Source organism: Veillonella rogosae JCM 15642 (genome assembly GCF_002959775.1).
Taxonomy (GTDB): Bacteria; Bacillota; Negativicutes; order Veillonellales; family Veillonellaceae; genus Veillonella; species Veillonella rogosae.
On sequence record NZ_PPCX01000003.1, the window covers coordinates 1 to 41,624 of the forward strand.

The following is a 41,624-nucleotide window of genomic DNA, read 5'->3' on the forward strand; positions in this document are numbered from 1 at the left end:
CCAGCCGTCTAAGGTAAAGTCGATGATTGGGGTGAAGTCGTAACAAGGTAGCCGTATCGGAAGGTGCGGCTGGATCACCTCCTTTCTAGGGAGACATACACCAGGCCGAGAGCTTGGATGTCACTTAGGTCGACACTTTGGTCAGTAAGTAGACGTAGCATATGCGCTAGCTGTACTTACAACCTAACATTGTTCGGTTTTGAGAGATCTGTAAAGACTCTCAAACATAAATGAATATGTCGCAAGATGTAGTCAGTTATTGTTCTTTGAAAACTGCATAGAAGATAATTATATATATTTGTAAGGTCATCTCTTAGAATTTCTAAGTAGGTTGACCCGAGCACATAGGAAATAATTCTCTGACTTAATGGTGACGTACATGTAAAATGTACGGCTACAAAATAAACGACAATGTATCTAATGCATGTCAATGAAATCTTAAGTAAAGATTTTAAGGGCGTACGGTGGATGCCTTGGCGATATCAGCCGAAGAAGGACGCGGTAAGCTGCGATAAGCTACGGAGAGGTGCAAGCAACCTTTGACCCGTAGATTTCCGAATGGGGGAACCCGGCAGTGGTTATGCACTGTCACCCATAGCTTAGACTATGAGGAGGGCACCTGGGGAACTGAAACATCTAATTACCCAGAGGAAAAGTAATCAAACGAGATTTTCTTAGTAGCGGCGAGCGAACGGGAAAGAGGCCAAACCGGAGCGGGCAACCGCACCGGGGTTGAGGACAGTCATCAAGTGTAAATGAGGTAGAAGAATCGAGCTGGAAAGCTCAGCCGAAGAAGGTGAAAGCCCTGTAATCGAAACCTTGCATACATGGGACTGTATCCAGAGTACCACGAGACACGTGAAACCTTGTGGGAAGCAGGGGGGACCACCCTCCAAGCCAAAATACTGATATCGACCGATAGCGCATAGTACCGTGAGGGAAAGGTGAAAAGAACCCCTGGCGGGGAGTGAAAGAGAACCTGAAACCGTATGTCTACAAACAGTCGAAGTCTGTATATATATCAGGACGACGGCGTGCCTATTGAAGAATGAACCGACGAGTTACTGTTGCTAGCGAGGTTAAGTGGAAAACATGGAGCCGCAGCGAAAGCGAGTCTGAACAGGGCGTTCAGTTAGTAATAGTAGACCCGAAACCGTAGTGATCTATCCATGGCCAGGTTGAAGCACAGGTAAAATTGTGTGGAGGACCGAACTCGTGAGCGTTGAAAAGCTTTGGGATGAGTTGTGGATAGGGGTGAAATGCCAATCGAACACGGAGATAGCTGGTTCTCCCCGAAATAGCTTTAGGGCTAGCCTCGAGGTTGAGAGTATAGGCGGTAGAGCACTGATCGGGCTAGGGGCCATACCGGTTACCGAACCTAGTCAAACTACGAATGGCTATACTTATACTCGGGAGTCAGACAGTGAATGATAAGGTCCATTGTCAAGAGGGAAACAGCCCAGAACACCGACTAAGGTCCCAAATGTTACACTAAGTGGCGAAGGATGTGGAGTTTCCAAAACAACCAGGATGTTGGCTTAGAAGCAGCCACCATTTAAAGAGTGCGTAATAGCTCACTGGTCGAGAGACTCTGCGCCGAAGATGTCCGGGGCTAAAGTGTAAAACCGAAGTCGTGTCATATGCAGCAATGTATATGGGTAGGGGAGCGTTCTCATCGGGCTGAAGCAGTACCGTAAGGAGTTGTGGACTGATGAGAAGTGAGAATGTCGGTATGAGTAGCGAAAAGAATGGTGAGAATCCATTCCACCGAAAGCCTAAGGGTTCCTGAGCAACGATCGTCGTCTCAGGGTAAGTCGGGACCTAAGCCGAGGCGGAAAAGCGTAGGCGATGGACAACAGGTTGAAATTCCTGTACCGGTGTGAATCGTTTGATCGATGGAGTGACACAGTAAGGTAGGTCAGCACGCGATTGGAAGTGCGTGTTTAAGCAGGTAGGTTGAGCTATAGGCAAATCCGTAGCTCTAAAAGCTGAGATGTGATGACGAGTTACTAGCAATAGTAACGAAGTGATTGATCCTACACTGTCGAGAAAAGCTTCTAGGTAGAGACACATCGCCCGTACCAAAACCGACACAGGTAGGCGGGGAGAGAATCCTAAGGTGCGCGGGAAAACCCTCGTTAAGGAACTCGGCAAAATGCCTCCGTAACTTCGGGAAAAGGAGGACTCATGTAGTGTGAAGAGCAGCAACGCATGGAGCATGAATGAGTGGCACAAGAGAGGCGCAAGCGACTGTTTACCACAAACACAGGTGCCTGCTAAAGCGAAAGCTGACGTATAGGTGCTGACACCTGCCCGGTGCTGGAAGGTTAAGAGGAGGGGTTAGACTTCGGTCGAAGCTCTGAATTGAAGCCCCAGTAAACGGCGGCCGTAACTATAACGGTCCTAAGGTAGCGAAATTCCTTGTCGGGTAAGTTCCGACCCGCACGAAAGGTGTAACGACTTGCGCACTGTCTCAACGAGGGACCCGGTGAAATTGAAGTACCTGTGAAGATGCAGGTTACCCGCGACTGGACAGAAAGACCCCATGGAGCTTTACTGCAACCTAAGATTGAACTTAGTTAATGAATGTACAGGATAGGTGGGAGACGTAGAATCTAGGACGCCAGTTTTAGAGGAGTCACTGTTGGGATACCACCCTTTCATTAATTGATTTCTAACGGGCCGAGTAACGACCGGCCGGACAGTCTTAGGCGGGCAGTTTGACTGGGGCGGTCGCCTCCTAAAGAGTAACGGAGGCGCCCAAAGGTTCCCTCAGAGCGGACGGAAATCGCTCGAAGAGTGTAAAGGCAGAAGGGAGCTTGACTGCGAGACGGACAGGTCGAGCAGGGACGAAAGTCGGGCTTAGTGATCCGGTGGTGCCGAGTGGAAGGGCCATCGCTCAACGGATAAAAGCTACCCTGGGGATAACAGGCTAATCTCTCCCAAGAGTCCATATCGACGGGGAGGTTTGGCACCTCGATGTCGGCTCATCACATCCTGGGGCTGAAGTAGGTCCCAAGGGTTCGGCTGTTCGCCGATTAAAGTGGTACGTGAGCTGGGTTCAGAACGTCGTGAGACAGTTCGGTCCCTATCCATCGCGGGCGCAAGAAACTTGAAGGGGGCTGCTCCTAGTACGAGAGGACCGGAGTGGACGAACCGCTGGTGTACCAATTATCCTGCCAAGGGTACAGTTGGGTAGCTACGTTCGGGACGGATAAACGCTGAAAGCATCTAAGCGTGAAACCAGCCTTGAGATGAGGTTTCTCATAGCATAAGCTAGTAAGATCCCATGTAGACGACATGGTTGATAGGCCAGGTGTGGAAGAGCCGTGAGGTTTGGAGCTGACTGGTACTAATAGATCGAGGGCTTTACTTAAACAAAAACATTAAGCAGAAATGTGCAAACAAATATATATACTTCTATGTGGTTTTCAGAGTACAAACTCTGACAGATTCAGTGGCGATGGCTATGAGGATCCACCTGTTCCCATCTCGAACACAGTAGTTAAGCTCATAAACGCCGAAAGTACTTGGCTGGAGACGGCCTGGGAGGATAGGAAGCCGCTGATTGCTTAAAGGCACACCTGAGGGTGTGTCTTTTTTTGTTGTATGGCTTCCTATCCTCCCAGGGTACCTGGTGAGCAGGGCAGTAGAAGATGGAGAAGCGAAGCGACGACAGATTCACTGCATCGCTTAGTTCGGAGCGTAAGATGGACATGTAGCGAAGCTACATAAGGCCATCCACAGCGACGAACACCCAGTATCCTGGAGGGAAGAACCGTACATAAGAACTCGCTGATTGACGAAATAGAGGGTCAACCCTAAAGGGTTGGCCCTCTATTTTTGTGCTCTAACGAGCACAGCTTTCATACCTACTAGAGCCGTCTCCAGCCAAGGTTGTACAAGTATTATCTATGGATAGTAATTTTTGGGACTATGTAAATTACTATTCTAATAGCCCACCCTTGACATATCGAAAAAAATAAATATAATAGTATTAAGATATATGAGCAATCATTCATATATAATACAACTATTATGAATCCTGTTCGATTAAGAGGTGATAGAATGAATCCTGTAAGAACAATTGAAAGAATTATTAAAGCTCCTGATATTCATTGGGTAGGCAATGGATTTAGAGTACGTCAGTACTTCCCTGATGGCGATAAGTCACCTATGCTTGATCGTATGTCTCCATTTTTGTTACTCGACTATAACGAGCCATATTATTTTGAGGCCAGTCCTTTTGATACAGGTGTCACTCCACATCCCCATAAAGGCTTTGAAACGGTAACATTTTCTTTTTCCGGCTCCATTGAACATAAAGATGCAGCTGGTAATAGTGGTGTTATTCACTCTGGTGATGTGCAATGGATGACTGCAGCCAGTGGTGTTTTGCACAAAGAATCTCATGAAAAAGAATATGCAAAGCGGGGACGTTTGTTCCATGCTTTATAATTATGGGTAAATCTACCTGAACGTCATAAAAACGATGCACCTGCATATCAATATATACCTGCTACTACAATGGGGCGGTATCAATCTCTTGATGAAACAATTGATGCCATCGTTTACACAGGTGCTTTCAGACATATAACAGGTCCTGCTAAATCCCATACACCGATGAATATTTACAAATTAAAACTTCAACCTAATTCATGGATCTCTATTTCTGAGAATATGACTTGGAATACAGGCTTCCTTGTGCTTAATGGTACAGGCAGTGCCAATGGTGAAAGCATAGAATCTGGAGACTTTGTACTTTTCAACAATGATGGAGAGCGCTTTGAGGTAGAGTCTGGTGATGAAGGTCTTGAAATCTTCGTTCTCGCTGGAGAACCACTTAATGAACCAGTGGTAAAACAAGGGCCATATGTTATGACAAATAAAACAGAGCTTCTCCTCGCTTATGGGGAATACATAAACGGTAAATTTGGCCGCGAAGAAGATATTATGTAATACGTAAACCTTACGCTACAAGAAAAGATACACCCCCTATAAGTCACGTTAACTAGCTTATAGGGGGTCTTCTTATACTAAACTTATCTTTACTTGTTTATCTAAAGCAAATGCAATCTTACAGAGAGTACTAATACTTGTATTTGCACCTTGTTCTATTCTTGCAATTGTGGATTGAGGGACACCAGATTTTTCAGCTAAATCACGTTGTGTTAAACCGGCTGCTTCACGAGCTTTTGCAATAACTATAGCACTTTCTAGATTAGCCGATTCTTTTTCAAATCTGGCTTTAAACTTTGGATCTTTTAATTGTTCTTTCAGAAAATCGTCAAATTTAATTGTTGGCATAATATTCCTCCTCAAACTCGCGCCTAATTTGTTTGGCATGAATTATCTCTCTTTTAGGTGTTTTCTGCGTTTTCTTAGTAAATCCATGTGTAATAATATATCTATTATTAATTACATGAAAGTATAATGCCCTTTGAATACTATTAGGACATTTAAGACGGATTTCATATAGATTTTTATCCACTTTCTTTACCCACTGCATATATTGAGCAACTAACAATCCTGAATCCTGGATTTTATGTATTAATGAAAACATTTTATCCGAATCAGATTCAGTAAGTGATTCTAAAAATTCTAGAAATTCATTATGTCCATTAGGTCTTGTATAGAACTCAAACTTAGGTTTCTCCATCCCAATCCTTCTTTCTTCTATGATAGCATATATGCGTTCAAACCTCAATTTTAAAGTGATTGCTTATCCAAATTCTTATCTTTACTATATAGATATGAGGGTAATCTTTTGTAGCTTAAAGAAATAATGAGCATAATTCTTTAGGCTTGTAATCACTATTCAAGTCTTAAAGTATTTAACTATCCTTAAGGGTCTATAAATAGGAGAAATCAAGTTATATCATTTATTGTTATGACTTTCACTAGACTCATTTGAATCGTTGCTTATTTAATTTGATGGTGCAGGTAAAAGAAGAGATTAGGAACCCAAAATTTTATGATTGTGTCCTCAATTTACCTATCTATAATTAGCATTAATGAGCGTGCTTTAAGATACGTTTTTTTCTTATAGATATGGTATACTTAAGGTCATACTATATTTTCATAGGAGGTCTTATGACTAAGAAAATTGCGGTTCTCGTGAATGAGGATACAATGCAGCGCTGTTCTTGTGGCGGTTGCTTAAAAGCATTTATGAATAAAGCAGATTCCTTTGAGCGTTATGCAGATGAGGATATTGAGTTGGTAGGTTTCACCCATAGTGGTGGCGATCTTGCCAAGAAAATCGAGTCTTTCAAGAAAAAAGGTGTTACTACAGTTCATCTTTCTACGTGTACTCGTGGCAAGAATGAAAATTATGAAAGCATCGCAGAGCAGTGCGCTGAGGCGGGCTTTGATGTTGTGGGCTATACCCATGGTGCTGCTGTTTCTAAAGATGGTAAAGAAGCCGTTGTGCTTTCAGCAAAACCAGTAGAAGAATAGAACTATTAATCTGTTAGTATAGATAGTATCAATAGAACAATTATTATATATGGTAAAGGAATAGAATAATTATTATATAAAGTAAAAGAATAGAGCAATTATTATATTTAGTAAAAAGTTCGTATTAGGGCTTTGTACTAATAAATATATGATTAATTGTTCCACTATTCATTTTGTATTTACGCTAAACATATAAGATAGGGTTAGTGTGCAAATACTGTGATTGAGAGTATGAAGATGTTGTTACAATACGTAACATACTATTGTTAGTAGTATCTATATATTGAGAGAATTGAGTAATATGAGAGGTTAATAGAATGAACAAGAAACTTACAGCGGCTACGTTATCTGTCGCTATGGTGGTGACTATGACACCGGCAATCATGCAAACAGCTCCTGTACAAGCTGCATCTAGCGCAGTACAATCATTAGCTGGTGGCGCTATTGCTATGGCTTACGTATCTACTGCTTTAAATAAAATGGATAATTCTGAGCAAGGCCAAAAAGAAAGCTTGGCTCGTACAAAAGAAAAAACAGGTTATTTGAACGATAGTGCAGCTCAAGAACGTGTAAATCGCATTATGAAAACGTTAGAGGCTACGCCGAGTGTAAAACGTTCTTACGTTGTATATGCTAACCCTGATGAGGAGTTCAATGCCTTTGCAACGCTTGGCCGTGTTATGTCTATCAACAAAGGTGCTTTAGATACGCTTGATGATGATCAATTGGCGTACGTAATGGCCCATGAAATTGCACATGGTGAGCACAAAGATATTATCAATGGCGCTAAAAAACAAATTGGCTTATCTACCGCGGTAGGCATCGCTGCGGGTGGTAGCGAAGGGGCTGCCATTTTATCCAACGTAGCAGGTAACTACTTGTCTAACCAAGTGTTTACAATGAGCCAAGAAAAAGCAGCCGATGAGTTGGGCTTCCAAATCTTAAGCGAATCTCCTTACAATGTGGGCGGTGCAGCCGGTTCTATGCTTGTACTTCGCAATAAAGTAGGGGAACACTATCGTGAAGGGCTTTCACAAGTAGTGGCGCCTAATAACCATCCTAAGTTAACAGATCGGGTGAATAATAATATTGATCGCATGTACACATACTCTGGAAACCACGTAAACGTGTCTAAAGGCGTTGTTTATGTAAATGGTGATAATATCTATACTCCAGCTGCTAGTGGACGCTATACAGGGGAAGAACGCGCTTTCTACATGGCCGGCAAATTAGCTCGCATGTACCACAACAATCAAGTGACACCAGGTTCTGCATCTTATAATGGTGGCACAGTAACCGTTGCGGGCCAAAACATCGTCACTACGCCAAATGCAGATGTAGCATTACAAGTGGCGACAAACCTTAACAATGCTTTTGTGAAACCTGCAGGGGCTGCCGTTAATGGTAAAAAGCCAGCTAAGGTTAAACAGGAAAAACCTAAAAAGATAAAAGAAAATAAAAAAGCAAAAGACAATAAAAAAGCAGATAAAGCTAAAAAATAATAGTGTTTAAAGCTAAATTAATAATGTTTAATGCTAAAAATAAGCAGGCATACAGCGTGACTGTAGGCTGTGTAGAAGGATAATCTAAATAAGACAGATTATCCTTCATATATTATAAATACAAGAGGACTGAGCTAAAGCTTGGTCCTCTTTCTTGTATAGACCGCATACAATAGATACTGTATACTAAAGCTATAAATATTCGGTTAATCGTAAGTTGCAGATGAGAGAGGGGCGCTTATGAATCAAAAGAGAAGCATTTTTGGAGCCTTAAAATGGATTATGTTCAATTATATATTTTTAGGCATTCTTATACTCATTGGCCTATTTATCGCTTTGGCTCCAGATTTGTTGGGCGATGTGATACCGCGACATGGCACTGTAGGTAAATTATTAACGTCTCTGAATGAACGGAAGATTGAGGATAGTCAACATACAGTGATGACTATCCCTGATTATGTACGTCGCGTCGTTACTATAGGTGAAAGTACGGTAGATATTATGGGCGCTATTGGTGGAGAGCCCTATATCGTGGCTACAGATGGATCTCCTTATTCCGGTTCTACTCATGTTAATGGCCGTGTAGAGTTAACAGTAGACTCCATTAAATCCTACGAACCAGACGTGGTCGTAGCGCCAGATTCTACACCTCCTAGCCTTGTGTCGTCCTTGCGCGCTGCAGGCATACCTGTCTTTGTGTATACGAAAAAAGATAGCTTTAATGATATTATTTTAGCCACTAAAACAATAGGAAAGATTTTCAAGGATGAAGATTCCGAACGTGAGTTTATTGTATCTAGACGTAACGTTAAGAAACTTGTAGAGCCTCACGAAAAGGATAAGAAACCCGTTATTGCTTTATATAATAGCTCTCACGGCGTATATCGGTCGGGTATCATTCGGGATATGATTGAACAGGTGCACGGTATTGATGGAGCAGGAAACCTTGTGATAACAGAAAGTGGCAAGGATATTAATATGTTATCTGATGTTTGGTGGTACCGAGATCATAAAACGACGGTAGATATGAACCAATCTATGGGGACAAAAGCCGATTTGATTCGCATTAATCCAGATGTTATTTTTGTGCCTACCCGTTTTATCGATAAACTACCAGATTACAAGCAAGATATTGATGCCATTATGAACGATCCAGACCTACAAAATGTAACGGCTGTTAAAAAAGGCTATGTCTATCCAGTTCAGGAACTATTTGTGATGAGCTATTCCTGGAAAGCTTTCATGGCCATGGAACAAATGGCAAAATGGCTCTATGGTCCTAGTACCTATGAGGGCATCGTTAAATATAAGAGTGAGCCATGATGAATAGTAGGCTATCTATATAGTTATATGATTTATGGTGAAAGTAGTTTGTTGAGTTAATGCATAGCAGAGTCTATATGTAATCGTGTTGCATATAGATCTGACAGTCTATGAGGAGAGAGTATGCAATTAAAGCGTTTATTAATAGTATTAGCCATCTTCTGTGGCGTTTTGGTCGTAGCCATTATGGGCATGTACAAGTCTTGGAATGCTTTCACAAGCGGTGGCATTTTTGGTATGTTGAGCTCAAAGGGCATTTATAAAATGGTGGACGGTACCAGCGAGACGGTCATACTCGATCACAAGGCGGAACGCATCGTAGCCGTTGGTCCCAATGCAGCGGACCTTGCGTCTGAACTAGCTGGTGACTCGGTGGTGGCTAGTACTGCGGCGCCGTATCAATCGTCTAATGGCGTAAAGCAGCGGGTAGCCCTTGATATGAAAGCTATCGCTGCATTAAAACCAGATATTGTAATTGTAGAGGACGATGATGGTACCACAGATCTCGTTAGGCCACTGCGTGAGGCAGGCGTAAAGGTAGCACTTCTTAGAGCGCCTAAGACGGTAAAAGAGGTAGAGGATCAAACGCGCAGTGTAGGACAGTTGTTAGGCCGTGCTGATAAAGCTGAATCCCTCATTACGACGATGATGAACTACATCCGCGATACAGAGTCCTTGCGATTTGCTCGCCGTGATGACCCGAAAAAGACCGTTGCTGTTTATAATGAAAATGGCTTATATGGGGCGCCAGACACAATGATTCAAGACATGTTGAAATATGTAAATGTAGACAATGCCGCGACTAAGGCAGGCGTAAAATGGTCCTACATGGGTAAAAAGGATGATCTTATCAAGGTCGATCCCGATGTGATTATTGTACCCGCAGATGTGAAAGCTGCAGGATTTAACCGTGATGCGGTACTTAATAGCTACTATAATGATCCGGCTCTTAAAAACGTTAAGGCCATTAAGAACAAAAAGGTCGTTATTATATCTAATGAAGCCATGATGGCTAAGACATACCATATTGGCCGCGGCATATATAACATGGCGCAATTCGTATATGAACGTTAATATATTAATATGGTAGATGGATGTATACCTTTATAGACTATTAATAGTTATATACCGTATAATAATCATCATTCTGAAAGAGCCTTTCGTTAGGCTCTTTCATTTTTACATTAATTTATCGTGGTATAGTAGTACAACACTATGAGAGTTATTTTCAATAGTCAATAAATTAGGCATATGTACATAAGTATGTGTTATAAAACTATAGATTTTCTATAGTAAAAGCTCTATAATATTATGTATCTATATATATCTATGTAATTGTTTTTGATTTTGCTTTGTGATGTATCAGTTATTTACTTGTATAGTAGGTGTTTTGTTACTTTCACAGTTATCAAAACCTCCTTGTTGAGGAGGTTTATTTTTAGAGGAGTTGGATCGAAATGAAACAACCAGAATTGTCGCCGTATATGATGGCTCGCAAGCCGTCTGGCATTCGCTTAGGACAAATTAAATTCTTGGAACGTAAGAACCCGCCTATCTTGGTGAATGGTTCTATTGGTAATGTAATGCGTCCTATGCATCCCGCCATGCAGCGTAGGTTGTTCAATTTGGGCGGTGTGAATAGCCCGTTCCATAATGGCATCGTGCCATACGTACCAACTACGGGGACTGATGAATGTCGCGAAGCATTCCTTCACATTTTACGTAGCCAAGGTTTTGATACAACTGGTCTTGATGTACTCGTAACAGACGGTGCATCCATGGCGATGGAAATCATCATGCTTGGCGTATGTGGTGGTGCAGGCGAAGAGGAACGCCCTCTTTTGATGTTCAACCCATCTTATACAAACTATGATGCGGTAGGCCTTCGCATTGGCCGTAAAACAGTTACTGTTGAGCGTGAGCTTAATGAAGATGGCGAGTTTGAATTACCATCCGTTGAAACTGTAGAGCAACGCATTATCGATACAAAACCGGGCGCATTGCTCATCATTCCTTACGATAACCCAACTGGTCAATTATTCAGTAAGGAAACATTGATTGAATATACTAAACTATGTGTTAAACATAATTTGTGGATTATCTCTGACGAAGCATACCGTGAATTGGCTTATGAAAAAGGGAAAGAAACATCTAGTATCTGGGCTTTAACCGATAAAGATGTGCCTGGTATCGAAGGTCGCCGTATCAGTCTTGAAACGGCAAGTAAGGTTTGGAATGCCTGTGGCCTACGCATTGGTGCCATCATTACCGATAATAAATTGTGCTACGAAAAATCTGTTGCTGAATATACAGCAAACCTTAGTGCTAACACATTGGGCCAATATATCTTTGGCGCGTTGAAGCACGAGTCCTACGCACAATTACACAACTGGTATGAGCAACAACGCGATTACTACCGTCAAATGATCTTTGAACTTCACCAAGGTTTCAAAGAGGTAGAGCCGGACTTTATCGTATCTCGTCCTGAAGCGTCTATCTACTTTGTCATCGACGTACGCAAGGTGGCTAAACCTGGCTTTGATGGTGTAGAGTTTGCCTCTTGGTGTGCCGAACACGGAGCAGTCAGCCTCGATGATGGCCAAGAATACACACTTCTCATGGCACCGCTCAATGGTTTCTACAGCGGTAAAAAAGGCGATGATAACCCAGGTAAGACACAATTGCGCATATCCTTCTGTGAAAATCCAGACTTATTACGCTTGGCGCCTGAATTGTTATCTAAACTATTTAGAGCTTACGAAGCACAACGCTAACAATCAGAAATATAATCATAATATAAAGAGCCCTCCAGTTGGAGGGCTTTATTACTTGAATTGTTAATTAATATAATACTATTAGTAAATTCAATAAAATAATGATAGAATTATGATATAAGGAGGTGTATATATTGATTAATATTAGACCTGTATCAGACTTGCGTAATAAATTTCCGGAAGTTGAAGAAATCGTTATTACCACAAATTCTCCTGTATTTTTAACTAAGAATGGATATGGAACTATGGTGTTAATGAGTATTGAACAATATTCAGCATTAACAGATCCTATTGAGTACGCCTTGGATGAAGCTGATTCTGCAGCAAAAGAAAGCAAAATTCGATACTCTGGTGCCGATGTATTTCGTCGCATAAGGGAGCGGGTTAAAATAAAAAAGAAGCTATAAGACTAGATGTTATAGCTTCTTTTTGTTTTATCCCTAGGTAGGATACATAGGGAAGGAGAATTATTTTCCTTTTTCTTCATGATGTGGTCCCTTAGTATGCAATTCGGCTGCGAGCTGCTCGCTAGGCATAGAGCTTTCCTCTGTTGTTGGATACGAAGTGTCTTCTAAGATAACCGTTTCTAACAGTCTGTCAACCTGATCAGACTGAATCGATACTTCTTTATTGTACCATTCACCAAAATCGCGAATTACCTTTTCGTTACGACGGAAGTAGGTATATTGGTCGATTTTACGAGATTCTACAAGTTCCGCATTTTCTAAGATGCTCATAAATGTAGAAATAGACGATTGAGATACACCGCAGCGTTTTTGGATACTCTTAACGCTTACACTGTTAGGAAAATCGATAAGAGTTTTAGAGTGTACTTGTACACCAAATTCTTGCTCTGGGCGTTTTAGCCACAATATAATATCTAACCGATGCGGATTGGATAATGCTTTCAAGATTCTTAACGGGTCCATAGGGCCTCCTCTTACTTAAAAAATAACGAGTTCCTAACCTTGACCGTGGACTTGCATTATGCGGTCGTATTATACGCGTCTTGCTCCGTATAGGGTTTTTCCTACTTTTATCATACGCTACTTTCACTGTGAAAGCTAGAAAAACTTATAAATTTCACGAATTGATGAATTTTATTGCACTTAATTAAAAATCTTAGTGTGAAATAGTATGAGCTTATAATGATTATATATACATCCTATAGAGTGTTATATAGCATAATTTCGTAAAATATAGAATATATTTATTTTTTTGCCGATTTTTTTAAAGGTGTTTTACCTCTTCGTAGAGAATATATATATACTGTATGAACTTATGTAAGTTAAGCTTTCATTTAAAGGAGCTGAGTATATGGCAATTGATCGTAATGAAACATTTGATGTCATCGTCGTTGGTGCAGGTCCAGCGGGCTCTGCGGCGGCATTGCGTCTCGCAGAACAACGGGCGAAAGTACTACTTATCGAACGTGGCACCGCACCAGGCGCTAAAAATATGATGGGTGGACGTATCTACACACATTCTTTAGAACGTCTTGTACCGGACTTTAGAGAACGTGCACCATTGGAACGTAAAGTGACAAAAGAACGTATTTCTATTGGCACTGGCAATGAAATGACTACTATTGAGTATAGTAATCAAGATGGGAAGCCTAATGAGGAATCCTACGTAGTATTGCGTGCTAAATTTGATAAATGGCTCGCAGGTGAGGCTGAGAAAAAAGGTGCTCTCCTCGTATCTAACGTACAAGTTACAGACCTTATCACTGAAGGTGAAGGCAAGAACCGTCGCGTTGTAGGCGTTCGCTGTCATGATGATGAAGTGTATGCAAAACTAGTTGTTATCGCAGAAGGTTCCAATACATTGTTATTGGAAAAAGCTGGTTTAACAGGCCCTACAGATCCAAGTACTATGGCTGTAGGCGTTAAAGAAGTATATAAACTTAAGAAAGATGATCTTGAAAATCGCCTCATGCTATCTGGTGATGAAGGTATGGCATGGCTTACATTGGGAGATATGACTGACGGCTTATTAGGCGGTGGCTTTATTTATACTAATAAAGAAAGCCTTTCCGTAGGTATGGTTGTAGGTCTTGAAGATATCGGCAAAGCTAATAAATCTGTAGACGAAATGCTTTCAGCTTTCACAAGTCATCCAAGAATTGCACCATTGTTGAAAAATGGTCAATTGAAAGAACATAGTGCTCATCTAGTACCAGAAGGTGGTTATAAAGCAATGCCACAATTGGGCGGCAATGGTTATATTATCGTTGGCGATGCAGCGCGTATGTGTATGAACCTTGGTTATACTATTCGTGGGATGGACCTTGCCATCGAATCCGGCATGTGTGCCGCAGCTGCTGCTAACGTGGCATTGCGCGACGAAAATATGGAACGCATTGCTAGTCTATATGAACGTGAAATCAAAAATTCTTGGTTGCATAAAGACTTGAAATTGTATAAAAACATGCCTGACTTCCTTGCATCCAATCCTCGTATATTCAAGGAATATCCAGCTCTCGTGAATAATGTGATGCGCGATGTATTCACTGTAAACGGTGACGGTGCTGTTCCGATGTTGAAAAAATTAATGGGTCGCGTTGGTGACGTTGGCCTTGTAACCTTGATTCGTGATGCATTGAAAGGGGTGCGTTCCCTATGAAATTAGAAGAGCGCTTGGGCGCCAATAAATATTATGTAGATGAAACGTCTCCTCATATCCTTGTGGATGGCGCTGGCTTCAGCCGCGAAGAGAAAATGAAACTCGTCAATGGCTGCCCTGCTGGTCTATATACATTACAAGAAAATGGCGATTTGGCCTTTGACTTCGCTGGTTGTTTAGAGTGCGGTACTTGCCGTGTTCTCTGTGGCGAAACTATCGTAAAAACTTGGAAATATCCGCGTAACGCTAAGGGCGTAGAATTTAGACAGGGGTGAGTGTATGGAGTTATTAGTATGTGTCAAACAGGTTCCAGATACATCTGAGATTAAACTGGATCCGGAAACGAATAATCTCATCCGCACAGGCTTGCCTAGTATTGTAAACCCTGACGATATGCATGCGTTAGAGGCAGCTCTTGCGGTAAAAGACGAACATGAAGGTAGCCGTGTAACGGTATTGGCGATGGGTCCTCCTCAAGCTGAGGATGCTCTTCGCGAATGTTTATCTCTCGGCGCTGATGATGCGGTACTTGTTACAGACCGCGCTTTCGGTGGCGCTGATACATTGGCTACAAGTTATACTATTGCATCTGCTATCCGTCATATTCAAAAGACAATGAATCGTCAATTTGAAATCATTTTCTGCGGTAAGCAGGCTATCGATGGCGATACTGCACAAGTAGGCCCTCAAATTGCAGAAGAACTCGGTATGGCGCAAGCAACGTATGCTTGTAAATTTGCTGTAGATACAGCGGCTCAAAAAGCAACTGTAACACGGGAGCACGAAAATGGTTACGAAATCGTAGAAGTGCCATTGCCAGTATTAGTAACGGCTACAGCTGAGCTTAACGAGCCACGTCAACCAGGTCTCTGGAGCTCTATTTACGCGAAACGTTATGAAATTTCCCATATTACATTGCGTGATATGCCTAATATTGATGAAAGCCGTATCGGCCTTAACGGTTCCCCTACGCGCGTTCGTAAGGTATACCAACCACCTCTTCGCGGTAAAGTTGAAATGCTTCCAAATGTTGAAGAAGGTTCTAAAAAGGTTCTCGAGTTGGCGTACAATATTAAGCCAGAAAAATTTGCTCATCTATTAGTTCCAAGCGACGCACCTGTTGCGGCTGAGGAACCTAATGATGAAGGTGTTGATGTTAAAGATCCTGCACAACGGGCTGCCACTGTTGAAAGTGTGTCCGCCAGCGATTTTAAAGCGGTAGCTGCCGCTCAAGGTGATGAAGGTTCCAAAGGAGGTGACCGGTAATGGGTGTGACAAATTTTGATGATTATAAAGACGTCTTTGTCGTAGCCGATACCATCGATGATGTGGTGCATCCGGTTACTTATGAATTGATTGGCCAAGCTCGCCGTATCGCTAAGGAATTGGGCCAACTCGTTCAAGTTATGTTACTTGGCGAACATGTTCAATCCGAAGCAGAAGAACTCGTAGCACATGGTGCTGATATTGTTCACGTTTTTGAAAGCCCTCTTTTGAAATACTATACAACTGATGGCTATACAAAAGTATTAACTGACTTCTTCAAAGATCATAAGCCTAATGTAATTTTAATCGGCGCTACTAACAATGGTCGTGACTTGGCACCTCGTATGTCTGGTCGCATGCAAAACGGCGTAGTAGCAGACTGTACAATCTTGACTGTAGATACTGCAGAAGGCCTTGTAGAATGGACTCGTCCTGCTTTGGGCGGCAACATCTTGGCGGAAATCATTTCTCCAAACCATCGTCCACAAATGGGCTCTGTACGTCCTAACGTATTTAAAAGACCAGAGCGTATTGCAGATAGCTGGGGCCGTATTCAAGTTGAACAATTCGACCTTAAACCTGAAGACATTCGTATGAAGCGTCTTGACTTCATTCCATTCGGCAAAGATGGTTACAATATCCAAGAAGCAGATATCATCGTAGCTGGTGGTCGCGGCATGGGTTCTAAAGAAAACTTTGATAAACTTTACGAACTTGCTGAAGCTATTGGCGGCGTAGTAGGTGCTACACGTCCACTCGTTGAAAAAGGCTGGATTGAATTGCCATACCAAGTAGGCCAAACAGGTAAAACTGTAAGCCCTAAACTATACTTGGCATTCGGTATTTCCGGTGCTATCCAACACGTGAGCGGCATCTCCGGTGCTGACACAATCGTGGCTATTAACAACGATCCAAACGCAGAAATCTTCCAACATGCTAACTATGGCATCGTAGGGGATTGCATGGAAGTGTTAAATGATATGTTGGCGCATCTGAAATAAAAGCTAGCGTATTTGAGCTCTACTAATCAAATTAAATAAAACAATAGGGATACCTATCCTCAGCCTTCATGGGTACGCGTAGCGCCCAAGGCGGCTTCGAATAGGTATCCCTATTTGCTTTCTAGCTGTAGTAGAGCTCAAATATTTTCGTCTTACATACAGATGCGCCAATATGTCATTTGGAGGAGTGGGGAGGCATCTATGTATACAATATTTCCATCGTTTATAGGTAGTAGGGTAGCGTTTTTTGATTTTCATAATGGTATAATGAACTTGATAGAATAAAACGGATTGATAATAAGGAGGCTTTTATGGCTCGTAATGTTTTTGTCACTGGTGCAACGTCTGGTATTGGTCTTTGTATTGCTGAGGCTTATGCAAAGCATGGCGATAATGTGTTGATTTCTGGTCGTCGTGCTGAGTTATTGGGCGAGGTACAGGCTCGTTTATCTAAGGAATATGGAGTGCGTGTTGAGACTTTAGTTCTTGATGTGCGTAGTCGCGAGGGTGTGGAAAGTAAGGTTCCTGCTGCTATTGAGGCTTTTGGTGGCGTCGATGTGCTCGTTAATAATGCGGGTCTTGCACAAGGGCTTGATCCTTTCCAAGATAGTGCTGTTGATGATGCGGTGACTATGATTGATACCAATGTGAAAGGCCTTTTATATGTAACAAAAGCAGTACTACCTTTTATGATTGATAAAAATGAAGGTCATATTGTAAATATGGGCTCCACTGCAGGCATTTATGCATATCCTAATGGTGCAGTGTACTGCGCTACAAAGGCGGCGGTAAAGACATTAAGCGATGGCATTCGCATGGATACCATAGCTACAGATATTAAGGTTACTACCATTCAACCAGGCATCGTAGAAACTCCATTTAGTGAAGTACGATTCCACGGTGATGCGGAACGAGCTAAATCTGTATATGCTGGTATTGAGGCTGTTCAACCAGAAGACGTGGCCGATGTTGTATTATATGTTACTAACCAACCTAAACGCTTACAAATCTCTGATGTGACAATCATGGCAAACCAACAAGCGGCAGGCTTTATGGTACATAAGAAATAGCTTAATACTTGATGTTTTGGGTAAAAGTAACTAGTCATATCATAGTTGATAAATGATTTTATTTACCTATATTAATAAAAATCGATATATTATGAATATTACTTGAATTCCCCAATTATTTAGGATATACTTATTAAGCATATTTTAATAAATATAATTTTACAAAATGTATTTTGTGGAGCATATTATTATGACCTCACTACTAAAGAAATCTTTTTTGATGGCGTTAGCTTGCATCTGTATAGGTACCTATGGAGTTGTTAAGGGTCAAGATGCTATGGATGCACAAACTAAAGTTTCTGGCCCCTTAGAAATGTCTGTTGAAGCAGCTGTTCCTGGCGTTGTTATGCCAAGTCCTGTACATGTGTTTACCACTGTAGAAGCAGCGTCTGAATATATAGGGTTTAGACCTCAGATGCCAAAGCTATTGCCTGTAGGCTTTAATATTCAATCTGTCATTACTATTGAGAAAGATATTTTACAAGTTGTGTACGTGTATGAACCCGGTATAGATCCGTACGTAAATAAAGCCGGTGGTGCTCTTATTTTTTATCGTACATCTACTAAATTAAAAGGTGATATCAGCGATGACCATAAGATTCATAAGGTTATAGAAACTGAAAGTGTAGATGGTACAAAGGTTACTTTCAAAGGTGGTAAGAAAATGGTTTATCTTGCATCGTGGATGAAAGATGGACAAAATCACTCTTTAGAATTTCAGCGTCCCGTTACACGAGATGTGGCGAAGGCTATTATCCGTAATATTGTTGAAGAAAAATCACATACAAAATAAATGTGTTTTTAATAATTTTTATGTTACGCGAAGGGAGATTATACCCATGGTCAAAAAATTTGTATTACTAGCAGTTGCGTGTGCTTGTGTAGGTTCTTACACTGTTGCTGGTGCACAAGGTACTTTAGATGTAAAACCAGATCCAGCTAAACCTGTAGTTGCAGAACAGGCAGCTCCAATGGTGGGTATGCCAAGCCCAATTCATGAATTCGCTACTATTGATGAAGCCGCTAAATACATGAATATTATGCCTCAATTGCCTAAAGTGTTACCTGTAGGCTATAATATTGAGTCTGTAAGCACAATCAATAAAGATGTTTTGCAAGTTGTGTATGTTTACCAAGCTGGTGAGGATGCAACGCGGAACCAAGCGGCAGGCAAACGTATCATTTATCGCGTAGCTAATGCAACAGGTGATATCAGTGGTAATTATAACGATTATCGCGTTACAGCTACAGAAAAGGTAAACGGTACAAAGGTTACTTTCAAAGGTGGCGAAAAAATGGTATACCTCGCTGGTTGGACAAAAGATGGTCAAAACCATGCGATGTACTTTGAACGTCCTGTAACTCGCGACATGGCGAAGGCTATTATTGCTAACACTGTAGCACCTAAAGCACATACAAAATAATATAACAGTCCAGCCTAGTGGGATAGGCATGCGAGCTGTGGTGAAGCACTCGCATGGACACTGTAAGGGTTATATAAGAAGCGGCTCCTCTCATGAGGGGCCGTTTTAGTTTTGGTATGCAAAAATTTCATAATGAAAATCATTCTGATATAGCTATACGGATATATAGAAATGAGAATAAATGTTATAATATAAACAGGGCTATTTTGTGATAAAGAAGGCAGGTGATGTGTTGTATCGATTAATATTGCAACGTTTAGCAAGTATTGTAGGTATTTTATTGGTGGTTACTATCGGTACATTTGTATTGATAAAATTATCTCCTATCGACCCTGTGTCGATGAAGTATAATCTTTTAGGGGCTACTCCTGATCCCGTTGTGGTTGCACAGATACGAGAGCAGTTAGGGCTCAATGATCCTTGGTGGCAGCAATACTTACGTTGGTTAGGTCAAATTGTACAAGGAGACTTTGGTGAGTCTATTCTGTATGCTTTGCCAGTGGCTACGATTTTAGGTGGTGCCTTACCGAATACATTAGGTCTTGTATCGTTAGCACTTGTTATAGGTATCGCTGTAACTGTCCCTCTTGGTATATTAGCTGCAAAATATCAGGATTCTTGGGTGGATCATGGTATCCGTTTAGTTACGTTTTTAGCTTTAGCTATCCCGGGTTTTTGGGTAGGCCTACTGCTATTGTATCTATTCGGTGTCAAATTACAGCTCGTATCTGTGACCAATACAAAGGGCTTTGCTGCCTATGTATTGCCTGCAGTTACCCTTGCTTTGTGGATCTGTGGTCTCTACATTCGTCGATTGCGCAATGCCATTTTGGAAGTATCTCGTCAGCCTTTTGTGCAAGGGGCTCGCGCTTTGGGGCTACCTGAGTGGATGGTGTATACCCGTTATATCTTCCCCCATGTAGGCCTTATGTTATTGCCCATGATGGGGGTAACGATGGGTGCCATGCTAGGTGGATCTGCTGTTATTGAAATGGTATTCGCCATAAAAGGCTTTGGTTACATGATGGTGCAAGGCATTATGGCTCGCGATTATGTTTTGATGCAAGGCTACATTATTTGGATTACTATGGTGTTCATCGTGATTAATATTATTATCGATGTTTTGAGTATTTGGCTAAATCCAAAACGAAGAGCCGCTATAAAAGGAGGCTCCTATGAATAGACGAAAGCCTTACACTTTATATGCTATGTTGGTATTAGCAGCTCTATGGATTGTATTTTTCCTATGTGCTCCTTATATAGCACCATTTGATCCGGAGACGACTAGTGTGGCAGACCGCTTACAAGACATAAGCAGTACTCACTTATTAGGTACTGATCAGTTAGGGCGAGATGTTTGGTCTCGCATCCTCTATGGCGGTAAAGCTTCGTTAGGCATTGCTTTCACCATTATCGGTATCAGTGGTGCTATCGGTATCGTTATTGGCGGATTGGCAGGATTCTCTACACCGCGTATCGACCGTTGGTTATCTCGCTTAATTGATTTGGTACTAGGGTTTCCGAATATGGTTATTGCCATTGCTTTCATCGGTATTATGGGGCCAAGCATTACGAATGTCATCCTGTCCCTGTGCATTACTAAATGGGCAGAATATGCCCGTATCACGAGAGGCCTCGTACAGATTGAACGCCATGCAGAGTATATTACCTTTGCTCGCATGTCGGGTGCTTCGAACCTACGAATCCTGAGTCGATATATTTTGCCGAATGTATTGCCTCCATTATTAATTGTTATTATTCAACATCTAGGGGAGACTATCATCTTGGTAGCGAGTTTCTCACTTATCGGCATCGGTGTACAACCGCCAGATCCAGAGTGGGGCGCTATTTTGTTGAGCTCCCGAGATTTTCTACAAACGGCGCCGTGGCTGTTAATTTATCCAGGGCTCGCCATTTTTATTACTGTTGTTTTATTTAACTATATTGGCGATGCGTTGCGCGATGCTCTCGATGTATCTCGCTAACCGCGCTGTGTATAGATGTTTATGTTGAAAGCCTTTTTCACAGAGGCGATGTTCAAAAAGGAGAAGTTATGAAACGTTGGTTATTAGCGTGTCTAACTATGCTGTGCATGGTAGCTCTCTTGGTTGGTTGCGGTAGCGATACGGCTAAACAAGGCAAACAAGGGAAGCATATGAATGTTGGTTTATATTGGTTTGGTGAAACATTAGACCCAACTCACGAGTGGGATGCGTGGACCTTGACTCGTATCGGCGCTGGTGAAACATTGGCAACGGTAACACCAGATATGAAATTTACTCCACAATTAGCAGACTCTTGGGAAAATGTGGACCCTACAACATGGAAATTCCACATCCGTGAAAATGTAAAATTCCATAATGGTACTCCAATGACGCCACAAAAGGTTAAAGAGTCTATCGAGTACACAATGAAACAAAGTGCTCGTTCCGCGAAAGCTGTTAAAATCGAGTCCATCACAGTAGATGGTCAAAACTTGATTATTAAAACGACAGAACCTAATGGTTCCTTGTTATCTAGCTTAACTGAACCAGCGTTCGTTATCATGGACACTGCAGATCTTAAGGATGTAGCATCTAAACCAGTTCTTACAGGTCCTTATAAAATCACTGCTTTCACAAAAGGTGAAACAATCGAACTTGCTGCCTTCGCAGATTACTGGGGTGGCAAACCAGGTCTTGATACTGTAACAGTAAAAGATATCGAAGATAACAACAAACGCGCTATGGCGTTACAATCTAAAGACGTTGATGTAATCCAAAAAGTGGACTCTGCTAACCGCAGCTTGTTCAAAGATGGCTTCAACATTCAAGACGTTGCAGGCGTTCGTGTGCTCATGTTGAAATTGAACCATACTGAATTATCTCCATTACATGACAAAGCTGTACGTTCCGCTATTGCTCATATCATTAACTACGATTCTATGGCGAAAATCATTGGTAACAGTTCTACACCAGGTGCGGCTCCATTCCCACCATCTGCTAATTTAGGTTTTGATTCTATCGCTAATAAACCGATGACAGATGTAGCTAAAGCCGACCAACTTTTGACTCAAGCTGGCTATGCTAAAAATGCAAACGGTATCTATGCTAAAGATGGTAAAGAATTGGCTCTAACTCTTGCTATTTGGGGTAAAGACACAAGCTTATACGAAGAAATTCAACAAGAATTGAAACAAGCTGGCATTGCAGTAACTCTTAAAAAATTACAAGGCCCTGGTGAAGTAGATACACTTGGTACAGATGGCTTTGATATGGTAGAACGTGCTGTGGTTACTATGTCTACAAATGACCCATACTGGTACCTCAGCTTGTTCTACAAAACTGGTGCTAAAGCAAACGTTGGTGCTTACTCCAACCCTCAAGTGGATGCATTAATCGATCAATTGTCCGTAACATTTGATCAAAATGCACGTGCTAACGAAGCTAAACAAGCGCAACAATTGCTAGTTGATGACGTAGCAGATATCTACTTGATGTATCCAAGTGCAACTGTTGTATCCACTACAAAAGTTAAAAATGTACCAGTACATCCAATCGATTACTACTTATTAACAAAGGATTCTACTATTGAATAAATCTGATTGTATCGTATTTGATAATGTATCGATTTCATACGGTTCGGAGCAAGCAGTACGGAATGTATCCTTCTCTGTGCCTACTGGTGAGGTCTTTGCCATCGTTGGTGAAAGTGGCTCTGGTAAATCTACGTTAGTTCGCGCTGCCTTTGGCATGTTGAAACAAGCTAGTATTAGTGGTCAAATCCTTTTAAATGGTACAGATGTTTCTACCTTGAAGGCTAGTGATTGGCGACAATTGCGGGGCACCAAGATCTCTATGATCTTTCAAAATCCTAGCGCCTATCTAAATCTAAATCGCACCGTAGAAAATCACTTCAAGGATTTATTCCGTGCTCATGGTGAAAGCTATGAAATAGCTCGCGTCATCGACATGTTGAAGTTAGTTCATCTCAATGATGGCGAGCGTATCTTGCAGTCCTATCCGTTTCAACTGAGCGGTGGTATGCAACAGCGACTAGCTATAGCTTTAAGTCTTATCTTAAAGCCTAGAATCGTATTTGCTGATGAACCAACTAGTGCCTTAGACATGCTCGTGCAAGCCTCTGTATTGGACCTTATGAAAGAGGTAACACAAGCTCTTGGAGCAACGGTGATTATCGTAACTCATAATATCAAGTCGGCCGCACGAATTGCCAATAGCATTGGCGTTATGAATAAGGGACAGCTCGTTGAAGTAGGCTCCACCGAAGAAGTTATGGCATGCCCAAAAGATGAGTATACTCGTATTTTGTTAGATTCTGTAATGAAAGTGGTGTAGTATGATTCAACTCGAGAATATCTGTAAACAATATACAAACCACAATCATACGGTCCGCGCTGTAGATAACGTATCCTTTTCCGTGGCTCCCAATGAACGGGTAGGTATTGCTGGTGGTAGTGGTTCTGGTAAAAGTACATTGCTCAGGATGATTGCTATGCTAGAAAAACCTACATCTGGCATCTTGCGACTCTTTGGTGAGGAAATCCATTCCATTCAAAATCATACAGAAATATATCGTTCTATGCAGATGATGTTCCAAAATCCCTTGGCGGTGATTCCGCCTAGAATGAACTTAGAAGCATTTCTCTTAGAGCCGTATATCAACTATGGGCTTATGGATATAGCCGCTGCAAAGGAAGATATCCGCAAATGGATTAAACATGTAGATCTACCTGAAACTATTGTTCAGAAATATCCTCATGAAGTAAGTGGTGGTCAGCTGCAACGGTTGGTACTGGCAAGGATTATGTTGATGCATCCAAAACTAGTACTCTTTGATGAACCTACATCAGCCCTTGATGCGGTGAATCAAAAACTAGTGTTAGACCTATTACAAAAACTCCATTCGGAACAACCCTTCGGCTACGTATTCGTCAGCCATGACATCGGACTATTACAAGCCGTAACAGACCGAATCATCGTTATGAAAGATGGGCAAATCGTAGAAACCATCGAATCAAAACGACTTAAAGAAGCGGTACACCCATATACAAAATCACTTGTGGAAGCAAGTTTATAAAGAAAAGCCCCTGTTTGGATATGCTATTTTTACTGGAGAACCACTAAAGGTGGTACATATCAATCAGGGGCTTTTATTTATAAAACATATGATATAATGATAAATTGACACATCGGTAATTCGCAATATGTGAATGTGAAAATATAATTCAGTCATCATCTAGATGTATATCGTATAAAATTCCTATAGTAATAGGAGAAAGAGGCTATAATGGCACAACATAACTTAACAGATACAATTACATTTCGTCGTGGTTTAACGATTCCTAACCGCATTGCCTTGGCTCCGATGCAAAGTCAATCTGCATTAGAGGGTGGCTATGCAAGTAATGATACGATTCGTTATTACAATCATCGTTCTAAGGCCGCAGGCCTATTGATTACTGAGTTCCATTATGTTAGTGAAAGTGGTGGCCCAGCATACATGCCTGGCTATCCATCTCAAATGGGCATTTACTCTGATGTTCACTTAGAGGGAGCAAAGAAAATTGCACAAGCTTTGAAGAAGGATGGTAATAAAGCAGTTATGCAAATCCATCACGGTGGTCGCATGGCGATTGGTCGCTTTATCAACCATCAAGACGTAGTAGCGCCTAGCGACTTACAACGTAAGTTCCCTGTTCGTGCTCTTACTGAAAGTGAAATTAAAGAGATCATTGCAGACTTTGGTCGTGCTACAAAACGAGCTATTGAAGCTGGCTTTGATGGCGTAGAAATTCACGGTGCTAATCACTATTTATTGCAACAATTCTTCTCTGTATTAACAAACCACCGTACAGATAAATGGGGCGGCTCTTTAGAAAATCGCATGCGCTTCCCATTAGCCGTTGTGCGTGAAGTAAAACGCGTTGTAGCAGAAGCGGGCGCACAAAACTTTATCATTGGCTACCGCTTGAGCCCAGAAGAAATTCACGGTACAGATATTGGTTATACCTATAAAGAATCCCTTCAACTCGTAGAGGCTATTGTAAAAGAAGAGTTAGATTACATCCACTTATCCTTATGGGGAGGCTATGACTCCAAACCAGAAGGTGCAGATCAATCCTTTGGCTCTTTATTTAAAGCAGCTCTCGATGACGAAACAAAGCTTATTATTGTAGGCAATATCTTCAGCGAAGAAGCGGCTCGTGATGCCGTAGAAAACTACACTGATATTATTGCAGTAGGCCGTGGTACTTTGGTAGATCCTGAATTTGGTCATAAAATCATGAACGGTAAAGGCGATACCATCGTTCGCGAAGTAACACCGGAACATGTTCCAAACATGCACCTTACACCAGGCCTATTTGAAGCCTTCACACGTACCGACTCCTTGGGCTTGCCACCATTACCAGGTGCAGAAACCATTTACGACCAACATAGAGGTACATACGATAACCATCCACTAGCAATTCTATATGCGGAACAATAAAAACAAAACATTAACTAAATTAGTAAATAATGTTAGTAAATAACCTCGTAAAATAAATACAGATTGTAAGTAAAATTTTTAGTTAAATAATCGAATCACAATACATAAAACTATACACCCATAAATAACTTGTGAAGGCAAGTTTGTAAAATAAGAGGCTGTAGCAGAATGCAATAATAACGTATTCTGCTAAAGCCTCTTTGCTTATTATATTTTGTTTATTACTTTTATAAATTAATTATGCTTATATATGCAGGGATTTTTGTTTTTGTGTAGAAATATATAAATAAGATGAAGGGAGTGTATTAGTATTTAGGAGGTATTGTTATGGAATTCGAAGGTCTTATTAAATCACATGTGCAACGGATTAAAACTTTAAAAAATGATATTTTGACAGAAGAGGCAACAAAGACATCCCTTATTATGCCGTTCTTTAGAATTCTTGGGTATGATGTATTTAATCCAAATGAATTTATGCCAGAGTTTGTAGCAGATGTGGGACTTAAAAAGGGAGAAAAAGTTGATTATGCAATCAAGCTAGACAATGAGCCTGTTATCTTAGTTGAGTGCAAATCAATTAATGAAAAACTGGAAAAACATGACTCTCAACTATATCGTTATTTCGGTACAACAACAGCTAAGTTTGCTATTCTTACAAACGGTATTGTATATAGATTCTATACAGATATTGATGAAGTTAATAAGATGGATGAAGCGCCATTTTTAGAAATTAATCTATTAGAACTACGTGATGAGCAAATTGCAAAGTTACAGCATTTTACAAAAGAAAAATTTGATCGAGATGCTATTTATGATTCGGCAGAAGGCTTAAAAAATGAGGCTCAGATTCGACAAATTATTAAAGATGAAATAGAAAATCCTAGTGATGAATTAGTTAAATTTATATTGGGTAAAGGTGTTTATAATCGAGTAAAAACACAGGCTGTTATTGAAAAATATACTCCTATTGTAAAAAATGCCTTTGATTATATTATAAAAGAAATGCTTAGTAAAAAGATTGAGACTGCTTTTGCAAATACAGAGCCTGTCTCAACAACAGAGTCTCAAGCTGATAATGAAGATACAAATATTAATGATGAAGTAGAGAGTAATATTGTTACAACAGAAGAAGAACTTGAAGCATATTACATTGTAAGAGCAATTCTTAGTAAATATATTGATGTAGAACGAATTTCTTATAGTGATAAAGAAAGTTATTTTGCAATAATCTTAGATGAGCGTATTACTAAATGGTTATGTCGAATCTATATTAAAAAGAATAAGAAATCTATTGCTATTGTTGAAAATGGTGAAAAAATAAAATATACAATTGAAAATATTAGTGATATCTATGGGTATGCAGATAAACTTGTTCAAAGATTGCAAGCACTAGATATGAAGTAAGTAAACAAATTTATTACTATATTGTTGCTATATTTATCATAATTTGAAGATTAAGCAGAGAGAGTCTTATGAATACTTTAAATAATATTTTAGATAAGGTGGAGGAAGCTTTAAATAAGTTATATGAAAAGGACCAATATTTGATTCATTCTGAAAAGAATAATCATGTTAGTGAACGATCTATTACTCATAAATTGGGCGCATATCTTACGCCCTTATTTGAAGAGTATGATGTGGATTGTGAGTATAATAGATTTGGTTATGAGGGTAAATTTGTTGAAAAACTAAAGCAGAATGTAATACCAGATATTATTATTCATAAGAGAGGTAAACGTAATAATTTTATTGCGATAGAAGTAAAAACTTGGTGGAATAAATCTAAAGTTTCGGCTGATAAAGATAAATTGACTGAGCTTACAAAGTCTAAATATAATTACGAATATGGTATTAGTCTAGTTATAAACAAAAGTAGAGATAAAGTATCTAAAGTGATTTTTTCTAAAGGAAAAGAACTTAAGATTTAGTATCTAGAAAAAAGAGACTCCTTTATTGGAGTCTCTTTTTCTTCGATTTCTAAATTTCCGCTTTCAAATCAATAACGTTTTTACATGCTACGCAGCTAGGGCAGTCGCAGAATTCTGCGCCTTCTGCTTTGATGTCTTTAGCGTGTTGTAATAGGTTAGCTGCGCCTTCTGAGCCAAGGATTTGTGTAGCGAGTTCAGAGCCTGCAAAGCCGATTGTTTCGTCGATAAGCGCAATATTTTCTTCTGCTACGGATACGAGTTGTTTCGTGAGTTCTTCTTGTTTAGGTGTACCTTCTGCATTAATCCAAGATTGAGCGAATTCCTTTACTGTTTCATTGCTTGTAGGTGCATCTAATAATGCTTGTACGAGTTGTGTTAATTGTGTATGTGTCATGATAATCTCCTTGATATAACTAGTAAATATGAGTTTGGAAAGATGCACTTACTATCATATGAGCACCTGTTCGTTTTTATAAGTTCATTATAGCACCTACAATAATTTTGAATAGTAGAATGATTTGCGATAGATACTATCAAATAGAATAGATTTATGATAATAACTGGTATAAATTTTTTGGGGAATAGAAAAGAGGAATGCTTTCACATTCCTCTTAAGCTTAGTTAGAATAAATCTGAATGGCTACCCGTGCGAGTTAAAGATAATACTAATATGTCATCTTTAATTGCATAAATTAGAAGCCAATCTGGCTCGATATGTAACTCTCTAAAGCCTTCGTAGTTTCCTGTTAATGGATGATCTTTATAACCAGGATCTAATAGCGTTTGATTCTGTAATTTATTGATGATTGAATAGAGTTTATTGAGATCTTTACCGCGTTTTTTTGAGCGCTTTAGGTCCTTTTTGAACTTACTGCTAAGCACTAATCTCAACATAACTGATTACTCCAATCCTAAATCCTCAATCATTTCTTTTACATTAGCATATGATTTTGCTTTTACTTTTCCTGCCAATATATCTTTCGTTTCTTGAATAGCAGCTTCTGTTTCTGCATTATAACGAGGTTGTTTAGGTTGAAATGGAAATCCGCCTTCCATTAGTGATGTGTGGAGAAAAATATTAATTGCATCAGTTACGGATATGCCAAAGCTAGCATATAGTGCTTCTAATTGTGCTTTTACAGCTGGCTCGATACGCAAACTGATAGAGGCTGTTTTAGCCATAGTATCACCTCCTGTTACTTCTATTGTAATGCCAATGCTATATAATTGCAATCTTATAACTGCGAATTGCAAGCATAATATATATCTTTTCCTGGACGAAAAATACTTATGAATATAAGAATATTAGCTTTTTAGGTGATATAATTAACTTACTATATGTAGTTTGTTTGCAGGGGAATGTATTATGAAAAAGGTTGTATGTGCGTTAGCTACGCTAGCTTTTATAGGTTCCATCAATGTTGTGTCCGCAGATGATTTGATGAGATTCCGTCTTAATGGTAATTCTATTTATGACCAGCCTTATGGGGATCGGAATGAGTTCCCATGTCCAGATAGACTTGGAAGTTGCACTATGACTGATGAGGATTATAAAAGCACTCGTAAAGGTCAATCTCTAGAGGTGTTTGATACTGTATATGAGGCTAAGCAACATTTGAACTTTAAGCCACAGTTGCCAAGTGGTTTAGAGGGGTTACGTCCTGTACATGTATCCATTGTGGATCACGATGTATTACAAGTTGTGTATGCCTATCATGAGCTTTTAAAAGGAACATATTTTGACCGTGTAGATGATATACCAAAGTATATTAAGTATCGCGTATCTACAGTATCAGGTAATATTGCAGGTGATTATAAGGATTACTTACCTCAGAAAACCGATGTTATAAATGGGATGACGATAACCTATCGAATGGTAGATGACGCCCTTTACTTAGCATCTTGGGAACATGCGGGGCAGAGCCATGTGTTCTTATTTAATGAGCCAGTTTCTGTGGAGCGGGCTAGAGAAATGATTAAGAGCGTAGATTATTGAAAAAACATTTTGAATGTAGTATATTATAGATAGGCAATTGATAGTTGTGCAATTAACTACAAAATCCCCCGGAGCGGCAACTCCGAGGGATTTTTTACATTATTACGCTAATGCTAGAGCGTTGGGCTAGTTGCTAAATAAAAGGGCTAGGAAAGCGTCTAACCACTTGCAAATGTAGTAGGCGAGTACATTTACCATGACGGCTAGCCAAAATTGATAGTTGTTGTGCAATAACTACACCCCCTTTCTGTTGCTAGATTAGGGTTAGCAACACCTATAGTATAGCAAAATACTCTTTACACAAATAGCGATATACAGTCCTTATGGTTGTGGTTGATATTAAAAATAATGGAGCTTTTATGAACGCAAATAATTATAAGGTTTCAAAGTTGCCATATATAGAAAATGCTAGCAATGAGATAATGGAAAAGTACAATATAAAAGCACAATATGAAATGGAACCACCTCATGGAGATGCTATATATTCTATTTCTATAAAGGGGAAAGTATTACCGTTTTGGATTTATGGTAGGGACGTTACTTTCATAGGTAATAGTATGGTTATGGTCGAGTCTGTAAGATGCAAAACCTGGGATCCCATTGAAACCATTATTATTGATTTAGAGAAGGAAGTGTATGCTAGTTTAAAGGAATGGTATACAGATATTTCATTTGTTAATAATCGAATAGAGTTTTCCAATCAAGTGGTAAAAATGGATAAACGAATTCTAAATAATTTTGAGAATTTAGAGTGGATAAGCTTTTAAGAGTGATTGCGTAGAGGATTTATTGACTACACTATAGTGAAGTGTTATTCTATATATGACAAGGGATGTCAATATGTGACATAGTCTCATATGAACGAAAAAATAGCAGGGTGGCAGCCCTGCTATTTTTATTGTGCTAGTTACTAACGAGAATGTCTATCTAGCCACTTGCAGATATAGTGACAAGTTATACCTGCTACGACAGACATTAAAAGGGATATCAAAATGTCTAACATAGTCTCACCTCCTTTCTGTTACCAGATTGGAGTAGTAACAACTAGATTATACACCGTACATATATACGTTTCTAGAAGGATTGATAAAGAGAGATATATAGATAAATATTAGAATACAGTATATTCATTTTATTTTAATTGACATAAGTCTATAGAATACAGTACAATACCCTTATATCTTAAAAACAAGCTATGAATGGGTATAAAGGTTTACAGGTCCTGCTTTCAGAGAGTTGCCGGTTGGTGCGAGGCAATAGAGGTTGTATGCTGACACTCTCCCGTGAGCTTTGGTGGCGAATACAGCAGTAGTCATCGACGGTGGTTCCGTTATACCCACAACGAGTCCCAATTAGGGTGGTACCGTGTTATGAATATAACGCCCCTTTGAGCAACGACAGTTGTTCTAGGGGCTTTTTTTATTGTAAAAGTCTAGTAAAATTACTGATTTGATGTATCTACATTGGCTTCAGCCGAAATAGCGTTGAAATCGGCGATTTTACTAAACTTTCACAATAGATAGATATAATACAGCGTTATGTTTTATTAGTATAGAAAAGGTGAAGATTATGGATCAAAATCGCGTATATTTCTTCGATACAACCCTTCGTGATGGGGAACAAACACCAGGTGTGTCTTTACAAACTCCTGAAAAAATTGAAATTGCGAAAGGCCTAGTACGCCTCGGCATCGACGTAATCGAGGCTGGCTTCCCAGCAGCATCCCCTGGAGATTTTGAAGCAGTACAAACGATTGCACGCGAAGTGAAAGGCGCAACAATTTGTGCGTTGGCACGTGCTAATGAAAAGGACGTACAAAAAGCGATTGATGCATTGAAAGATGCGGAACGCAGCCGTTTGCATGTATTCATTGCTATTTCCGAACTTCATATGAAATATAAATTAAAAATGACTCGCCAAGAGGTATTGGATAAGGTTAAATCCGTATTGGCATATGCAAAAGGTAAGGTTGATGAAATCGAGTTCTCCGGTGAAGACGCGGCACGCTCTGATTTAGATTTTGCATGCCAAGTATTTGGTGTTGCCATTGCTGGTGGCGCAACAATTATTAATGTGCCAGACACAGTAGGTTATATGAACCCTAATGAGTTCGGTGATAAAATTCGTTACATCAAAGAACATACACCAGGCATTGAAAATGCAATTATCTCTGTTCACTGCCATGACGACTTAGGTCTTGCCAATGCGAATACGTTAGCTGCTATTAAAGCAGGTGCACGCCAAGTAGAAGGCACAATTAATGGCCTAGGCGAACGGGCTGGTAACGTAGCGATTGAAGAAGTTGTAATGGCTCTTAAAACACGCCATGATTACTTCGGCGATCTTGAAGTGAATATCGATACAAAACAATTCACTAAATTGTCTAAACTTGTGAGCCGTTTAACAGGTGTTGTAGTTCCACCAAACAAACCAATCGTAGGTTCTAACGCCTTTGCTCATGAGTCTGGTATTCACCAACATGGTATGATGAGCAACCCTGAAACGTATGAAATCATGACTCCTGAGTCCGTAGGGGCTGAAAAAACAGACCTCGTATTGGGCAAACACTCTGGCCGTCATGCCTTCGCTGATCATTTGGCAAAACTTGGTTTCCAATCTTTCACTGAAGAGAAAATCAACGACCTCTTCGCTAAATTCAAAGAATTGGCGGACCGCAAAAAACAAGTATACGACGATGACATCGTAGCTCTTGTAGTCGATAATATGCACCATAAAAAAGCATTCGAGCTTGTGGCTCAATACTATAAATTAGGTGAAAAAGGTTATGCTTATGCTGACGTTCGCCTCATGACACCAGAAGGTGAAAAAGCCGATGCTGCCGTAGGTGATGGTCCAGTAGACGCATCCCTTAAAGCGGTTGAACGTGTCGTTGGCTTGCCAATCAGCTTAAAAGACTACCAAATCCGTGCTATCACAGCCGGTAAAGATGCCCTTGGGGAAGCAACCCTTAAGGTAGAATACAACGGTCGCTTGTACCATGGTCGTGGTATTAGCACCGATATCGTTAAATCAAGTGTGAACGCATACATTAATGCAGTTAACTCAGTATTCCTAGCTATGGAGCTAGAACAACAGGAGGAAGAATAATATGGGTATGACCATTACTGAAAAGAATATGGCTCGCCACGCGGGTCTTGATGTTGTAAAACCGGGCCAAATCATCGAATGTCATTTGGACGCTGTTTTGATGAACGACATCACATTCCCACCGGCGCGTAAAGAGTTCTTGAAAATCGGCAAACCTGTATTTGACCGTCATAAAATCTACTTAGTGCCAGATCATTTCACACCAAATAAAGATATTCAATCTGCTACACAAGCGAAAGTAATGCGCGACTTCGTACGCGAACATGGCATTACAAACTACTTTGAAGTAGGTAGAATGGGTATCGAGCACGTTATTTTGCCAGAAAAAGGTCTTATCGGCCCTGGTGAAATGATCATTGGTGCGGACTCCCACACTTGTACATATGGTGCGGTAAATGCATTCTCCACAGGCGTAGGCTCCACTGATGCGGGCGTTGCTATGGCAGAAGGTAAAACTTGGTTCAAAGTACCTGAAACTATTAAAGTTGAACTTATCGGCAAACCTAACAAATGGATAACTGGTAAAGACGTAATTCTTGATTTAATCGGTCAAATCGGCGTAGACGGTGCTCGTTACATGGCTCTTGAATTCGCTGGCGACGGCGTACAACACATGACTATGGCTGACCGTCTTACAATCTGTAACATGGCTATCGAAGCGGGCGGTAAATGTGGCGTATTCCCTTACGATGCAATTACTGAAGAATACATCAAAGGCCGCGTAAACCGTCCTGTTGAACCAATCGCTCCAGATGCTGATGCAGTATATGCTCAAACAATTACAATTGACTTGTCTAAATTGCAACCAGTTGTAGCATTCCCTCATTTGCCATCTAACACACATTACATCAACGAAATCGACAAGGATATTAAAATCGACCAAGTTATCATCGGTTCCTGTACAAATGGCCGTTACGAAGACTTGGTGGCAGCTGCGGAAATCTTCAAAGGTCGCAAGGTGGCTCCATTCGTTCGTTGTATCGTAATCCCTGGTTCCCAAGATGTATATGACCAAGCGTTGAAAGATGGTTTATTGGACATCTTCATTCAAGCTGACTGCGCTGTGTCCACGCCAACATGTGGTCCATGCCTTGGCGGTTACATGGGTATCATGGCTGAAGGGGAACGCACCGTTTCCACAACAAACCGTAACTTCCGTGGTCGTATGGGTCACGTTGATTCTGAAGTATATTTGGCAAGCCCTTACGTGGCGGCAGCGAGTGCTGTATTAGGCCGCATTGCAGGCCCTGAGGAGGTTTAATATGGATTTTGAAAGTAAAAAAATCTGGCGCTACGGCGACGATGTAGATACAGACGTAATCATTCCGGCTCGTTACTTGGCGATTGCTGACTGGAACGAATTGGCGGAACATGCGATGGAAGATATTGATACTACTTTCGCTCCCAATGTGAAAGCTGGTGAAATCATGGTAGCTGGCAAAAACTTTGGTTGTGGTTCCTCCCGTGAACACGCACCAGGCGTTATCAAAGCAAAAGGCGTGCCTGTTATCGTAGCACATTCCTTTGCACGTATCTTCTTCCGCAATGCTATCAACATCGGTTTGCCAGTAGTGGAAATCGGCGAACAAGTCGATCGTATCGACGCTGGTGATGCAATCGGCGTAGACTTGTCTAAAGGTATCGTGTACAACTTGACTAAAAACGAACAATACCAAGGGACTGAGTTGCCACAATTCATTCAAGATATTGCGGCAGCTGGTGGTCTTGTGAACTTTGCGAAAAACCGTAAATAATACTACGTTACCGATCCTCGGTGATGCGCCGCCGCTCCAGCTAGCTTAACGGTCTGCGGCATAGCCTTGACCTGCTAAAGTCGCGTTAGCGCATGCACCTCGGATCTACGTATTTTATTATTCGGTTTTGCTCAAAACTTTAAAAACCTAGCAGCTATCAAAATCTTGAATGAATTTGTGGCGGAGGGAAATTACTATATGGAGAGGTAATATGAGCGAAAAGAATATCGTATTGATTCCTGGTGATGGTATCGGTACTGAAATTATTGCTGCAGCGAAGGCTGTGTGTGATGTGGCTTTTGAGAAAGCTAATGTAAAGGTTAATTGGATTGATAAAAAAGCGGGCGGTGCGTCTATTGATGCATACGGTGTGCCTTTGACTGAGGATACAATCGAGGCTTGTAAAGCTGCTGATGCTGTATTGCTTGGTGCTGTAGGCGGTCCTAAATGGGATAATGTAGATCCTTCTATCCGTCCTGAAAAAGCAATCCTAGGTCTTCGTAAGGAGCTTGGTTTGTTCTGTAACTTGCGTCCTGTAAAAATCTATCCGTCCTTGCAAGAGTATTCCCCACTTAAAAAGGAACTCGTTCAAGATGTAGATTTCGTTATCGTTCGTGAGTTGACTGGTGGTATTTACTTCGGTGAACGCGAAGAGGCGCAAGGTGAAGGTGCTAACGAGTTCGCTTGGGATAAAGAAACTTATAGCCGTTACGAAGTAGAGCGCATCATGGATATCGCTATGGAAACAGCTCGTAAACGTAACAAAAAGGTTGTATCCGTAGATAAAGCAAATGTATTGGCATCTTCTCGTTTGTGGCGTAAAATCGCTCAAGAGAAAGCGGCAGCTAATCCAGATATCACAACAGATTACTTCTATGTGGATAATACAGCGATGCAACTCGTTGTAAATCCTGCACAATTCGACGTTATCGTAACAACAAACTTGTTCGGCGACATCTTGTCTGACGAAGGCGCTGTTATCTCTGGTTCCATCGGGCTTTTACCATCTGCATCCATGGGTACAGGCACAGCATTGTACGAACCAATCCACGGTTCTGCACCAGATATTATGGGCCAAAACTTGGCGAACCCATTGGGTACAATCTTGTCCGCAGCTATGATGTGCCGTCACTCCCTTGATTTGCCTCAAGTGGCTGACGCTATTGAAAAAGCTGTTGAACAAGTGCTCGTTGATGGTTACCGCACAGGCGATATCTACCGTGAAGGGTTAAAACGCGTAGGTACCACAGAAATGGCGCAAGCTGTTATTGAACGTCTATAATTGTAGGGAACAAGGTTTTGAAAGCTCATCAAGTGAGCTAAATCATTTCAAAATCTAATCATATACTTTATAATGCAGAAATATTATATATAGGTTATTATATGAGAGAGGGCTAGTCCCTCTCTTTTTTGCGGGAGGTGTTATGTTACCTTATTTTTTGCTTGCCTTATCTATAGGGCTTGAGCTATTTGCTACGACCATGTTGAAAGCATCTGATGGTTTTACACGGCCGTTACAGACCGTTGCTTGTGTGCTTGGCTATGTAGGATCTTTCTATACATTGACGCATGTACTGAAATATATTCCACTCAGTGTTACCTATGCTACCTGGTCTGGCGTAGGTCTCGTGGTGACAGCACTCATTTCTGTCTTTATCTTTAGTGAGGGCTATAATATGTACACTATTTTGGGGATAGGTCTTATTGTGGTTGGTGTTGTTATCCTTAACTTGTGGGGGAACGTAGGTCACTAATCTATAAGACTGTTAATGTAGCCATTAATTAGATTGGTCTTATATCATAATTATCATAATCATATTGTTAGATGAGAGAAGAGCTAATAAGGAGGGCTTTATGAATTCTTCCATGTATCGAAATTTAACCATTACTGCGTTATTGATGGCATTAGCCATTATGATTCCTATTATGATGCCGTTGAAAGTTGTCATACCGCCGGCATCGTATACGCTGGCGAGTCACGTGCCTATATTCCTGGCCATGTTCTTGTCCCGTAAGATGGCGGCTTGTGTCGTAATAGGTTCTACGCTAGGTTTCTTCGTGGCAGGGTTCCCTATTGTTATCGTTATGCGCGCTGCCTCTCATATTATCTTTGCTTTGATGGGGGCTTATTATATTAAACATCATCCAGGTGTATTAACAGGGGCGTTATCTTTTGCTGCATTTAACTTTGTCTGTGCTATTATTCATGCCATTGGAGAAGTACTAGCCTGCCTCTTGTTCTACACAACAACTACGATACCTAATATTGATCTTATCTACGTTGTGTTCGTACTTGTTGGTGCTGGTACTATTGTTCATAGTTTAGTTGATGGATATATTGCACTATATATCTATAAAGCTATTCCAGGATTGTCTCAACCAGATAATAAATAATCTGGCGTTATTCTGAATTATCTAGCAGAGTCATAAATAATCCGCCATCAAACTGAATATAGTCGTAACCACTCATGGCGTATCAATATATACTAATGTATAGTATTTGAATACCTATGAGTGGTTTTTTATATTAATTCTTAAATCTGTACCTGCAGATACGGACTATTTCTTCTGAATTCGATATAATAAAACTATAGTTAATGACCGATTCGTGTTATGTCATTTGATATAACATTTGGGCCATAGATTTGGTTGTACTGGTGAAAGTTCCACATATTCCTTGATTCTAAAATATATTAGGAGTGAGGTAAGTACCTATACTTTCACAGAAAACGGAGGTTATTATGAGAAAGCACATTAAAAATAACGTATCTTGGGTGGGGAAAATCGACTGGGAATTGAATGAGTTCCACGGTTCTGATTACAGTATTAACAATGGTTCCAGCCAAAATGCGTACTTGATTGAAGAGGAGAAAACCGTCCTCATCGATACGGTGTGGAAACCTCATTCCTCAGAGTTTATCGATAATTTGGAAGCTGAAATCGATTTAAATAAGATTGATTTCATCGTATGTAACCACGGCGAAGTGGATCACAGCGGTTCCTTACCTGCATTGATGGAAAAAATTCCTAATACTCCAATTTACTGTACGGAAAATGCCGTTAAGTCCTTGGTGGGTCAATATCATCATCCGGAATGGAATTTTCAAGTTGTTAAAACAGGTGATTCCGTAGATATCGGCAATGGTAAATCCTTGGTATTCGTAGAAATGCGCATGCTTCATTGGCCTGATTCCATGGCAACCTATATGACTGGCGACAATATTTTGTTCTCTAACGATGCGTTCGGTCAACATTACGCGGTAGAAGAATTGTGGGCCGATAAGGCTGATCAATGTCGTTTATGGGCAGAGGCGATGAAATATTACGCTAATATTTTGAATCCATTCTCTCCATTGGTAAAAGCTAAAATTGAAGAAATTCAAAAGCTCAACTTGCCAATTGATATCATCGCTACCAGCCATGGTGCTATTTGGCGTGAAAACCCAATGCAAATTGTAGAAAAATACTATGAATGGTCTCAAGCGTATCAAGAAGACCAAATCACAGTGGTGTACGATACAATGTGGGATGGCACAAAGAAATTAGCCCATAAGATTGCTGAAGAAATTTCTAAGCAAGCTCCAGATACGCGTGTTAAAATCTACAACATTAGTAAAACCAATAAAAATGACATCATGACAGAAGTATTTAAGTCTAAAGCAATCGCAGTAGGCTCTCCAACAACAGGGAATAGCGTACTGTCCAGTGTAGCTGGTTGGCTCGACTTCTTACGTGAATTGAAATTTAAAAATAAAAAGGCCGCTGTATTCGGTACCTATGGTTGGTCTGGTGAATCTACGAAAGTCCTTCGTGAAGAGTTAACTAAATATGGTTTTGCTGTAGTAGAACCAGAAATTAAATGTAACTGGAATCCAGACGCTTCTGATCTTAATAAAGCGGAAGAACTAGTAAGTGCATTATTAGCATAATTTAATATAAAAATTTGAGTAAGCCTCTTGTTTTCTTTAGAAAAGCTAGGAGGCTTACTTTTGTTTTAGTTGTGTATACATAAAACATTGGATATTCAAAGGAAAAATTGTAGACTTTATTCCTTTAAAGCTTTAGCTGTGATATGTATATATGTTGATATGTATAGTTGTATAGTGACTAAATATAAATTATAAAATAAATATAAATTAAAAGAATGGAGATTAAATATGCGTAAAAGCCACTTTCACCAAATATTCATGAATGAAGAGTGAATATGGGTTGTTGGGGGTTTATGCTATATTCTAAATACTTATAGAATGATTAATTATTTATAAGTTATTCAGTTTAGTACTTGAAAAATACTTGAAAAGTTGTGATTTTTTTCACTCATTATAAAAAATGATGAATATATTAACTTGATACAAAACACTAGTAATCAAGCTATTTTTAGGATATATGAAGACTTATTAATGAAGTTTATGTGGTAAAAAGGCTTGTATATATCGTAAAACTTTGATATGCTATGCGGGTAATGAACAATATAAATTTTTCTTAAACTGAAATGGATGTATTTCTTTGAGAGATAAATTAGAAATATTTCCTAATCAGCCCGAGGAGAGAGGCGGAATACTTAGAGAGGTTGAAAAATTGTATTGTATTGTAATTTGGTTAAGTTTTTTAATTTAGTGAGGGTGTAAGATGAGAGAAATTAAACATTCCAAAAAATTAGCGTTTGCTGTATTAGCTGCAGTTGCAGCAGTAGGTTCTGCTGTTGCGCCTGTAAGTGCAGCTCCTGTGACAACTGCAGATGGTTTTATCTTTGCAGCAGGTAATGCAACGGCATCTCCTGATGCACATAATACTGTGTCTTATGGTACTGTTGCCATTGGTACAGCTACAAGCATCGCTGTAGGCCAAGGTAATACAATTACAAGCGCTAATGGTTCTAGCAGTGCTTTTGGTAACCAAAACACTATTAATGGTAACCAAGCTAATGCCTTCGGTGACGGCAATACTGTAACAGGTGCATATGCACAAGCTTTTGGTGATGCTAACATTGCTAATGGTACAAATGCGATTGCTTATGGTTATAACAATACTGTAGCTGGTACTACTACAAACTACCGCGATCGTGCTTTCGATAATGAGTCTGATGCTGCTACACTTTTAAATGGTTCTTGGAATAGCAACTCCGTCGCTATTGGTTCTAAAAATACTGCATTAGGTAGCTCTGCATTGGCAGTAGGTAATGAAGCTCAAGCTAAAATGAGCGAATCTATTGCTATCGGTCATGGTGCACAAGCTGATAAAACTTGGGGCATTGCAGTTGGTACACGCGCAGCTGCTTCTGATGTACGTTCCTTAGCATTTGGTCATGAAGCTAAATCTACTGGTTATAAAGCAAATGCTATCGGTGCTGATGCACAAGCTAAAGGTAACCATGCTAATGCTATTGGTTCCTCTGCATATGCAAATGGCGATCACGCTCAAGCATTTGGTGCTGGTGCCCATGCTGATGGTGTACGTACTAATGTATTTGGTTCTGATGCTTCTGCAAGCGCAGATTACAGCATTGCAATCGGTAACAAAGCTAATGCATCCACTGCAAACTCCATTGCATTAGGTGCTAATGCAACTACTCGTTCTGCTACTAATGTAACTAGCGCAACTGTAGCTGGTCATGCATTTGGTGGTTTTGCAGGTACTAGCCCTGTAGGCTCTGTATCCGTTGGCAAAGCTGGTGAAGAACGTCAACTTCACAACGTCGCAGCAGGTGAAATTTCCGCTACATCTACAGATGCTGTAAATGGTAGCCAATTGTACTCCGTAGCAAATGATTTGCAAGATCAAATTAAGAAAAGTGTACCTTCTAACGTAACTAACCAAATTACAAATATTAATAATCGTATAGGCGATGTTGAAAAACGCGTTAATAAAGTAGGTGCAGGTTCCGCTGCATTGGCTGCATTGCATCCATTGGACTTCAACCCAGATGACAAATGGACAATCGCTGCTGGTTATGGTCACTACCACAATGCAAACTCCGCTGCATTAGGCGCGTTCTACCGCCCTAACGAAGACACTATGTTCTCCGTTGGTGGTACTGTAGGTACTGGTGAAACTCAATTGAACGCAGGCGTATCTCTTCGTCTTGGTAAACGTTCTCCTGAGTCCCGTTCCCGCGTAGCTATGGGTCGTGAAATCGCTGAATTGAACGCACGTCTTCAAGATATGGAAAACAAATATAACAACTTGTTACAAATCATGAATCCACTTGCAATCGATCCTAGCAAAACTGCTGAATTCCCAGATGTTCCTCAAAATCACTGGGCTTACCAATACATTAGCCAATTGGCTGGTAATGGTATCCTTGTTGGCTACCCTGATGGCACATTCAAAGGCGATGCAAAAATGACTCGCTACGAATTCGCCACAATGTTGTACCGTGCACTTCAAAATGGTGCTCCTATCGACGAAAACATGAAACGTGCGATGAATGAATTCGGCCCTGAATTACAAAACATTCGTCTTAACCACTTCCGCATCGATCGTATCTCTGGTGGTGACAACGATCGTCACAAAACTGAACGTGTTCGCGTTAACAACGAACCTGAAAATCAACGTGACGTATACGGTTCCCGTATTTACAAATAATACGACTACTTCCCTTCGAGCTTGTGAAAGCTCAAAAACAGGATGTATCTTCGTGATACATCCTGTTTTTTTGTGCCCAAAAATGGCTTATAGGACAAAAAGTGTGTGTAAAAACCCTTATAACACTAGATATTTACTAGTGTTATAAGGGTTTAATCTTTTTTGGGAGAAGTTTGAGGGTGGACAAAAAGTGTGGGTGGAAACATCAATTAACCCTTGTAATTACTGACTAAAATGAGGTTATATCTTCCTATATATAAACAAATATGGAGGAAGAGTTTATGCGACAAATAAAATGTCCTGATTGTAATGAAACATGT

At 40.4% G+C, this 41,624-nt stretch carries 39 protein-coding genes, 3 rRNA genes and 1 other annotated feature; of the genes, 36 read left to right on the forward strand and 6 right to left on the reverse strand.

Annotated elements, in window-relative coordinates:
- The 5 genes from VRHSUH09_RS01940 to VRHSUH09_RS10540 all read left to right on the forward strand — a co-directional run.
- Window positions 1-85: ribosomal RNA gene (locus tag VRHSUH09_RS01940) — 16S ribosomal RNA — on the forward strand; the annotation flags it as partial.
- 356 nt (window positions 86-441) lie between these two features.
- A 23S ribosomal RNA gene (locus VRHSUH09_RS01945) occupies window positions 442-3,376 on the forward strand.
- 77 nt (window positions 3,377-3,453) lie between these two features.
- A 5S ribosomal RNA gene (rrf, locus tag VRHSUH09_RS01950) occupies window positions 3,454-3,570 on the forward strand.
- A gap of 498 nt (window positions 3,571-4,068) precedes the next feature.
- Entirely contained in the window at window positions 4,069-4,458 is a 390-nt protein-coding gene (locus VRHSUH09_RS10535) for a pirin family protein (protein WP_245875976.1), read from the forward strand.
- A 69-nt stretch (window positions 4,459-4,527) separates the two neighbouring features.
- Entirely contained in the window at window positions 4,528-4,959 is a 432-nt protein-coding gene (locus VRHSUH09_RS10540; protein WP_245875977.1) for a pirin-like C-terminal cupin domain-containing protein, read from the forward strand.
- A gap of 72 nt (window positions 4,960-5,031) precedes the next feature.
- Here VRHSUH09_RS10540 and VRHSUH09_RS01960 read toward each other — a convergent pair whose 3' ends face one another.
- Together VRHSUH09_RS01960 and VRHSUH09_RS01965 are read right to left on the reverse strand one after the other, a co-directional pair.
- Window positions 5,032-5,307, reverse strand: coding sequence for a helix-turn-helix domain-containing protein (locus tag VRHSUH09_RS01960; RefSeq protein ID WP_009352030.1), 276 nt, complete (start codon window positions 5,305-5,307; stop codon window positions 5,032-5,034).
- On the reverse strand, window positions 5,294-5,659 hold the full coding sequence (locus tag VRHSUH09_RS01965; protein ID WP_054748583.1) for a type II toxin-antitoxin system RelE/ParE family toxin: 366 nt from the start codon (window positions 5,657-5,659) through the stop codon (window positions 5,294-5,296). Before VRHSUH09_RS01965 ends, VRHSUH09_RS01960 begins: the two co-directional genes overlap by 14 nt.
- Before the next feature lie 434 nt (window positions 5,660-6,093).
- Here VRHSUH09_RS01965 and VRHSUH09_RS01970 point away from each other — a divergent pair, with 434 nt between their 5' ends.
- The 6 genes from VRHSUH09_RS01970 (at window position 6,094) to VRHSUH09_RS01995 (ending at window position 12,465) form a co-directional block, all read left to right on the forward strand.
- Window positions 6,094-6,459 carry a CGGC domain-containing protein gene (locus VRHSUH09_RS01970; protein WP_054748581.1) on the forward strand — a complete coding sequence of 122 codons (366 nt, stop codon included), beginning with the start codon at window positions 6,094-6,096 and terminating at the stop codon, window positions 6,457-6,459.
- 317 nt (window positions 6,460-6,776) lie between these two features.
- Complete coding sequence (locus VRHSUH09_RS01975; RefSeq protein ID WP_105081223.1) at window positions 6,777-7,961, forward strand: M48 family metallopeptidase; 1,185 nt, start codon at window positions 6,777-6,779, stop codon at window positions 7,959-7,961.
- Window positions 7,962-8,201: 240 nt separating this feature from the next.
- Entirely contained in the window at window positions 8,202-9,284 is a 1,083-nt protein-coding gene (locus VRHSUH09_RS01980; RefSeq protein ID WP_105081224.1) for an ABC transporter substrate-binding protein, read from the forward strand.
- Window positions 9,285-9,407: 123 nt separating this feature from the next.
- The gene (locus VRHSUH09_RS01985) at window positions 9,408-10,358 is read left to right on the forward strand and encodes an ABC transporter substrate-binding protein (RefSeq protein ID WP_054748579.1); all 951 of its coding nucleotides are present in this window, start codon (window positions 9,408-9,410) and stop codon (window positions 10,356-10,358) included.
- Window positions 10,359-10,741: 383 nt separating this feature from the next.
- Window positions 10,742-12,058, forward strand: a complete 1,317-nt coding sequence (locus VRHSUH09_RS01990) for a pyridoxal phosphate-dependent aminotransferase (protein ID WP_054748577.1) — start codon at window positions 10,742-10,744, stop codon at window positions 12,056-12,058.
- Between the two features lie 125 nt (window positions 12,059-12,183).
- Complete coding sequence (locus tag VRHSUH09_RS01995; RefSeq protein ID WP_245875978.1) at window positions 12,184-12,465, forward strand: type II toxin-antitoxin system Phd/YefM family antitoxin; 282 nt, start codon at window positions 12,184-12,186, stop codon at window positions 12,463-12,465.
- A gap of 60 nt (window positions 12,466-12,525) precedes the next feature.
- Here VRHSUH09_RS01995 and VRHSUH09_RS02000 read toward each other — a convergent pair whose 3' ends face one another.
- Window positions 12,526-12,987, reverse strand: coding sequence for an ArsR/SmtB family transcription factor (locus tag VRHSUH09_RS02000; protein WP_054748574.1), 462 nt, complete (start codon window positions 12,985-12,987; stop codon window positions 12,526-12,528).
- 388 nt (window positions 12,988-13,375) lie between these two features.
- On the opposite strand from VRHSUH09_RS02000, the gene VRHSUH09_RS02005 reads away from it, so the two are divergent.
- From VRHSUH09_RS02005 to VRHSUH09_RS02075, 15 genes are all read left to right on the forward strand, one after another.
- Window positions 13,376-14,683, forward strand: a complete 1,308-nt coding sequence (locus tag VRHSUH09_RS02005; protein ID WP_105081225.1) for an FAD-dependent oxidoreductase — start codon at window positions 13,376-13,378, stop codon at window positions 14,681-14,683.
- Window positions 14,680-14,958, forward strand: a complete 279-nt coding sequence (locus tag VRHSUH09_RS02010; RefSeq protein WP_105081226.1) for a ferredoxin family protein — start codon at window positions 14,680-14,682, stop codon at window positions 14,956-14,958. The genes VRHSUH09_RS02005 and VRHSUH09_RS02010 overlap by 4 nt, the downstream gene beginning before the upstream one ends.
- A 4-nt stretch (window positions 14,959-14,962) precedes the next feature.
- Entirely contained in the window at window positions 14,963-15,949 is a 987-nt protein-coding gene (locus VRHSUH09_RS02015; RefSeq protein ID WP_054748569.1) for an electron transfer flavoprotein subunit beta/FixA family protein, read from the forward strand.
- Window positions 15,949-16,950: an electron transfer flavoprotein subunit alpha/FixB family protein gene (locus VRHSUH09_RS02020; protein WP_009352014.1), complete on the forward strand. Its 1,002-nt coding sequence runs from the start codon at window positions 15,949-15,951 to the stop codon at window positions 16,948-16,950. Before VRHSUH09_RS02015 ends, VRHSUH09_RS02020 begins: the two co-directional genes overlap by 1 nt.
- Window positions 16,951-17,261: 311 nt before the next feature.
- Entirely contained in the window at window positions 17,262-18,020 is a 759-nt protein-coding gene (locus VRHSUH09_RS02025; protein ID WP_054748567.1) for an SDR family NAD(P)-dependent oxidoreductase, read from the forward strand.
- A 190-nt stretch (window positions 18,021-18,210) separates the two neighbouring features.
- The gene (locus VRHSUH09_RS02030) at window positions 18,211-18,813 is read left to right on the forward strand and encodes a hypothetical protein (protein WP_105081227.1); all 603 of its coding nucleotides are present in this window, start codon (window positions 18,211-18,213) and stop codon (window positions 18,811-18,813) included.
- A gap of 46 nt (window positions 18,814-18,859) precedes the next feature.
- Window positions 18,860-19,444, forward strand: a complete 585-nt coding sequence (locus tag VRHSUH09_RS02035) for a hypothetical protein (RefSeq protein WP_054748564.1) — start codon at window positions 18,860-18,862, stop codon at window positions 19,442-19,444.
- A gap of 232 nt (window positions 19,445-19,676) precedes the next feature.
- Window positions 19,677-20,627 carry an ABC transporter permease gene (locus VRHSUH09_RS02040; protein ID WP_105081236.1) on the forward strand — a complete coding sequence of 317 codons (951 nt, stop codon included), beginning with the start codon at window positions 19,677-19,679 and terminating at the stop codon, window positions 20,625-20,627.
- Window positions 20,620-21,429, forward strand: coding sequence for an ABC transporter permease (locus VRHSUH09_RS02045; protein WP_105081228.1), 810 nt, complete (start codon window positions 20,620-20,622; stop codon window positions 21,427-21,429). Before VRHSUH09_RS02040 ends, VRHSUH09_RS02045 begins: the two co-directional genes overlap by 8 nt.
- 68 nt (window positions 21,430-21,497) lie before the next feature.
- On the forward strand, window positions 21,498-23,021 hold the full coding sequence (locus VRHSUH09_RS02050) for an ABC transporter substrate-binding protein (protein WP_105081229.1): 1,524 nt from the start codon (window positions 21,498-21,500) through the stop codon (window positions 23,019-23,021).
- Window positions 23,014-23,781 (forward strand): ABC transporter ATP-binding protein, encoded by a 768-nt coding sequence (locus VRHSUH09_RS02055; RefSeq protein WP_054748560.1) that lies wholly within the window; start codon window positions 23,014-23,016, stop codon window positions 23,779-23,781. Before VRHSUH09_RS02050 ends, VRHSUH09_RS02055 begins: the two co-directional genes overlap by 8 nt.
- Before the next feature lies 1 nt (window position 23,782).
- The gene (locus tag VRHSUH09_RS02060) at window positions 23,783-24,523 is read left to right on the forward strand and encodes an ABC transporter ATP-binding protein (protein WP_054748558.1); all 741 of its coding nucleotides are present in this window, start codon (window positions 23,783-23,785) and stop codon (window positions 24,521-24,523) included.
- A gap of 210 nt (window positions 24,524-24,733) precedes the next feature.
- Window positions 24,734-25,933, forward strand: coding sequence for an NADH-dependent flavin oxidoreductase (locus tag VRHSUH09_RS02065; RefSeq protein ID WP_105081230.1), 1,200 nt, complete (start codon window positions 24,734-24,736; stop codon window positions 25,931-25,933).
- Window positions 25,934-26,260: 327 nt separating this feature from the next.
- Window positions 26,261-27,337, forward strand: a complete 1,077-nt coding sequence (locus VRHSUH09_RS02070; RefSeq protein ID WP_054748556.1) for a type I restriction endonuclease — start codon at window positions 26,261-26,263, stop codon at window positions 27,335-27,337.
- A 68-nt stretch (window positions 27,338-27,405) separates the two neighbouring features.
- Window positions 27,406-27,861, forward strand: a complete 456-nt coding sequence (locus VRHSUH09_RS02075) for a hypothetical protein (RefSeq protein ID WP_054748554.1) — start codon at window positions 27,406-27,408, stop codon at window positions 27,859-27,861.
- 49 nt (window positions 27,862-27,910) lie between these two features.
- On the opposite strand, the gene VRHSUH09_RS02080 is transcribed toward VRHSUH09_RS02075, so the two are convergent.
- The 3 genes from VRHSUH09_RS02080 to VRHSUH09_RS02090 all read right to left on the reverse strand — a co-directional run bounded on the left by VRHSUH09_RS02080 (window position 27,911) and on the right by VRHSUH09_RS02090 (window position 29,043).
- Window positions 27,911-28,255 (reverse strand): hypothetical protein, encoded by a 345-nt coding sequence (locus VRHSUH09_RS02080; protein WP_054748553.1) that lies wholly within the window; start codon window positions 28,253-28,255, stop codon window positions 27,911-27,913.
- Window positions 28,256-28,482: 227 nt separating this feature from the next.
- On the reverse strand, window positions 28,483-28,755 hold the full coding sequence (locus tag VRHSUH09_RS02085) for a type II toxin-antitoxin system RelE/ParE family toxin (protein WP_008603303.1): 273 nt from the start codon (window positions 28,753-28,755) through the stop codon (window positions 28,483-28,485).
- 6 nt (window positions 28,756-28,761) lie between these two features.
- Window positions 28,762-29,043 (reverse strand): type II toxin-antitoxin system RelB/DinJ family antitoxin, encoded by a 282-nt coding sequence (locus VRHSUH09_RS02090; RefSeq protein ID WP_004697933.1) that lies wholly within the window; start codon window positions 29,041-29,043, stop codon window positions 28,762-28,764.
- Between the two features lie 184 nt (window positions 29,044-29,227).
- Here VRHSUH09_RS02090 and VRHSUH09_RS02095 point away from each other — a divergent pair, with 184 nt between their 5' ends.
- The 10 genes from VRHSUH09_RS02095 to VRHSUH09_RS02140 all read left to right on the forward strand — a co-directional run bounded on the left by VRHSUH09_RS02095 (window position 29,228) and on the right by VRHSUH09_RS02140 (window position 41,304).
- Window positions 29,228-29,857 (forward strand): hypothetical protein, encoded by a 630-nt coding sequence (locus tag VRHSUH09_RS02095; RefSeq protein WP_054748550.1) that lies wholly within the window; start codon window positions 29,228-29,230, stop codon window positions 29,855-29,857.
- A 359-nt stretch (window positions 29,858-30,216) separates the two neighbouring features.
- Window positions 30,217-30,624: a hypothetical protein gene (locus VRHSUH09_RS02100; RefSeq protein ID WP_054748548.1), complete on the forward strand. Its 408-nt coding sequence runs from the start codon at window positions 30,217-30,219 to the stop codon at window positions 30,622-30,624.
- Between the two features lie 419 nt (window positions 30,625-31,043).
- Window positions 31,044-31,247 (forward strand) — a binding site (T-box leader).
- A gap of 179 nt (window positions 31,248-31,426) precedes the next feature.
- A complete protein-coding gene (locus VRHSUH09_RS02105) occupies window positions 31,427-32,965 on the forward strand; it encodes a 2-isopropylmalate synthase (protein ID WP_105081231.1) in 1,539 nt (512 codons plus the stop codon).
- Window position 32,966: 1 nt separating this feature from the next.
- Window positions 32,967-34,226: a 3-isopropylmalate dehydratase large subunit gene (gene leuC, locus VRHSUH09_RS02110; protein WP_105081232.1), complete on the forward strand. Its 1,260-nt coding sequence runs from the start codon at window positions 32,967-32,969 to the stop codon at window positions 34,224-34,226.
- 1 nt (window position 34,227) lies between these two features.
- Window positions 34,228-34,719, forward strand: coding sequence for a 3-isopropylmalate dehydratase small subunit (locus tag VRHSUH09_RS02115; protein WP_009351898.1), 492 nt, complete (start codon window positions 34,228-34,230; stop codon window positions 34,717-34,719).
- 211 nt (window positions 34,720-34,930) lie between these two features.
- Window positions 34,931-36,001, forward strand: a complete 1,071-nt coding sequence (gene leuB / locus VRHSUH09_RS02120) for a 3-isopropylmalate dehydrogenase (RefSeq protein WP_054748546.1) — start codon at window positions 34,931-34,933, stop codon at window positions 35,999-36,001.
- A 142-nt stretch (window positions 36,002-36,143) separates the two neighbouring features.
- Window positions 36,144-36,473, forward strand: a complete 330-nt coding sequence (locus VRHSUH09_RS02125) for a DMT family transporter (RefSeq protein WP_105081233.1) — start codon at window positions 36,144-36,146, stop codon at window positions 36,471-36,473.
- Between the two features lie 100 nt (window positions 36,474-36,573).
- The gene (locus tag VRHSUH09_RS02130; RefSeq protein ID WP_105081234.1) at window positions 36,574-37,113 is read left to right on the forward strand and encodes a hypothetical protein; all 540 of its coding nucleotides are present in this window, start codon (window positions 36,574-36,576) and stop codon (window positions 37,111-37,113) included.
- Window positions 37,114-37,460: 347 nt separating this feature from the next.
- Window positions 37,461-38,648 carry an oxygen-binding di-iron domain-containing protein gene (locus VRHSUH09_RS02135; RefSeq protein WP_105081235.1) on the forward strand — a complete coding sequence of 396 codons (1,188 nt, stop codon included), beginning with the start codon at window positions 37,461-37,463 and terminating at the stop codon, window positions 38,646-38,648.
- Between the two features lie 700 nt (window positions 38,649-39,348).
- On the forward strand, window positions 39,349-41,304 hold the full coding sequence (locus tag VRHSUH09_RS02140; RefSeq protein ID WP_054748541.1) for an S-layer homology domain-containing protein: 1,956 nt from the start codon (window positions 39,349-39,351) through the stop codon (window positions 41,302-41,304).
- Window positions 41,305-41,624 lie beyond the last annotated feature (320 nt).

What these genes read in the sequence shown, in the direction of transcription:
- VRHSUH09_RS10535 (WP_245875976.1), top strand. Translation starts at nt 4,069, where the DNA reads ATGAATCCTGTAAGAACAATTGAAAGAATTATTAAAGCTCCTGATATT.
- VRHSUH09_RS10540 (WP_245875977.1), top strand. Translation starts at nt 4,528, where the DNA reads ATGGGGCGGTATCAATCTCTTGATGAAACAATTGATGCCATCGTTTAC.
- VRHSUH09_RS01960 (WP_009352030.1), bottom strand. Translation starts at nt 5,307, where the DNA reads ATGCCAACAATTAAATTTGACGATTTTCTGAAAGAACAATTAAAAGAT.
- VRHSUH09_RS01965 (WP_054748583.1), bottom strand. Translation starts at nt 5,659, where the DNA reads ATGGAGAAACCTAAGTTTGAGTTCTATACAAGACCTAATGGACATAAT.
- VRHSUH09_RS01970 (WP_054748581.1), top strand. Translation starts at nt 6,094, where the DNA reads ATGACTAAGAAAATTGCGGTTCTCGTGAATGAGGATACAATGCAGCGC.
- VRHSUH09_RS01975 (WP_105081223.1), top strand. Translation starts at nt 6,777, where the DNA reads ATGAACAAGAAACTTACAGCGGCTACGTTATCTGTCGCTATGGTGGTG.
- VRHSUH09_RS01980 (WP_105081224.1), top strand. Translation starts at nt 8,202, where the DNA reads ATGAATCAAAAGAGAAGCATTTTTGGAGCCTTAAAATGGATTATGTTC.
- VRHSUH09_RS01985 (WP_054748579.1), top strand. Translation starts at nt 9,408, where the DNA reads ATGCAATTAAAGCGTTTATTAATAGTATTAGCCATCTTCTGTGGCGTT.
- VRHSUH09_RS01990 (WP_054748577.1), top strand. Translation starts at nt 10,742, where the DNA reads ATGAAACAACCAGAATTGTCGCCGTATATGATGGCTCGCAAGCCGTCT.
- VRHSUH09_RS02000 (WP_054748574.1), bottom strand. Translation starts at nt 12,987, where the DNA reads ATGGACCCGTTAAGAATCTTGAAAGCATTATCCAATCCGCATCGGTTA.
- VRHSUH09_RS02005 (WP_105081225.1), top strand. Translation starts at nt 13,376, where the DNA reads ATGGCAATTGATCGTAATGAAACATTTGATGTCATCGTCGTTGGTGCA.
- VRHSUH09_RS02010 (WP_105081226.1), top strand. Translation starts at nt 14,680, where the DNA reads ATGAAATTAGAAGAGCGCTTGGGCGCCAATAAATATTATGTAGATGAA.
- VRHSUH09_RS02015 (WP_054748569.1), top strand. Translation starts at nt 14,963, where the DNA reads ATGGAGTTATTAGTATGTGTCAAACAGGTTCCAGATACATCTGAGATT.
- VRHSUH09_RS02020 (WP_009352014.1), top strand. Translation starts at nt 15,949, where the DNA reads ATGGGTGTGACAAATTTTGATGATTATAAAGACGTCTTTGTCGTAGCC.
- VRHSUH09_RS02025 (WP_054748567.1), top strand. Translation starts at nt 17,262, where the DNA reads ATGGCTCGTAATGTTTTTGTCACTGGTGCAACGTCTGGTATTGGTCTT.
- VRHSUH09_RS02030 (WP_105081227.1), top strand. Translation starts at nt 18,211, where the DNA reads ATGACCTCACTACTAAAGAAATCTTTTTTGATGGCGTTAGCTTGCATC.
- VRHSUH09_RS02035 (WP_054748564.1), top strand. Translation starts at nt 18,860, where the DNA reads ATGGTCAAAAAATTTGTATTACTAGCAGTTGCGTGTGCTTGTGTAGGT.
- VRHSUH09_RS02045 (WP_105081228.1), top strand. Translation starts at nt 20,620, where the DNA reads ATGAATAGACGAAAGCCTTACACTTTATATGCTATGTTGGTATTAGCA.
- VRHSUH09_RS02050 (WP_105081229.1), top strand. Translation starts at nt 21,498, where the DNA reads ATGAAACGTTGGTTATTAGCGTGTCTAACTATGCTGTGCATGGTAGCT.
- VRHSUH09_RS02060 (WP_054748558.1), top strand. Translation starts at nt 23,783, where the DNA reads ATGATTCAACTCGAGAATATCTGTAAACAATATACAAACCACAATCAT.
- VRHSUH09_RS02065 (WP_105081230.1), top strand. Translation starts at nt 24,734, where the DNA reads ATGGCACAACATAACTTAACAGATACAATTACATTTCGTCGTGGTTTA.
- VRHSUH09_RS02070 (WP_054748556.1), top strand. Translation starts at nt 26,261, where the DNA reads ATGGAATTCGAAGGTCTTATTAAATCACATGTGCAACGGATTAAAACT.
- VRHSUH09_RS02075 (WP_054748554.1), top strand. Translation starts at nt 27,406, where the DNA reads ATGAATACTTTAAATAATATTTTAGATAAGGTGGAGGAAGCTTTAAAT.
- VRHSUH09_RS02080 (WP_054748553.1), bottom strand. Translation starts at nt 28,255, where the DNA reads ATGACACATACACAATTAACACAACTCGTACAAGCATTATTAGATGCA.
- VRHSUH09_RS02085 (WP_008603303.1), bottom strand. Translation starts at nt 28,755, where the DNA reads ATGTTGAGATTAGTGCTTAGCAGTAAGTTCAAAAAGGACCTAAAGCGC.
- VRHSUH09_RS02090 (WP_004697933.1), bottom strand. Translation starts at nt 29,043, where the DNA reads ATGGCTAAAACAGCCTCTATCAGTTTGCGTATCGAGCCAGCTGTAAAA.
- VRHSUH09_RS02095 (WP_054748550.1), top strand. Translation starts at nt 29,228, where the DNA reads ATGAAAAAGGTTGTATGTGCGTTAGCTACGCTAGCTTTTATAGGTTCC.
- VRHSUH09_RS02100 (WP_054748548.1), top strand. Translation starts at nt 30,217, where the DNA reads ATGAACGCAAATAATTATAAGGTTTCAAAGTTGCCATATATAGAAAAT.
- VRHSUH09_RS02105 (WP_105081231.1), top strand. Translation starts at nt 31,427, where the DNA reads ATGGATCAAAATCGCGTATATTTCTTCGATACAACCCTTCGTGATGGG.
- leuC (WP_105081232.1), top strand. Translation starts at nt 32,967, where the DNA reads ATGGGTATGACCATTACTGAAAAGAATATGGCTCGCCACGCGGGTCTT.
- VRHSUH09_RS02115 (WP_009351898.1), top strand. Translation starts at nt 34,228, where the DNA reads ATGGATTTTGAAAGTAAAAAAATCTGGCGCTACGGCGACGATGTAGAT.
- leuB (WP_054748546.1), top strand. Translation starts at nt 34,931, where the DNA reads ATGAGCGAAAAGAATATCGTATTGATTCCTGGTGATGGTATCGGTACT.
- VRHSUH09_RS02125 (WP_105081233.1), top strand. Translation starts at nt 36,144, where the DNA reads ATGTTACCTTATTTTTTGCTTGCCTTATCTATAGGGCTTGAGCTATTT.
- VRHSUH09_RS02130 (WP_105081234.1), top strand. Translation starts at nt 36,574, where the DNA reads ATGAATTCTTCCATGTATCGAAATTTAACCATTACTGCGTTATTGATG.
- VRHSUH09_RS02135 (WP_105081235.1), top strand. Translation starts at nt 37,461, where the DNA reads ATGAGAAAGCACATTAAAAATAACGTATCTTGGGTGGGGAAAATCGAC.
- VRHSUH09_RS02140 (WP_054748541.1), top strand. Translation starts at nt 39,349, where the DNA reads ATGAGAGAAATTAAACATTCCAAAAAATTAGCGTTTGCTGTATTAGCT.